This is a genomic window from Pseudomonas salomonii, from assembly GCF_900107155.1.
GTDB classification, from domain to species: Bacteria; Pseudomonadota; Gammaproteobacteria; order Pseudomonadales; family Pseudomonadaceae; genus Aquipseudomonas; species Aquipseudomonas salomonii.
Genome location: NZ_FNOX01000011.1, coordinates 172,106 through 229,776, shown reverse-complemented (window position 1 = coordinate 229,776; position 57,671 = coordinate 172,106). Strand labels below are relative to the sequence as shown.

Sequence of the window (57,671 nt, the reverse complement as noted above, 5' to 3'; positions counted from 1 at the left end):
TGCTGGGCCTGCCGGCGCCGGTAGTTTTCACCGGCTCAATGCTGCCGGCCGGCGTGCCCGACAGCGATGCCTGGGAAAACGTCAGCGGCGCGTTGACGGCCTTGGGCGAAGGCCTGGCGCCGGGCGTGCAGCTGTACTTCCACGGCGCGCTGATGGCACCGACCCGTTGCGCGAAAATCCGCAGTTTCGGCCGCCATCCGTTCGCAGCCCTGCAGCGCAATGGCGGCGTCGCCCAGGCCGACATGATCCCGGCCGCCCTGCATTACCGCCAGCCCAAAGCCTTGGCCAATGTCGGCGTGTTGCCGCTGGTGCCGGGCATCGCCGCCGCGCAACTGGATGCGTTGATCGACAGCGGCATCCAGGCGCTGGTGCTGGAATGCTTCGGCAGCGGCACCGGGCCGAGCGATAACCCTGATTTCCTCGCCAGCCTCAAACGTGCGCAGGCGCTGGGCGTGACCGTCGTGGCAATCACCCAATGCCATGAAGGCGGCGTGGAGCTGGACGTATACGAAGCCGGCAGCCGCTTGCGTGGCGTGGGCGTGCTGTCCGGTGGCGGCATGACCCGCGAAGCGGCGTTCGGCAAGCTCAATGCGCTGCTCGGCGCCGGGCTTGAGGCCAGCGAAGTGCGCCGTCTGGTGGAACTGGACCTGTGCGGCGAACTGAGCTGACCGGCATGTAACTTGCTGCCCTTCCAGCCATCCCCTGGCTGGAAGTTCCCATGCTGCACTCCCACCTCACCACCCTCAATGCTGTTTCGCTGGTGCTCAATACCTTCAAAGGTTTGCCCCATGAGGCACTGCTGGCCGGCAGCGGCATCTGTGCGGCGGACTTGAGCCGGGCCGACACGCGCATCACCACCAATCAGGAAATGCGCGTGTGCGCCAATGCCGTGGCCCTGCGTCGCGATGTCGGCCTGGAGCTGGGCGCACAAATGCATGTGTCGGCCTACGGCATGCTCGGTTACGCCCTGCTCACCAGTGCCACCTTTGGTGACGCGTTACGCTTGGCCCTGCGGTATCCGGCGCTGTTGGGAACACTGTTCGAGCTGAGCCTTGAAGAGGACGGCGAGCGCATCTGGTTCACCGCCGGCGACTACCGGGAAACCCCCAGCCTGGAAATGTTCAACGTCGAGCTGTGCCTGGCGTCATTGAAAGTGATCTGCGACGACCTGCTCGGCCAGCCTTTGCCCTTACTGGCTGCGCGCTTCGAACATGACGCCCCCGACTACCGCACGCGCTACGCCGAACGTTTCCCCTGCACGCTGCAATTTCAGGCCACCGCCAATGCCTTTGCCTTCGACAAACACTGGCTGGACCAACCTCTGCCCCTGGCCGACGCCATCACCCACCAGGCCATGGCCGAGCGTTGCCGTAAACAAAACCTGGAGTTCACCGGGCGCCAGGCCTGGCTCGGCAGAATTCGCCAACTGCTCCTCGCACAGCTCAACGCCGCGCCCGGCCTGGAGGGTTTGGCCGAGCAGATGAACTGTTCAGCGCGCACCCTGCGCCGACACCTGCATGACCTGGGCTGCAGCTACCAGGAGCTGCTGGACGAGTTGCGCTTCGAACGCGCCAAGCAACTGCTGGCTGAGGACCAGTGGCCGATCTACCGGATTGCCGAGGCACTGGGCTTCAGCGAAACGGCAAGTTTCAGGCATGCCTTTGTGCGTTGGAGTGGCGTGGCACCGAGCCAATTTCGCGCATGATGCTTCATTGAGGGGCGAATTCAGGACAGATAATTTGGCCATAATTATCCCCTTTTGGCCGCTCCTGCCGTTCTCTTAAAGCACGCCCGCCGCAAGACTGGATCCACCGATACAGCCTGCGGAGAACAACAAATGCTGACGATCTACTCGGACGATCACCACCTGCACCATGGCCGCTGTGAGTTGATGGACGGGCAACTGATGCCCTGCTTTGAAATGCCCTCGCGCGCCGACCACGTGTTGCAACGGGTCAAAGGCCGCGAACTGGGCCCGGTGCACGCACCGCAGGATTTCGGCCTGTCGCCGCTGCAGCGTATCCATAGCCACGACTACCTCGACTTCTTCCAGGGCGCCTGGCAGCGCTGGACCGAATTCGGCCAGGACGGCGACTTGCTGCCCTACACCTGGCCCGCGCGCACGCTGCGCCGGGTGATCCCCACAAGCCTGCATGGCCAGCTCGGCTATTACAGTTTCGACGGCGGCGCGCCGATTACTGCCGGCACCTGGCAAGCGGCCTACAGCGCGGCGCAAGTTGCCCTCACGGCGCAACAGGCCATCCAGAACGGCGCCCACAGTGCCTTCGCCCTGTGCCGCCCGCCCGGGCACCACGCCGCAGGTGATTTGATGGGGGGTTACTGCTACCTCAACAACGCCGCCATTGCCGCCCAGGCCTTCCTCGACCAGGGCCACAAACGCGTCGCGATCCTGGATGTGGATTACCACCACGGCAACGGCACCCAGTCGATTTTTTACGCCCGCAGCGACGTGTTGTTCACCTCGATTCATGGCCACCCGGAAGCGGAGTTTCCGTTTTTCCTCGGCTATGCCGACGAGCTGGGCGAAGGTGACGGCGAGGGCTTCAACTTCAACTACCCACTGCCGGCCGGTTCCGGTTGGGCAGCCTGGAGTGCTGCACTGGAAGAAGCCTGCACCGAGATCCAACGCTATGGCGCCGACATCATCGTCGTGTCCCTGGGCGTGGACACGTTCAAGGACGACCCTATCTCGCAGTTCAAGCTCGACAGCCCGGACTACCTGGCCATGGGCGCGCGCATTGCCCGGTTGGGCAAGCCCACGCTGTTTGTGATGGAAGGCGGCTACGCGGTGGAAGAAATCGGCATCAACGCCGTCAACGTCCTCGAAGGTTTTGAAGGAGCAGCCCAATGAACAGGCTCAAGTCGCTCGTCCTCTGTGCCGCCGTCCTCAGCGGCGCGGCTCACGCCGAAGAGAAAACCCTCAAGGTCTACAACTGGTTCGACTACATCACGCCCAAAGCCCTGGAAGACTTCAAGGCGCAGAACCCCGCTATCAAATTGGTCTACGACATCTTCGACACCAACGAAGCGCTGGAAGCCAAGCTGCTCACCGGCAATTCCGGCTATGACGTGGTGGTACCGTCCAATGTGTTCCTGGCCAAGCAGATCGAAGCCGGCGTGTTCCAGCCGCTGGACCGCAGCAAGCTGCCAAACTGGAACCACCTCGATCCCAAGCTGATGAAGTTGATTGAGGCTAACGATCCGGGCAACAAGTTCGCGGTGCCCTACATGTACGGCACCATCCTCATTGGCTTCAACCCGGCCAAGGTCAAGGCGGCGTTGGGTGACAATGCGCCGGTGGGCAGCTGGGATCTGATCTTCAAGGAAGAAAACATCAGCAAGCTCAAGCAGTGCGGCGTGGCGTTGCTGGACTCGCCATCAGAAATCCTGCCGCTGGCTTTGCAGCACCTGGGCCTGGACCCCAACAGCAGCAACCCCAAGGATTATGACAAAGCCGAAGCGCTGCTGATGAAGATCCGCCCGTACATCACCTACTTTCACTCCTCCAAATACATGGCCGACATCGCCAACGGTGATATCTGCGTGGCCGTGGGCTATTCCGGCAGCTTCTCCCAGGCCGCCAACCGCGCCAAAGAAGCCAAGAATGGCGTGACGGTGGACATGCGCCTGCCCAAAGAAGGCGCGCCGATCTGGTTCGACATGCTGGCCATCCCCAAAGGCGCAAAAAACCCGGACGACGCCTACATCTTTATCAACTACCTGCTGCAACCCAATGTGATCGCGCCGGTCAGCGATTTTGTCGGCTACCCCAACCCGAACAAGGACGCCACCGAGCTGGTCGACCCGGCCATTCGCCACAACCCCAACCTGTACCCGACCGAGGCGGCGATGACGACGCTCTATACCCTCAAACCCCTGGACAGCAAAGCCGAACGCGCCAGGACAAGGGCCTGGACCAAGATAAAGTCCGGAAGGTAAAGCGCTCTACAGGCGCACCTGCCTTTAACAGCAGGCCTATGTAAGCACCGCCTCCCTGGCTGGCCGAGCCCTAGCATGGAAATCCCGAGCCTGTACCTCGGGCTATCTCCATCAACCGGCCAGACAGGGAAGCCATACCATGACCTCACCCGCTGCAAATAACCACACGAACGCTAAACGGCTGGATGAGCGCTCAGCGCTGTTCACCCAACTCTATGTCGGCCCTTCATTCAGGGAAACCGCATCGGCCTTGTTGCGCCAGTCACTGCGGGAACTGTACCCAACGCTGGATATCGACCCGGACATCGCCATGGTCGGTACGCCGACCTGGCAACTGATTGACGACGAGATTGTCGCCGGGCCCACGGAGTACAAGGCCCTCAGCGACATCCTCGCCAAACAGGCAGTTCTGTCAGTGCCGGCGTTGTACATCGAGGGCGAACATTTTCTCACCCAGCAACCGATCGTCGAGCCGACAGTTCACTTGCCCGTGCGTATCTGTGAAATCGCCAAAACCCTCAACCTGCTGGCCCCCGTCATGCTGCGGGCCTTCCAGCAACAGTTGGTCGCCTACTGGAATCAAACCAACAGTAGCGGCCCCCATTGGCACGAGTTGTCGAGCATGTTGCGGGAGGTCTGGAATGTCGAGACTGCAGACGACTGGAGCACCACCGAGTGCGCCATGGCGCGCACCCTGTTCACCCACCCCGATAAAGCCGACAGGAAGGGCAAAGACCCATACAACCTCAAGGCCTGCCTGATCGATATCGACCGCGTCGACGCTGACCACATGACCCACCAGAATGAAGTCGTGATCGCGGTACTGCTCGGCGAACATGAAGGGCAGCAGTCGATCCTCATGTATTCACTGCTCAAGGGTTATGAAAAATTTCCCTCGCTGGAGCACCTGGGCAATTCATTGTCATTGCACCTGCCAGCCTCTGCCTCGAACCAGGAAATTCATTGGCGTCTGTTCGAGCCTGATGGCGACTTTTTCGATCATCAGGCCTGCGCGATGGTGTCCGTGCTGATCGAGGCCGTGGGTGCAATCGACTTCTCGGACCTGCGCCAAACCCATAACGCCGATGTCGTCCTCGGCACGCCGCCAGCCATCGCCCCCCTTGCCCCTGAAAAAGGCCCGGGGCTTGCCTGGTATCAGAACCAGTTGCCCGAGTGGCTGACCAAGGCGTCCATCGCCGACCAGAACTTCTTTGCTCGGCACTTGAAGGACCTCGCCGCCCTGCACAACCAGAATGCCGGCCGTTCCTACCTCGACGACGTCCCTTCCATCGGGGACTACGCATTGAAGGTGATCAAGGCGCAAATGATCAAGGATCATCCTGCCAGCGCCAACGTTCCCTTGGATAGAATCCGCCTGACGGTGAAAAGCCCGGTCATCTGGGGCACCTTTGTGGTGCCGGGGCAGTTCGAAACCACCTCTTTGAGCGTGGTAGAACTGGCCTTGCAAAACCTGATTGCGCTGCCGACCGGCAGCCGATCCGTCGAGACCGATAATGGATTCAAACTGCCTGGGTGGATGAACTCCAACTATTTTGTAGACTTGGTCACCCATGCCGATATCGGCAGTGCCTATCCCGCGTTGATCAAACAAAAACTGTTGGACGACCCGCAGGAGTCGTTACGCCGTAAAACCCTCTATAGCCAACACCTGCGTATCCAGCTGCCTATGCAGGCCTTGCAAGCCAAGATTCGCCAGCAAGAAGGCATTGACGAGCGAGGCTACCGTTATGTGGCGGCGGTGTTACAAGACCAGGCCACTGACCGCCAGATTGACGGGCAAACCATTGTGCTCAGGCCATTGGCGTTCCGGCCCCTGCGGCGCGCGAAAGCGACATTGGACACCGTTGCCAACATGTACGTGATCGGCCCCGAGGACCAGACGGCCGGCCCATGCCTGTTGTATCGACCGATGTTCACACCGCCCCTGATACAGTTCCCTACCCCGGCCAATCTGATCTATGGGATTTCGCAATCGAGCACCCTGCGCGAGTCGGTACTGGCCTGGCTACCGGATGCGGTGCGTAACGACTACGCCAATTACGTATTCCCCGGCGCACTGCCTACGCCCTGGCAAGTGGCCGACTACCTGATCGAGCCCGACAAACTATGGACCATGAGCGGCCCCATGGAGTTAGGTGAACAAGTGCTTAACGGCGATCGTTTTTCCACACTGTTCAAAGCCAACGCCGATGCCTTGATCGAACTGTCGGATCGGCAATCGGTTTCCAATGCCGAAAACCGTTGGGCCACGTTCAAGCAAGCCGGCTGGCTGATGTTCAATGCCGTGCTGCCCTTTCTCGGCCGTACCGTGGGCACGGCGGCGTGGATCTGGCAGGTGGTCGATCAACTGCAGAACTTTATCGAGGCCCGGGAGCACGGTGAGCAGCAAGCCGAGTGGTCGGCGCTCACCGATGTTCTGCTCAACCTGGGGATGGCCATCACCTTGCACGTCGCCAGCCGCAGCCACCGTCCCGGCTACCCACGCAAGGCCCAGCCAACCCTGCCGCAGCCGACAAGCGCCACAGACGTCACCGTCAAACAACAACCGTCCCTGACCCAGGCGTTGGCGTCCAAACATTCACCTCACTTGCACATCAGTGGCGCAATCAAGCGCGCCCCTGGTGAACTCGCCAGCCTGCTCGACAGCTTCAAAGTCACTAAGCCCGATGGCCTGGGCACCGCTGAAAGCGCGGCAGGCCAGCACCAGCACCTATTCCGGCACGCACAGCACTACTACGCCCCCGTGGGGGAGCGCTGGTTTGAGGTGAACACGGATGAAGATGAAACGGTGGTCATCATCGACCCCAGGCAACCGGAGCGCACGGGCCCGACGTTGATTCACAACGCCCAGGGCCAATGGTTCATCGACACGCGTCTGCGTCTGCGCGGCGGCGGCCCGAAAAAACAACAGGAAAGGTCCAGATCCGAAGCGGATGTCAAGGCGGTGGAAGCCCAGCGGCGGTTGTCAGCATTTGAGCAAGACAAGAGCACCACGCAATTCGAGATACAGGCGGCCCGCGCTGAGATGGAGGATCCCGAGGCCGGCACTTCGGCCGATGCCCGCCGTGAGATCTACCTGCAAAAGCTCGAGGCCCAGCGAAATAACTACGAAACGGCGCTGCAACAACTCAAGGTCTTGAATGTGTTTGCCCCGACTGCGAACTATCAAGAGCAAGTCGTGCGCTACGTCGGCGCCCAGTTGGACCTGACGGAAACCGGCATACGCGAAGCTCAAGTCACGTTCACGCCAAAGCTTAAAACCGTGCTGGACCAGATTGAGCGCCAGGCCAGCCATCCCGAGGAGCGCCATATCGAGGACGCCCAAACCTTGACCGAGATGAGCCAGGACATGATCGAACGCCTGAACTACACAGAATCGCGGTTCGCTCAGCTTAGGGCGATGGGGCGATCCGGCTTCAAGGCGATGAGCCAACATCGCAAAAGCTTGCCGATTTACACGGCTCGCGACCTCAGGTTCCTGCAAGTGACCCTGGCGCGCAATCTGTGCGTGGACGAAAACAGCATAACCACGGCTCCGGATGCCTGGAACGCCATCGACCGTATTGTCGACAGCGCCAATCTGTCGATTCAGACCTTGCGTGAAACCCTGTTCGAACGCAGCGAGTCGCGCCTGGACGAACGCATCGAAACCTTGGGCAGCCTGGTCGAACAGTTCAATGTCCTCGATGAACGCCTGCAGGACTTTCCGGCTGAATTTACCAACGTTGCACTGACCACTCCCCTAACGCGCCTGCGTGAGAAAATCCGCAGTTTCTACAACGAAACCGTTGGCCACCTGGAGCTGCTGCACAATGAACGCGAGGCCCTCAGAAACCGACCAACCCCGCCCCCAACCCCGCCAAAAGCCCGGAAGAAAGTCATTTATACGCGTTACAACGGTGTGCTCGTAGGTGACCCACGCCTATCGGCGATGGGCGAGGAAACCGGGCTGGTGGATATCAGGTCTCCGCTTACCCAGGAGGTCATGGCGACCTTCCACGAAAAGCCCGCAGGCGTCTGGGTGCAGCGCGTGAACCCGGTCGAAACAACGTCCAGCACCGCCGTCGATATCGCCACCCGCATCAATCAAGCCCAGGACCTGTTGGACGCACTGGAGGCTTTCAAGCTGCGTGCTACCGAACAAGCCGCCAAGCCGGAGCGCACTGCTACCGGCATAGAAGCGCTGTATCACCAGCACGCACTGGAACTGGAACAGGCGTCTTCGAATATTGAAGAGGCCCTTACCCAAGGCAATGCAACCGAAAGTCACCAAACCTCGGCGGCCCTTGTCGACAAAAAACTCAACGAGGCGGCCCAAGCCCTCTACAAGGAGGCTTCACGCTGCAAGTCGTTGTTGTTCAAAAAACATCCACCCACGGTGCATGCCCTGGAATGGTTGCTGAAACACCAGGAAATCGTCATCAAAAAAACCGTCACGCGTCGCCGGCTCAAAGGCCCGGAGAGGGACTATCTGGACGAGTACACCATCCACAACCGTGAAGACCATAGCGTGCTGTGGTATGCGCACTTTCATTATTCAACCGACTGGGTGCCCGCCAAGGCATTCCTGCGGGCGCGCCTGAAAACCCCGCAGGAGCACGCCCGTGGCGCGCAATCCGACACCCTCAATGGCCTTGGCGAGAAGCATAAAACCGCGGTGTATCTCAGCGAAATCAATCTGGACCAGGCCCGGCGGTTGTTTTTCACGGTGAAATAACCCCCGAGGCGAGGGCGTTCGCGCCCTCGATTCATGATCGCAGCCAGCCGCAGCGCGACGTATCTACCGCCCCTGCGGTAACGTCGCTCGCTACCTTGCGCGTTCCTTAAAGCCCGTACGGGCCATTGAATGCAACGGAGCTGCGCATGCCCAATGACACTGTCAACAATCACCGTCCACCTACTACCTATGAACTGCTGACCCAGTTAACCAGTGGCCCCACTATCCGCGAAGTGGCCGCAACGGCATTGCGCTCAGCCATCAAAGCGTTATATCCCACGCTGGAGATCGAACCCGACCTGGCCATGGTCGTCAGCCCTCAATGGGAGGTGGTCGGCAACGACGTCGTGCGTGCGCCGGCCACTGTCGAACCGCTCACGTCCGTGCTGGCCCGGCAGGCACTGTCCAGCGAGAGAGTGACCTATATCGACGGCCAACACTTCCTCACCTTGCAACCATACGCTCTGATTCCTGTGCACCTGGCAGTGAAAATCGATGCTATCGCACGCTTGATCAACGAGCTGTCCGACCTGCTGTTCACTGCGTTCCAGGAACAGCAACTGGACTTCTGGAACGCGTCCAATGGCGCCACCGGTCCGCGCTGGCAAGCCTTTTCCAGCACACTGAGGAAGGTGTGGAACATCACCGAAGAGCAAGGCCTGAGTGAGCACGAAAGCGCGATGGCACGTGGATTTTTCCAGGAACCCGACCTGGCCAGACGTTCGCTGAAAGACCCTTACAAGACCCACGCGTACCTGGTCGACGTGGACATTCTTGACGCCGGCCTGTCCACCCATGTCAGCTTCCTGGATATCACCGTATTGGTGGGCGAGCACGCCAATCGCCCGATGATCCTGACGCACTCGTTGGTGAGCGGGTATGAGACGTTCGAGTCACTGGCACAATTTGGTGCCGCGCTGCCTGCACGAATGAGTGCGCCCGACAGGGACGCCACCTTGCAATGGCGCTTGTATGAACCCGACGGCAACTTCTTCGATACGCTGGCCTGCAATCTGATCTCGTTGCAAATCGACGCCATAGGCAGTTACGGCGAATCCGGCCTGGAGGACCCGGTCGAAGCACAGGCGCCCGCGACAACGGTCGCCCGCATCGTGCCCAGTATCGAAGAAATGAGCGATCACCAACTGTCGAATATCCGCGATATTCACCGACAACTTCCAGGCTGGCTGGCGTCGGCAACGGACTCCGATATCGCCGCCTACGGCCGCTATATGATCAACCTGGCCCAACTGCACAGCCATTACCACGGCGAAACGTTTCAGGACGGCATTCCAGCCATTCGTGACTACGCACGGACGCAGCTGCAAAACCTTATCCGCTCCCCCGAAGAGGGCGCGCGCCTGAACCTGGACAACATCGAGATCGTCATTGAGAGCCCAGTGCTGTGGGGCACGTTTATCGTCCCCGGAGCCGTGGACACCACACGCCGCAGCCTGATCGACCTGGCCTTGGAAAACCTCACCGGCCTGCCCACCGGCAACGTGACAGTGCACTACAACGGCAGGGGCAGTGACACCCCCGCCTGGCTGACCTACAGCTACCTGAAAGACGTGATCGAGGACATCGATATCGGTCAGCGCTACCCCGCACTGGTCAAACAGCAGCTGCTCGATGACCCCACCCAATCGAGTCACCGACAACAGCTCTACATCGGCCACCTGCAGATTCAACTGCCGTTGCTGGCCCTGCAGATGAAAATCCGAAGCCAGAGCGGCTTCGATGAGCTGGGTTATCGCTACGTCGCCGCCGTTATGCATACCGATGAACATGCGCGCCATGTAGACGGGCACCCTATCGTCATGCGTTGCCTGGCCTTCGTGCCCAGCCTGCGCCCCGGGCCTGAGCATGACGTGGTCACCAATATGTTCGTGATTGGCCCGAAGCATTCCGACAACGGCCCCTGCGTACTCTATCGGCCGCTGCTGGAGCCGGCCCTGATGCAATTTGCGTCGCGGCAAAACCTGCTCTATGCCATCAAACATGACCGCTCCTTGCGCGAGTCGGTGTTGGCCTGGCTACCTGAAGCGCAAAGATTCAACTACGCCCAATACGTTTTCCCCGACACCCTTCCTTCGCCCTGGACCGTGGTGCGCGCACTGGTCGAACCGCTGACCGTGCTGTACATGAGCGGCCCGGTGACGTTGAGCGATGAAGAAATGGGCAATGACATCTTTGCCACGCTGTTCAAGGCCAACGCCAATGCCATGGTCGAGTTGGCGACACGCCAGTCGGTGTCCAACGTGCAGAAACGCTGGGCGACCTTTCGGCAGGCCGGCTGGCAAATTTTCAACGCCGCCCTGCCCTTCATGGGCCGCACCCTTGGCATCGCCGCCTGGGTCTGGCAAATCATGGACGACCTGCAGGCCGCCGAGGAGGCCGTGAACAAGAGTGATCAACCTGCCTCCTGGACAGCGTTGGTGGATGTCTTTCTCAACCTCGGCATGGCGCTGACGCTGCACATCGCCCTGCGCCACCCTGGAGCGCCCAAGCGATCCGCTCCCCCCAGAGTCCGAGCTGAACCAAAGAAAACGACGATTGAAACGGTAGACACGCCGTCCGTTAACGAGAAGACACTTACCTCAGTGCAACAGGCCACTATTTCCGACAGCCAACTTTCAGCCAAGCATCAAGGCCCCGTGCACACTCGCGGAGCCCTCAGTCACAGCCGCCTCGGACTGGCCAAGACGCTCGACAGTTTCAAGGTCGCCAAGCCCGAAAAACTCGGTGAACAAAATAAAAACCCCGGTCACCACCTCAATCTCTATCCGCTTGCAGACAAGTGGTACGCACCGGTCAGCGAGCGTTGGTTCGAGGTCACGGTGGATGACAACGACAGCGTCGTCATCATCGACCCGAAAGAACCTTCGCGTACCGGCCCCCCGCTGATCGGCAACCTCGCGGGGCAATGGTTTGTCGATGTCCGTTTGCGGCTACGCGGCGGCGGTCTTCGAAACCGGCGGCGTGCGGTCAAAATCGATCAGCCGGCGCGCATTGCGGCACTTATGACTCAACTCAACGCCTTCGACGCGGTCGCCGCCCGCCAACAGCTGGACGTGCTTGAGGCAGAGCCTGCGCTGGACGCTGCCCCCGGCCCTTCCACAGACCTGCGGCGTACAACGTTCATCAGTAAAGTCGACGGCCGGCTGGCGGCGTACGACGAAGCGATCAGCCAACTGAAGTCCTTGAGCATCATCGACACGGTGCCCACCTACCAGAGCAATATGAGCGGTTACCTGAAACAGCAATTGCAACTGACTCAGATCGCTTTGGATCAACAAGTGGTGAGTTATAGGGAGGCCCTGAAGTCGTCGGCCTCAATCCTCGATGCCGAGGTGGACATCGACTATAAAAACCAGGTTCGCAGCGCCCAGGACCTGTCCACCCTGAACCAGGCAATCATCAAGCGCCTGCAGTTCATCAACGACCGTTTCAACGATCTCAGAGCATTGGGAGATGAGGGTGCAGCCGTCATTCGTAAAACCATCGGGGAGTTGCCACAGCTAACCCTCACTGAACTCAAATCCCTGGAGATCATCCTGGGCCGCTACTTGTGTATCGATGAAGAGCAACGCCAGATCCCCGCCACGCTGCGCGAGCGGATGGGCCAGATCGTCGATAGCGCCGAACTGAACGTCGAGAGTTTCAATGAGATTGTGGAACGCGGTAATGGCGCATCGCTGGATGAGCGCATCGATGTACTCAACAGCCTGGTAGAGCAATTTTCCAGTGCCGACCAGCGCCTGCTCGATCTTCACGCCGATTACCCGCAACACTTGCACAAAAGCCGCCTGGAAAGTTTCCGCCAACAGATTGGCGAGTTCAGCCAGCGGGCTGTACGCGACCTGGCGCAATTGCTGCGCGCGAAGAAAGCCCTGGAGCCCAAGCCCGGCGGCTCGAAGACCGAGCCCCGCCCGCGGCGCAAAGTAATCAAAACACGCCATCACGGCTTGGTCATGGGTGAACCGCGCGAAACCGACAGTTCCCTGGTCGATGTCAAGGCCAGCATGACCGGCAAGGTGATCGCCACATTCCATGAGAAGTCGCCAGGGGTGTGGGTCACACGGCATAAAACTGCGCTGCATCCACCCGCCCCTGTTTCCGTGGACCTGGACACCAGCATCAACGCCGGTAAAACGCTGTTGGAGGCCGAGAAGGCTGAAGTTCGCAAATACCAGGGTTTCTCAACGAAGCCCTGGCACGCTGCGCAAGATGTTCAAGATATGTTCGATGATTATGCGAGGACGCTGGAAGCCGCGTCGAAGAACATCGAAGAAGCGCTGACCCAGCGCAATCTCACGGAGAGCGATCATGCTTCCGCTGCAGTGACCAACCGCAATCTGAACGACGCGGCACAGCGTTTCTACCGGTTGGGTAAAAAAACCTATATCGACATGATCAAGCGTCAGCTCCCCACCGCCGATCGGGTGAATTGGCTGCATAGCGAAGGGCTGATCACCATTGCCAGGGTCGGCAAGCGCCGCCCCCTCAAGGGGCCCTGGAAGGACTACCTGGACGAGTACGAGATTCGCGATAAGGAGAACGGCGCTGTGCTGTGGTTCGCGCACTTCCATTATGAAACCAAGGATGCCGAGCCGGAGAATTTCACCAAGGGCCATCTCAAGACCCGCGAACAACAACGGCTCGGTGGGTCCCACCAACGCACCGGACCCAGTGATTGGGAGTTGATAGAGATCCATCGCAGCAGGATCAGCGAGCAACTGGCCGAGTCGCTGTTCTTCAACCGCAGAGCAGCTATGCCTTCCACGCCTGGCGCAAGCGCATCAGCGCCTTCGCGATAGCTGCCTCGGGCACGGCGGCAAACCCCATTACCAGACCAGCATGCTGGTCCGGTGGCGGGCGTGTGCCAGCCAGCCAATAGCTACTCAAGCCATTGATCTCGACATCCACTGCATGGGCCTGAGCCAGCAATACCTGCTCGCGGGCCAGGCTGTCCACCCGCACCGTGATGTGCAACCCCGCCGCGACATTGGGCAAAGCACCGACCCCGGGCAACCCGGCGGGCCATCCGGCCAACAACGCATTGCGTCGGCTGAGCGCGGCGCGACGCATCCGGCGGATGTGCCGCTGGAAATGCCCGGCCGCCATGAATTCGGCCATCACCGCCTGGGTACTGACTTCGGAATGGCGCATATCCACCGCACGGCGGCGAGTGAAGGCTTGCACCAGCCCCGGTGGCAACACCAGGTAACCCAGGCGCAACGCCGGGAACGCCACCTTGCCGAAGGTGCCGACATACAACACGCGCCCACTGCGATCCAGCGCCGCCAACGGCGACAGGGGCGCGCCGCTGTAGCGATACTCTCCGTCGTAGTCGTCCTCGATGATCCAACCGCCGCTACGCTCGGCCCAGGCCAGCAGCTCCAGGCGCCGCGCCAGGCTCATCACCACGCCCAACGGGTATTGGTGGGACGGCGTGACATAGGCCACACGACAGTCATCCAGGGTGTTAAGCACCTGGCTATCCATGCCCTCGCTGTCTACCGGCACGCCATGCAATCGCGCGCCGGCCAGGGCGAACGCGTGGCCGGCGGCGCGGTAACCGGGATTTTCCACCGCCACGCCGTCCCCAGGCTCCACCAGCAACTGTGCACAAAGGCTAATTGCTTGCTGTGCGCCACTGGTGATCACAATTTGTTCAGCCGTGCATTGCATGCCACGTGAACTGCGCAAATACGCCGCGATCAGACCGCGCAAACGATCGTCACCGGCCGGGTCGCCATAACACAGCAGTTCCAGGTTCGGCTTGCGCCAGAACGCCCCATTCAGCTTGGCCCATATATCAAACGGGAACAGGTCGAAGGCCGGCACACCCACACGAAAAGCCCGCGGCGGCCCGGCTGGAGGGTGAGCCAGGTGGTTGTTTTTTACCCGTGTCAGGCCCGCGCTGTGGATAACTTCATTGTCCAGATCTTCCGGCAAATCCGCCCATTTTGTGGATAAGGCTGGGGATAAACCTGTTGAAAACCCTGTGGATACTTTTGTGGATAGTTTTTTTGCCGTAGGCAGTTGGGCCACATAGGTGCCGTCACCCACTCGGCTTTCGATAAACCCTTCTGCGTACAGCTGATCGTAGGCGCGCACTACGCTGTTGCGCGAGATCGACAGGGCCGCCGCCAGGTCACGCGTGGCGGGTAATCGCGTGCCGCTCACCAGCCGCCCGTCCAGCACCCGCTGGCGCAGGGCTTCGTAGAGTTGCCGAGTAAGCCCCTGGCGACGATCCAACTCGATACCTGCGGGGTTGAACGACAGCGGCGGCGTGATGGGCGACATATTGGACCTATGAAATTGGTGCCAGATGGCTCTTACAACGAACCATTAGCCTGCCTAGGATGCAGGCATTCGCCAAGGAAAATTTCCATGTACACACCACGTGCCTTTGCCCTCGATGATTTGCCTGAACTGCAGCAACTGATCCAGCACACCCGCCTGGCGCAGTTGGTGACCGTTGGTGAGCAAGGCCTGCAGGCCAGCCATTTGCCGCTGCTGCTTAACCCCGATGAAGGCCCCAATGGCACGCTGTACGGGCACTTGGCCAAGGCCAATCCACAATGGCGTGAGCTGCAAAATGGCAGCGAAGCACTGGTGATCTTTGCCGGTGCCGACGCTTATATCAGCCCGGCGTTTTACCCGGCCAAGGCCGAGCACGGCAAAGTGGTGCCCACCTGGAATTACATCGCCGTGCATGCCTACGGCAAGGCTGAGGTATTTACCGACGCCGAGCGGCTGCTCGCGGTGGTTACCGCCCTCACCGATCGCCACGAAGGCAACCGCGCCCAGCCATGGAAAGTCAGCGACGCCCCGGCCGACTACATTGACGGCATGCTCAAGGCCATCGTCGGCTTCGCCCTGCCCATCGAGCGCCTGATCGGCAAGCGCAAACTCAGCCAGAACCGCAGCGCAGCCGATATTGCCGGCGTGCGCGAAGGCCTGGCTGCCAGCATTGATGTACGCGACCAGACCCTCGCGCGCTTTATTCCCCAAGGAGTTTCAGAATGAGTCAGATCGACATCCGCCAGGTCACGTCCGCCGACCACGCCGCGTGGCTGCCGCTGTGGCAGGCGTACTTGAAGTTCTACGAAACCGAACTGCCGGACGCCGTCAGCCAAAGCACCTGGCAACGCCTGATCGATGCCAACGAGCCGACCCATTCGGCGCTCGCCTGGCAGGACGGCAAAGCGGTGGGCATGGTCAACTTTATCTACCATCGCTCCAACTGGAGCATCGAGAATTCCTGCTACCTGCAGGACCTGCTGGTGGATCCGGCCCAACGCGGCACCGGCGTGGGCCGCAAATTGATCGAATTCGTCTACGCCACCGCCAAGGCCGATAACTGTGCCAAGGTGCACTGGTTGACCCACGAGACCAACGCCACCGCGATTGCGCTGTACGAACGCATCGCCGAACGCCCAGGTTTTATGCAATTTCGCAAAGGTCTTTAAGGAGCGCAGCATGCCTATCTCACCCGCCGACTGGAAAGGCGTCCCGGCGCCCACGGCTCAACTGCTGGAAGGGCGTTTTATCCGTCTGGAAAAACTCGACCCGGCGCGGCATGCCGACGGCCTGTTCCGCGCCCTCGAAGGCCCGGGCGCCGACCCGAAACTCTGGGACTATCTGCCTTACGGCCCCTTCCCCGAGCGCGCCGCGTTCGATGCCTGGCTCAACAACCATGCCACCAACAGCGACCCGTATTTCTTCAGCGTGATCGACCGCGCCAGCGGCGATGTGCAAGGCATCCTCAGCCTGATGTCCATCGTCCCGGCCCAGGGCCGCATTGAAATCGGCCACGTCACCTTCGGCGCACCGATGCAACGCTCGCCGAAAAGCACCGAGGCCGTGTACCTGCTGGCCAAATACGCGTTCGAGCAGGGCTACCGCCGTCTGGAATGGAAGTGCAACAACGGCAACGCCCGCTCAAAATACGCGGCCGAACGCCTGGGCTTCAGCTTTGAAGGGGTGTTCCGCCAGCATATGGTGGTGAAGGGGCAGAATCGCGATACCGCGTGGTATTCGATTCTGGATTCGGAATGGCCCACCGTGGGCGCAGGCTTTGAAGAGTGGCTGTCAGAAGCCAACCAGGCCGGTTCTGGTCAGCTCAAAGGCCTGGCGGAGTGTCGCCGCCAGGCGATCTAAGCCTTAGGCCAGCTTCTGGGCGAGCACGGCAATGTGTTCCGGCCCAATCCCGCAGCAACCGCCCAAATGGCTGGCACCGCGTGCCTGCCAGTCGGCGGCCCAGTGCAAGTAGCCGGGCGGGTCGAGATCGTCACGCAGGGGGTCGAGGCCATCGTTCGCGGTGGCCTCCTTGGGTTGCGGCGGGAAGGCGTTAGCGTACGCGCCGATCTGGATGCTCACCCCCAGGCGCTCAAACGTTTGGCGCGCGGTATCAATGGCTGCGCCAATCACCTCCGGCTGGCTGCAATTGAACAGCAGCACCGCCACACCCAGTTGCGCGGCCGCTTCAGCCGCGTCTGCCACCGGTTCGCCAGAACGCAGGCGTGGCACCTCATCGGTGTCTTCATCCTTCAAGGTAAACGACAGCCAGAACGGTTTTCCGTCCTGCGGCAGGCCGGCATGAATAGCCCGGGCCTCAACGATCGAACTCTGGGTTTCCGCCAGCCAAAGGTCGACATGGGGCGCCAGGCCATTCACCAGTGGCGTCAGCAGTTCGCTGACTCGGCCGGCCTCGAACAAATCAGGCCGGTAGGAGCCGAACAGCGGCGGCAATGAGCCTGCCACGCGCACCGTCTGGCCTGAAGCCTGTACCGCACGTCGGGCCAATTCACCGGCCAACGCCGCAAGGGCCTGGCCTTCGGCAGCAAACCGCGCTTGGCCAATATGAAACGGCACAACCGCGTAGCTGTTGGTGGTGATCACGTTGGCACCGCTCTGGATATAAGCCGTGTGCACCGCCTCAACGGCCTGCGGCGCTTCGCTCAACGCCAATGCCGACCACTCCGGCTGCCGAAACGGCGCGCCCCGGCGTTGCAGTTCACGGCCCATGCCACCATCGAGAATTATTGCGTTTGCTGCGCCCATATGCTTTTTACTCATATGCTTATGAAAATAACTCACTATGAGAGTCGTTCTTATAACTATTTAATGCGTACCGTCCGGTTAATAACAACCCTTTTCTTATTCAGGTGTCGATTGTGAAACTTAAACCGCTGTTGGCCCTGGGCCTGACGATGCTGGCTGCCTCTACCCAAGCCTTTGGCGGTGCAACCCTTGACCGGGTTGAGCAGAAAAAAGAACTGGTGGGCGTGCTGATGGAAAGCTACCCACCGTTCTCGTTTCTCAACGAGCAGAACCAACTCGATGGTTTTGACGTCGACGTGGCCAAGGCAGTGGCGCAGAAATTAGGCGTGAAGCTGCGTCTGGAAACGCCGTCCTGGGATGTGATTGCCGCAGGTCGATGGGGCGGGCGCTACGATATTTGCATCTGCTCCATGACCCCGAGCAAGGCCCGCGCCGAGGTGTTTGATTTCCCGGTGGAGTACTACGCCTCGCCTGCGGTGATCGTTGTCAATGCCAAGGATGAGCGCATCCACGGCGCCAAAGACCTCAGCGGCAAGAAAGTCGGCCTCACCAGCGCGTCCAGCTATGAAAGCTACCTGAACAAGAACCTGGTGATCGAAGGCGCCGAAGAAACGCAACTTCAGTACCCGTTCGAGGATGTGCAGATCGCCCCGTACGACACCGATAACGTCGCCTTCCAGGACCTGGGTCTGGGCGCCGGTGTGCGCCTGGATGCGATCCTCACCAACCTGGTCACGGCCCAACCGCGCCTGAACCAGGACAAGCGCTTCAAGCTCGCCGGTGAATCGCTGTATGCCGAGCCCAATTCGGTGGCCATCGAGAAAGGTGACCCGCAGTGGGACGCCAAGGTGCGCGAAGTGTTCGCACAGTTGAAACAGGACGGCACCTTGAGCAAGCTGTCGCAAAAATGGATCGGTGCCGATATCAGCAAATGACCGCCTTCCCGACACCTCCCAAGCCGCCGGTGAACGCATCGCGGCTACAGCGACTCTTTGGCTTTCGTACGCGGTTGTACCTGACGTGGGCAGCGCTGTTTTGCCTGTTCGCCAGCTTCTTCCTGAGCTTTGACCTGAAGTTCTCGATCATCCTCGACAAGCTGCCCAACCTGGTCGGCGTGCACCTGGCGCCCAACGGGTTTTTGCAAGGCGCAGCGCTGACGCTGTTTCTGTGCCTATGCTCGATAGTCGCCTCGTCGGTGCTGGGTTTTATCACCGCGCTGGGGCGCCTGTCGAAAAGCGCCGTGGCCTTTGGCATTGCGAGTTTTTACGCATCGTTCTTTCGCGGCACGCCGCTGTTGATCCAGATCCTGCTGATTTATCTGGGCCTGCCCCAACTGGGCCTGGTGCCAGGCGCCCTCGTCGCCGGGATCATCGCGCTCTCACTGAATTACGGCGCTTACCTGAGCGAAATATTCCGCGCCGGCATCCTCGGTGTTCCCCACGGCCAACGGGAAGCCGCCCTGGCCCTGGGCATGCGTGACAGCGCGATCTTCTGGCACGTCACCCTGCCCCAGGCCATGCGCACCATCGTGCCGCCCGCCACCAACCAGTTCATCTCCATGCTCAAGGACTCGTCCCTGATCTCGGTGATGGGCGTGTGGGAGGTGATGTTCCTGGCGCAGTCTTACGGGCGATCAAGCTATCGATACATCGAAATGCTCACGACTGCCGCGATCATTTACTGGGTGATGTCCCTCGGGCTGGAACTGATCCAGGCGCGCCTGGAGCGGCACTACGGCAAAGGCTATGTGCGGCGGGGGTGACGCTCAAGGCAACAGCCACAACCACACGCTGACAAGCCAAAGGCAAATGCGGTTTTAATCGCACCGCAGTAGAGACAACTCCCGCAAGCCAGGGGTCGATAGCCCGACAGTTATCACCTCGCGATCTCGCTAAATTCCCGGCCTCATTCATCAGAGGTCACGACTTCATGCCCTTTTCCGCCCTGAACCTTGCACGCGCTATTGCCCTTGCTGTTGGCGTAGCCAGTTCGCCCTTTACCTTGGCAGCCACTCCCTTCAAGTTCGAACTCGACGCTGCCAATGACCCGTGGCATTACGAGCCTCCGGCCGAGATCGTCCCCCTCGACAGCTACTTCAACCAGGCGACGACTCATAACGGCCAGCAACTGGCCGCGGTGCTTAAACCTGCATTGCAACGTGCACTGCAAGCCGGCGACCTGACCTCGGAAGAAATCAAAAGCCTGCAAAAAGCCGCTGACGCCCTGTCCCAACAACCAGGCGGCCTGGGTGCGGCGTTCGAGCAGTTGGCAGGCAGCCAGAATGCCAACTTGGCGGGCGCGACCCAAAACGCCACCGCGCACATCAGCCACTCATTGCTCTCAACCCTGCGCACGCTGCCCAACGATGGCGACGGCCACTTTTGGATGCAGGGCCTGGGCAACGGCGGCAAGCTCGATAAACAAGGCGGCGGTGACGGTCTCAAGCACGACACCAAAGGCTTGATGCTGGGCGCCGATTGGGCCGTGGGTGACGCCTGGCGAGTCGGTGTAATGGGTGCCAGGTCCACCAGCGAGCTGCAAGCTCAACGTTTCAAAGGCGAGCTCGACAGCTTGCACCTGGGCGGCTATGCCGTGCGTCAGGACGGCCCATTGGCCCTGCGGCTGGGGGCGTTCTACAGCGATCACGCGGGCAAGAACAAACGTGACGTCAACTTGCTCGGCTTCAAGGAGCAACTCCAGGGCAACTATAACGCTCAAAGCCAAACGGTGTTTTCAGAGCTGGGTTACCAATTGGGCAGTGCCGACCTACACGTAGAGCCCTTTGCAGGCCTGGGCTATCAGCGCTATCACCGCGACAGGTTCAAAGAAAAGGGCGGTTTGACCGCGCTGAACGTCGGCTCACAGACCCAGCAAAACCTGAACAGCACCGTTGGCCTGCGGCTGGCCACGGTGTACCGGTTCGACAATCGGATGAGCCTCACACCCCACCTGAGTACTCATTGGAAGCACCTCTACGGAGAAGTCGACAGCCAAGTGCGCCAATCCTCTCGCGCCGCACCGGGGGTCATCGACAGCTTCACCGTCACCGGCTCCTCGCTGGATCGCAATAGCCTCGGCATGCAAGCCGGCCTCGACCTCGCCTTGTCGACCGAACACAGTGTCGGCCTGACCTACAGCGCCCAAGCCGGTACCCAGAGCCGCAGCCAGGGCCTGACGGGCGAGTGGAAGATGAATTTTTAAACCGCGCTGATCGGTAAATTTCAGGCAAAAAAAGGGGGGCACCTGCCCCCCCGAGGATTAAGCGGTAGTGTCGAAGGCTGTATCAGCCTTCGATTTCAATCAGGATTTCGCCAGGGTTGACCCGGTCGCCCTTGGCCACATGAACGGCGGTTACCTTGCCGGCAATCGCTGCCTGCACTTCGGTTTCCATCTTCATGGCCTCGGTAATCAGCACCGCCTGGCCGGCTTTGACCACGTCGCCTTCCTTGACCAACACGTCGACGATGTTGCCCGGCATCGCCGTGCTGACATGGCCCGGCTCGGTTGCATGCTTGCGCTTGCTGCCGCCGCTGCTGACAAACTCGTTGAGCGGTTCGAACACCACTTCTTCGGGCATGCCGTCGATGGACAGGTAGAAGTGACGCTTGCCTTCGGCTTTCACGCCGACACCGGTGATGTCCACACGGTAGCTTTCGCCGTGCACGTCGATGACGAACTCGGTCGGCACGCCTTCGCCACCGGCACGGGCTACACCGCCGGCTTCGGGGATCGGCAACAGCACTTCAGGTGTGAGGGTGCCGGCGTCACGTTCTTCGAGGAACTTGCGCCCGATGTCCGGGAACATGGCGTAGGTCAGCACGTCTTCTTCGGACTTGGCCAATGCGCCGATTTCGCCGCGCAGCTTGGTCATCTCCGGCTTGAGCAGGTCGGCCGGGCGATGGTCGATCACCTCTTCGCTACCAATAGCCTGGCGACGCAGCTTCTCGTTCACGGTGCCCGGCGCCTTGCCGTAGCCGCCTTGCAGGTAGAGCTTCACTTCGTTGGTGATGGTTTTGTAGCGCTCGCCGGCCAGCACGTTGAAGAACGCCTGGGTGCCGACGATCTGCGAGGTCGGCGTGACCAGCGGCGGGAAGCCAAGGTCTTCACGCACGCGCGGGATTTCGGCCAGCACTTCGCTCATGCGGTTGAGTGCGCCCTGCTCTTTCAACTGGTTGGCCAGGTTGGAAATCATCCCGCCCGGCACCTGGTTGACTTGCACGCGGGTGTCGACGGCGGTGAATTCGCTTTCGAACTGGTGGTACTTCTTGCGCACGGCGTAGAAGTACAGGCCAATTTCCTGCAGCAGTTCCAGGCTCAGGCCAGTGTCGAATTCGCTGCCTTTAAGGGCGGCGACCATCGACTCGGTGCCGGGGTGGCTGGTGCCCCAGGCGAAGCTGGAAATGGCGGTGTCGATATGGTCGGCACCGTTTTCGATCGCCTTGAGTTGGCACATCGCAGCCAGGCCAGCGGTGTCATGCGAATGGATGAAGATCGGCAGGCTTTGCTCTGCCTTCAACGCCTTGACCAGTTCGCCGGTGGCGTACGGGGTCAGCAAGCCGGCCATGTCCTTGATCGCCACCGAGTCACAACCCATGGCTTCCATTTGCTTGGCCTGGGCCACGAATGCCTCGATGGTGTGCACCGGGCTGGTGGTGTAGGCGATGGTGCCTTGGGCATGTTTGCCGGCAGCTTTGACCGCTTCGATAGCCACACGCAGGTTACGCACGTCATTCATGGCGTCGAAGATGCGGAACACGTCGATGCCATTCACAGCAGCCTTGGCGACGAAGGCTTTGACCACGTCGTCGCTGTAGTGGCGGTAGCCCAGCAGGTTCTGGCCACGCAGCAGCATTTGCAGGCGTGTGTTAGGCAGCGCGGCGCGCAGCTTGCGCAGGCGCTCCCAAGGGTCTTCCTTGAGGAAACGCACGCAGGCATCGAAGGTCGCGCCGCCCCAGACTTCCAGGGACCAGTAGCCGACTTTGTCGAGCTTGTCGCAGATCGGCAGCATGTCATCGGTGCGCATGCGGGTCGCCAGCAGCGATTGGTGGGCGTCGCGCAGGATGGTATCGGTTACGAATATTTTTTTGGAAACAGGAGTCTTGGACATTGTTGTATTCCTCACAGGCCTGCGTGGGCGGCGATGGCGGCGGCGATGGCCAGGGCCAGCTCTTCGGGTTTGCGCTTGATCGAGTAGTTGGTCAGCTCAGGGTGGCTTTCCACGAAACTGGTGTTGAACTGGCCGCTGCGGAATTCCGGGTTGCGCAGGATTTCCTGGTAGTAGGCGGCCGTGGTCTTCACGCCTTGCAGGCGCATGTCGTCCAGGGCACGCAGGCCGCGGTCCATGGCTTCTTCCCAGGTCAACGCCCACACCACCAGTTTCAGGCACATGGAATCGTAGAACGGCGGGATGGTGTAGCCGGTGTAGATCGCCGTGTCGGTGCGCACGCCGGGACCGCCGGGCGCGTAGTAACGGGTGATCTTGCCGAAACTTGGCAGGAAGTTGTTCTTCGGGTCTTCGGCGTTGATGCGGAACTGCAACGCGAAACCACGGTGCTGAATGTCTTCCTGTTTCACCGACAGCGGCAGCCCCGATGCGATGCGGATCTGCTCGCGCACGATGTCGATGCCGGTGATTTCTTCGGTGATGGTGTGCTCTACCTGCACGCGGGTGTTCATCTCCATGAAGTACACCTCGCCCTCGGCGAGCAGGAACTCCACGGTGCCGGCGTTCTCGTAACCCACCGCCTTGGCGGCGCGCACCGACAGGTCACCGATGTAGGCGCGCTGTTCCGGGGTCAGTTGCGGGCTGGGAGCAATTTCAATCAGCTTCTGGTTACGCCGTTGGATCGAGCAATCGCGCTCGAACAGATGCACCACATTGCCAAAGCTGTCACCGAGGATCTGCGCCTCGATGTGCTTGGGATTGACGATGCATTTTTCCAGGAACACTTCCGCCGAACCGAACGCCTTGGTGGCCTCGGAAATAACACGGGGGAAGGCTTGTTCAAGTTCTTCGCGACTGTTGCAGCGACGGATACCGCGGCCACCACCACCGGAGGTAGCCTTGAGCATCACCGGGTAACCAATGCGGTCGCCTTCGGTGAGGGCTTCGGCGATATCGGCGACGTTGCCTTCGGTGCCCGGCGTGACCGGCACACCGGCCTTGATCATGCTGCGGCGCGCTTCGGTCTTGTCGCCCATGCGGCGGATCACTTCGGCCGACGGGCCGATGAACTTGATCCCGCGCTCGGCGCAGATATCTGCCAATTCGGCGTTTTCCGACAGGAAACCATAGCCTGGGTGCAAGGCGTCACAACCGGTTTCCACGGCCAGGTTCACCAGCTTGCGCGGGTTCAGGTAACCGGCCAGCGGTTCGGCACCAATGCTGTGGGCTTCGTCGGCACGTTTAACGTGCAACGCGTGGCGGTCGGCGTCCGAGTAAACCGCGACCGAGCGAATGCCCATCTCGGCGCAGGCACGCACGATTCGTACGGCAATTTCACCACGGTTGGCGATCAGGATCTTTTTTATCACTTGGAAATTCCCTTGAGCCGATTGCTGCGTTCTACGACCCGTTGGATCCGAGTCGGCGCGTGACCAAATGTTTCATGACAGTCGCGAGACACACACTATGCGCACCGAAGAATTAACAAAAATCAATAATTATTGGGTTGTGTATAAGTAAAGACTTATAGTTGGCCGAACGGCCCAGGGCGAGAGGATTTAAATAATGCGTAAGTCATTGATGCGTATGACATTGCGTCAATTGCAGATCTTCAATGAAGTGTGTGATTTACGGTCCTACAGCCGCGCAGCCGAGGAAATGTCTCTCACCCAACCCGCCGTAAGCCTGCAAATTCGCCAGCTTGAAGAGCTTATCGGCCAGCCGCTGTTCGATTACGTCGGCAAAAAGCTCTACATGACTGAAGCCGCCGAGGCCTTGCAGCGCGCCAGCCGGGACATTTTCGGGCGCCTGGAAAACCTCGATATGCAGCTGTCGGACATGCAGGGCTCACTGCAAGGCCAACTGAAACTGGCGGTGGAATCCAGCGCCAAGTACTTCGTGCCGCACCTGTTCGCAGCCTTTAAACGCCAGCACCCGGAGGTGCAGTTGCACCTCACGGTGGTTAACCGCACCCAAGTGATTCGCAGGCTTTCGGACAACCGTGATGACTTGGTGATCATGTCCATGGTGCCTCAGGACATGGGCCTGGAATTCCTGCCGTTCCTGAACAACCCGATTGTCGCCGTGGCGCCGCTCGACCACCCGCTGAGCCTGAAAGGGCCGCTGCGCCTTCAAGATCTGGAACCCTACACGCTGCTCATCCGCGAACCAGGCTCCGGCACGCGGCTGGCCTGCGAGGAGTACTTCAAGGAAAAACGCGTGCACTTCACCCAGACGGTGGAAGTAGCCTCGGCCGAGGCGCAGCGCGAATGCGTCAGCGCAGGGTTGGGCGTGGCGTTGCTGACGCGCCACGCAGTCAACCTGGAGCTGGCCACCGGCGGGCTCAAGGAGCTGCCGGTGGAAGAACTGCCGCTGTACCGCAGTTGGTGCCTGGTGCAGGCCAAAGCCAAACGCCTGTCACCGGTGGCCCATGCGTTCCTGGGCTTTATCCGCAGCGAACGCGTACAGATCAGCGCGCTGGCTGAGCGCTTCGCTGGGCAGCCGCGGGTGCCTGCCAGTGGAGTTCCGGGTAGTCACTGATGCTCTGGAGCAGTTGGCGCTCCTCACAGCGGTCTTCGATTGCGCGACGGAACGCCATGCGGCGCTGGTCTTCTTGCTGACGACGGGTTTTGACGGTGCTGCTGTCTTCGTAGTGCCGGGCCATTTCGAGTCTCCCAATGCGAGTACGGGGAGTACAGAATGTCCTTGGGCGATGACGGTTTGGCGGCGCGAGGGTTACAGGACGATGAATCTTCTGAACTGATCGTTCCCACGCTCTGCGTGGGAATGCAGCCTTGGACGCTCCGCGTCCCGCGACGCAGAGCGTCGCAAGAGACACCCCCACGCAGAGCGTGGGAGCGATCAAACCCACTAATCGTCGAGGGCTTTGACGGACTTGGGCGACAACCGCAGGCTGCGCAAGCTGCGCTTCACGCTCTTGAGGTGGTTGACCAGGCTCGGCCCGCGCGCCATGGCCACGCCCATCGCCAGCACGTCGATCACCACCAGATGCGCAATACGCGAGGTCAGCGGCGTGTAGATCTCGGTGTCTTCGTGCACGTCGATCGCCAGGTTGACCGTGGACAGCTCCGCCAACGGCGTCTGGCTCGGGCACAGGGTGATCAACGAAGCGCCGCTTTCACGCACCAGGTTGGCGGTGATCAGCAGGTCTTTGGAGCGCCCGGACTGGGAAATGCAGATGGCCACGTCGGTCGGCTTCAAGGTCACCGCCGACATCGCCTGCATGTGCGGGTCGCTATAGGCCGCAGCGGTGAGCAGCAGGCGGAAGAATTTGTGCTGGGCATCAGCGGCGACGGCACCCGAAGCACCAAAACCATAAAACTCTACGCGCTGGGCCTGGGACATGGCGGTCACGGCCTTTTGCAGCTCAACCGGATCGAGTTTCTCGCGCACTTCCATCAGCGTGTGCAAGGTGGTGTCGAAGATTTTCAGGCTGTAGTCGGCGACGGAGTCGTCTTCATGGATCGCAAACTGCCCGAAGCTCGCACCGGCCGCCAGGCTTTGCGCCAGCTTGAGTTTCAAGTCCTGGAACCCGGAACAACCGATGGCACGGCAAAAGCGCACGATGGTCGGCTCACTGATGCCCACGCTGTGGGCCAGGTCGGCCATGGAACTGTGCATCACGGCCGCAGGGTCAAGCAGCACGTGATCGGCAACCTTGAGTTCCGATTTGCGTAACAGGTGGCGCGACTGGGCGATATGTTGCAACAGGTTCAAAGGGCAGGACTCTTGTTATTGGCAGACGCCAGGGATGTAGCAAGCTTGTAGTTATACTACAAGAATTACCGTTTTGCCCGCCCGATGCATCACTAAATCGCCCTGATGCCCTTTGAATCAGCGGGCAGCCGCCTTGTAGCCACAGGGGCGGCGTGGCGGTCTTTAAGGAACGTCTGCATTTTTTCGTAATAAATCTGCCAACCCTTCAGCGGCCATCGGCCGGCTGATCAAGTAACCCTGTACTTCATCGCAGCGTTCGCCGCGCAGGAAATCCAGCTGCTGCTGGTCTTCCACACCTTCGGCCACCACCTTGAGCGCCAGCCCGTGGGCCATGGCGATGATTGCACGAGTGATGGCCGCATCTTCCCGGCCCTGGCCAAGCCCACGGATAAACGTCTGGTCGATCTTCACGTAATCCACGGGGATGCGCTTGAGGTAGCTGAGGGACGAATACCCGGTGCCGAAGTCATCGATGGCCAACTTCACGCCCAAATCGCGCAATTGCTGGAAGGTCGCAATAATGTGCTCAACGCTGTCGAGCAATTGGCTTTCGGTCAGCTCCAGCTCCAGGTATTGCGGGTCCAGGCCGGTTTCTTCGAGCACTTGGCGCACCAGGCTGACCAACTTGCCCTGGCGCAGTTGGTGCACGGAAAGGTTTACCGACACGCGGATCGGCGCCAGCCCCTGGCGCTGCCACTCGCACGCCTGCCAGCAAGCCTGGCGCAGCACGAATTCGCCCAGCGGCACGATCAGGCCGGTTTCCTCGGCCAAGCCGATAAAGTCCCCCGGCGGCACCATGCCCCACTGCGGGTGCTCCCAACGCACCAGCGCCTCGGCGGCGTTCAGCTTGCCCGTGGCCAGGCACAGTTTCGGTTGGTAGAACACCGTGAGCTGGCGCTCGTCGATAGCCTTGCGCAGGTGGTTTTCCAGCTGCAAACGCTCCAGCGTGCTGGCTTGCAGGCTGTCGGTGTAGAACTGGAAATTGTTGCCGCCCAAATGCTTGGCGTGCTGCATGGCCATGTTCGATTGGCTGACCAGCGCAGAAATTTCCCGCGCATTGTCCGGCAGCAAGCTGACGCCCATTGAGGCGCTGACCACCAGCTCATGCCCCTCCACCGTCACCGGCACCCGCAACTTGGCGAGCAGCCGCGTGGCCACCCGTGCCAGGCTCGACAGGCTGCCGTAAGCATCGAACAGCACGGCAAACTCATCACCGGACAGGCGTGCGATGGTGTCGGCTTCGGGCAAGGCATTGATCAGACGGCGGGCCATTTTCTGCAACAGTTGGTCGGCGACTTCATGGCCGAGGCTGTCGTTGAGCAGCTTGAAGCGGTCCAGGTTGATATGCAGCAGCGCCAGGCTGCGCCCGCCCTGCCGCACCCGCGCATGCGCCTCACGCAGGCGTTCGCGAAACAGCGAACGGTTGGCCAGGCCCGTCAGCTCGTCATAGTGAGTGAGGTAGCGCATGCGCTCCTCGGATTCACGCCGCGCCGACAAATCGGCGAAGAAGCCCACAATATGGCTCACTTTTCCCCGAGCATCGCGCACTACATTCAATTGCAGCCACTGCGGGTACAGCTCGCCGTTCTTGCGCGTTTCCACCAACTCGCCCTGCCAGGTGCCATGGCTGAGCAGGGCCTGGCGGATCACCGGGAAGTGGCGGCGGGCGTCGCGACTGCTGGGCAGTTCGACAACATTGCGGCCGATCATGTCGTCGATTTCAAAGCCGGTGACGCGACTGAAGGCCTGGTTGACGGCGATCAACACGTACTCGGGGTCGAGAATCACGATGCCTTCGCTGGCCGCTTCGAACACCGTCGAGGCCAGGCGTTGCTGCTCCTCCAGGGCCTTGTCGGCGCTGATGTCGCGGCGCGTGCCGAGCATGCGCGTAACGCGGCCGCCGGGCGTGCGCTCCACAGCGCGGCCACGGTCTTCGATCCACACCCAATGGCCGTCGCCATGGCGCACGCGGTATTCCACCTGGTAATCCTCGCTGCGCCCCTTGAGGTGTTCCACCAGCGCGCGCTTGAGCAGCGGCAGGTCTTCGGGGTGCAGGCGCGGCTTGAGGTGGCTGAGCATCGCCGTGACGTACTCGGGCTCCAGGCCGAACAACTCTTTGAGCTGAGTGTGATGCACCTCGTCGGTTTGCAGGTTCCAGTCCCACAGGCCCAACTCACTGGCTTGCAGGGCCATGGCCAGGCGCGCTTCACTTTTATTCAGGGCCAGGCTGGCGGCGTCCAGCTCCTGGCTGCGTTGCGTCACGCGGTCTTGCAGGCCGATTTGGGCGTCGCGTAATTCCTGTTCGGCCTGGCGACGTTGGCCGACTTCGCGCACCAGTGCCTGATTCAACTGCTCGCTGCGTTGCTGCGCCTGCTGAAGATGCTCGATCAGCGCCTGGTTCTGAAAACGTCGCAACAAGCCGCGCTGGATCAGGCGGTTGACCTGCCAGGCCACCAGGCTCAACGAGGCCAGCAGGATCAGGCCAAGCACGCCCCAGCCTTGTTGCTGCGCAGTGCCGTTCCAGAACAGATAGACAATCGCCGGCACCAGACACGGCACGGCAAAGGACAGGAACGCCGGCAAACTCACGGCATAGGCCACGCTGGCCGATAGCGTCGCGGCGCCGATCAGGCCGAACACCCAGGCCTGCTGCATAAAGCTGTCCGCCGGCACCAGCGCGATGGCGGCGGTGGCCAGGGTCAAGCCACTGACCGCCGAGCCGAGCATGAACATGCGCCGCCAGATCGGCAGGGCCTGGCGGCTGGGCATCGCCGAATCGAACGCCGCCACCTGGATCACACGCAGGGCCACCAGGGCGAGCAGCCAGACCAGCCAGATGCTGTCCAACAGGTATTGCTTGGGGTTCCACAGCAACCAGGCGCAGACCAGGCCGTTGACCAGCATCAATAACGTCGGCAGCAAGGAGCCTTGATACAACAGGCGAGTGCGTTCGACCGCCATCTCGGTTGCGTAATGTTTACGGATGACCTGCGCGGGCGCCACCGAGGGGCCAAACAGGTCGGGACTGAGGGTCATAGGCAGTGTTCTTATAATGGTGAGCCCGAAACGTGGACGGAGCATACACAAGCAAACGCTTGGGCCAAACTGCTCCAAGTCATAAAAACCCCACGGTTTTTACCCGCAAACTTCGCGGCCAAAGCGCTTGAGCTAGACAGTGCGCGGGCTGTGGGCCATGACCAACCGGTCATCACTGCCAGCAGAATGTTTGCGCGGCCAGGATCGCCCGGAATGTTTTGTATCGACCACCCGGCATTGGGATTTGCCCGACTCCCCGCAGCACCCTAGAATGCGCCGATGCGCGATGATCTCTCCCTTTTGCTGAACTCTCTCAACGATGCCCAACGCCAGGCTGTCGCAGCCCCCGTTGGCCGTCAGTTGGTCCTGGCCGGTGCTGGCTCCGGTAAAACCCGAGTGCTGGTGCACCGTATCGCCTGGTTGATCCAGGTCGAGAACGCGTCCCCGCATTCCATCTTGTCGGTGACCTTTACCAACAAGGCGGCTGCCGAGATGCGCCATCGCATCGAACAGTTGATGGGCATCAGCCCGGCCGGCATGTGGGTAGGCACCTTCCACGGCCTGGCGCATCGTCTGTTGCGGGCGCACTGGCAGGAAGCAGGCCTGGCCCAGACCTTCCAGATTCTCGACAGCGATGACCAGCAACGCCTGGTCAAGCGGGTGATCCGCGAGCTGGGCCTGGACGAGCAACGCTGGCCGGCGCGTCAGGCGCAATGGTTTATCAACGGCCAGAAAGACGAAGGCCTGCGCCCGCAACATATCCAGGCCAGCGGCGATTTGTTCCTGGCCACCATGCGCAGCATTTATGAAGCCTACGAGGCCGCCTGCGTGCGCGCCGGCGTGATCGACTTCTCCGAGCTGCTGCTGCGCGCCCTCGACCTGTGGCGCGACAACCCAGGCTTGCTGGCCCATTACCAGAAACGCTTCCGGCACATTCTGGTGGACGAGTTCCAGGACACCAACGCCGTGCAGTACGCCTGGTTGCGCCTGCTGGCCAAAGGCGGCGACAGCCTGATGGTCGTAGGCGACGACGACCAGTCGATCTACGGCTGGCGCGGCGCGAAAATCGAGAATATCTACCAGTATTCCGACGACTTCCCGGACGCGGTCACCATCCGTCTGGAACAGAACTATCGCTCCACCGCCGGCATCCTCAAGGCCGCCAACGCCTTGATCGCCAACAACACCGGGCGCATGGGCAAAGAACTGTGGACCGACGGCGGCGAAGGCGAAGCGATCAACCTGTACGCCGCGTTCAATGAACACGACGAAGCGCGCTACGTGGTGGAAACCATCGAAAGCGCGTTGAAAACCGGCCTGGCGCGCAGTGATATCGCGATTCTGTACCGCTCCAACGCCCAGTCGCGGGTACTGGAAGAAGCCTTGCTGCGCGAGCGCATTCCGTACCGCATCTATGGCGGCCAGCGCTTCTTCGAGCGTGCCGAAATCAAGAACGCCATGGCTTACCTGCGCTTGCTGGAAGGCCGTGGCAACGATGCGGCGCTGGAGCGGGTGATCAATATCCCGGCGCGTGGCATCGGTGAGAAAACCGTTGAAGCGATTCGCGACCACGCCCGCCACGCCGATGTGTCGATGTGGGAATCCATGCGCCTGCTGATCGCCAACAAGGGCCTGACCGGGCGTGCTGCCGGGGCGCTGGGCGTGTTTGTCGAGTTGATCGAGAACCTGGCGGCCAAGTGCGCAGAAATGCCGCTGCACTTGATGACCCAGACCGTCATCGAGCAGTCCGGCCTGATCGCCTATCACGAAGCGGAAAAAGGCGAAAAAGGCCAGGCCCGGGTAGAAAACCTTGAGGAACTGGTCAGCGCCGCCCGCGCCTTCGAAAACACCGAGGAAGATGAAGAGCTGACGCCGCTCGCCGCCTTCCTCGGCCATGCGTCGCTGGAAGCCGGTGATACCCAGGCCGATGAGCATGAGGACAGCATCCAGCTGATGACCTTGCACAGTGCCAAGGGCCTGGAATTTCCGTATGTGTTCCTGGTGGGCATGGAAGAAGGTCTGTTCCCGCACAAGATGAGCCTGGAAGAGCCCGGCCGCCTTGAGGAAGAACGCCGCCTGGCCTACGTGGGCATCACCCGCGCCATGCAGAACCTGGTAATGACCTACGCCGAGACCCGACGCCTGTACGGCAGCGAAACCTACAACAAGGTGTCGCGCTTCGTACGTGAAGTGCCGAAAGGTCTGATCCAGGAAGTGCGCTTGTCCAACAGCGTCAGCCGACCGTTCGGCGGCGGCCAGCAGCAGAACTCCAGCAGCATGTTCGCCGGTTCCGAAATACCGGAAACTCCGTTCAGCCTTGGCCAGCAGGTCAAGCATGCGATCTTCGGTGAAGGTGTAATCCTTAACTTCGAAGGCGCCGGCGCCCAGGCACGGGTGCAGGTGAACTTCGCCGAAGGCAGCAAGTGGCTGATGATGGGTTACGCGAAGCTCGAAGCTGTCTGACGAGGGCGCTTCATGATCGTTCCCACGCTCCGCGTGGGAATGCATCAAGTGACGCTCTGCGTCACACCTTCAAAGCGGGACGCGGAGCGTCGCAGGCGGCGTTCCCACGCAGAGCGTGGGAACGATCTGCGGTGGTGCCCTTGTTTTTAAGCAGCGCGGGCCAATATCTGAGATAAGTCCTACAGGCCATTCTGAATCGGTCTTACGCAAAAGCCCGAAACATTATGTCGCTAGCCACTGTCACGACACCTGTGCAACATGGCGCGCGTGCAATCCACAAATGGGAATTCCCTTTATGAAACGTTTTCTTAGCATCGCCATGGCGTTGTGCATCGGCCTGACGATGAGCCTCGACGCCAACGCCAAGCGCTTCGGTGGCGGCAAAAGCATGGGCTCGGCTCCGACTCACCAGACCAGCCAAATGGCTCCATCCGCCGGTGGCATGGGCGGCGCAGCGGCGACCGCTGGTGCAGCCGGTGCCGCTGGCGCTGCTGCCAAGGCCGGCGGTGCTTCGCGCTGGTTAGGTCCTCTGGCCGGTATCGCCGCCGGTGGCCTGCTCGCTTCCATGTTCATGGGCGGCGGCTTCCAGGGCATGCAGATCTTCGACATCCTGATCCTGGCGGTCATCGCCTTTGTGATTTTCCGCTTTATCGCCGCCCGTCGACGCAAGCAGCAGGAGCACCTGGCTCCCGCCGGCGCGCCGATGCAGCGTGAAGTGTTCGAGCAAAAACCAGCCATGGGCTCGATCTTCGGTGGTTCGGCAGCACCTGCCGCCGCCCGTCCGGTGATCAATGCGCCGGCCTGGTTCAACGAAGAGCGTTTCGTCGAAGCGGCCCGCAGCCACTTCCAGTCCCTGCAGCAGCACTGGGACGCCAACGAAATGGACAAGATCGCCGAGTTCGTGACCCCGCAACTGCTGGAGTTCCTCAAGCGCGAACGGGCCGAAATCGGCGATGCGTTCCAGTCGACTTACATCGACGACCTGCGCGTGCAGCTGGACGGTGTGGATGATCGCGCCGACAAGACCATCGCCACCCTGACCTTCAGCGGTGTGTCGAAGACCTCGCGCTTCGACCAGGGCGAAGTGTTCAGCGAAAGCTGGAACATGGAACGCCCGCAAGGCGAGAACCAGCCTTGGCTGGTCGCCGGTATCCGCCAGAACGGCTGATAGCCGCACGCTTGAGCACTTGGTAATAAAAACCCCGGACATGTTCCGGGGTTTTCTATTTCGCGGTTGCACTTATAGCGAGCTACTGTATAAAACGCCCTATTAACCGCGCCAACTAGCAAGAGGATTCCGGCCGTGGAAGAAATCATCGAACAATTGCGTGAAGCCAACGAACCGGTCCCGGTTCCTCTGGAGCTGCCTGACGAAGACCAACTGGTGGAAATCGAGGAACAACTGTTCATCGACATCCCGTTTGTCTTCCGTGAATTCCTGTTGACCGTCAGCGACGTGGTGTACGGCAGCCTGGAACCGGTGACCGTCACCGACCCGCAGTCCCACACCTACCTGCCGGACGTTGCCGCCAACGCCTGGGACGCCGGTGTTGACCGCAGCATGATCCCGATCTGCCAGGACGGCGATGACTACTACTGCGTCGAAGAAGACGGCACCGTGGTGCTGTGGTCGGGCGAAGAGGAACTGGTCACCGAAGAAACCTGGGAGTCGGTGTGGCACTGGGCGCGGGACGTCTGGCTGGAAAGCTGAGCCCGGCCCCGGCCTCTAGTGCTCCGGCGTATCTTTGTGGTTATCCAGGGTCTCCAGCAAGGCGACCTGCATCCGCGTATGCACGCGGATGAACCACCGCCAGAGCACCGCCGCCACCGCCGCCGTGACCACGGCAATCAGTACCAGCAACTTGTTGGTCGGCAATATACTGGCCGACAAGGCTGCCAATAGCAGGAAGATCACCAGCAGCGACAGGATCGGAATCAGCTCCGCGATCACCCGTCGCACACGCTGAGTATGCCGCCCGGCCATCTCCGGTTTCACACTCATCTCCGCCAGCAGCATCGACAGCGCCTTGAGCTTGCGGTACGCCGCAATCAGAAACGGCAGCGACAGCAGCAACGCCCCACCCCAGATCAATGCCTTCTGCCAGCTCGGATCATTGACCCAGCCTTCCAGATACCCGCCAATGCGCGCCGCGAAGAAGCCGCCGGCAAAGAAGATCGCGATCACCAATGCCAGGTTCACGCCCACTTGCAGGATGATCTTGCGAATCATCGACGCCAGCATCGCGCCCTCACCTTGAGGCTGGATACTGCGCAACCATTCGCCATACAGACCGAACACCCGGCTCATGCGTTTGGGCATTACTGCGGCAATCTTCAACGACAACGGGTCAGCGCCACGAATCAGGTACGGCGTGAGCAGTGTGGTAATCGCCGAAACCGCCACCGCCACCGGATAGAGAAAGTCGCTGGTCACCTGCAAGGTCATCCCCAGCGCTGCGATGATGAAGGAGAACTCGCCAATCTGTGACAGCCCCATGCCCACGCGCAGTGAGGTGCGGCCATCATTGCCGGCAATAAACGCCCCGAGACCGCAGGACAGCATCTTGCCCAGCACTACCGCCACGGTAATCACCGCGATTGGCCAGGCGTACTGCAGCAGGATCTGCGGGTCGATCATCAAGCCGATGGCGACAAAGAAGATCGCGCTGAACATGTCGCGAACCGGTTCGATCAGGCGCTCAATTTTAATCAACTGGCGGGATTCGGCCATGATCGCGCCGATCAGGAACGCGCCCAGCACCATGCTGTATTCGAGCTTGACCACCAGCAGGCAAAAGCCGAAACACAGGCCCAACACGGTAATCAGCAGCATCTCGTTACTTTCAAACCTGGCCACATAGGCCAGCAGGCGCGGCACCAGCAAAATGCCGATCACCAACGCCACAATCATGAACAGCGACAGCTTGCCGACCGTGGAGAACACCTCGCCGGAACTCACCGTGCCGCTGACGGCGATGCTCGACAGCAGGGCAATGATGCCGATGCCCAGGATGTCCTCGACGATCAGCACACCAAAAATCAGCTGGGCAAAACGCTGGTTCTTCATCTTCAGGTCATTGAGCGCCTTGACGATGATGGTGGTCGAAGAAATCGCCAGGATCGCGCCGAGGAACAGCGAATCCATGGTGTTCCAGTCGAACCAGCGGCCGATCTCGTAGCCGATCCAGATCATCAGGATGATTTCCAGGAAGGCCGCGATAAACGCCGTGGCGCCGACCTTGAACAACTTGCGCAGGCTGAACTCCAGGCCCAGGCAAAACATCAGGAAGATCACTCCGAGCTCAGCCAGGGTCTTGATGGTGTCTTCGTCGTGGATCAGGCCGAACGGCGGCGTGTGGGGGCCGATGATGAACCCGGCGACGATATAGCCCAGCACCACCGGCTGCTTGAGGCGGTGAAACAGGATGGTGACAACCCCTGCCACCAACATGATCACGGCCAAGTCCTGGATAAAGCTGATGGCGTGCATGGCGAGGGGCTCCTTGAGGGTACTGGCGCTTTTCCCACTTCCGCACGCGCCCTTGGACAGTCGCGAAGCGCGGAAGGAAAAGTCTGCCTTGATCGTAAGAAATGCCCTGAGATGGGCTTTTGAAGGTTAACACCGCGACTTCCGGCAGAAAGCCGGTGCAATATATGGAAACAGATCGGCGTTCGCGTGACGGCAAGCCGCCCATAGGCGTCCCGTTAGGGAGAGCGCTGTAAAGATTCCAGCACCCGTAGAGGTGTCCCCCAACCAATGCCTACAACCCGTGAGTGTGCTATGGAACCCGGAAACGCCCAGCTGTCGATGACGGTATTGATGACCCCTGACATGGCCAACTTCTCAGGCAATGTGCACGGCGGCACCCTGCTCAAGTACCTCGACGAAGTGGCCTACGCCTGCGCGAGCCGTTACGCGGGCCGTTATGTGGTCACGCTGTCGGTCGACCAGGTGATTTTTCGCGAGCCGATTCATGTCGGCGAGCTGGTGACCTTCCTGGCCTCGGTCAACTACACCGGCAACACATCAATGGAAGTGGGCATCAAGGTGGTGACCGAAAACATCCGCGAGCGCTCGGTGCGCCATACCAACAGCTGCTTCTTCACCATGGTGGCCGTGGACGACCAGCGCAAACCCGCCGCCGTACCGCCGCTGCAGCCGCAGAACAGCGAAGACAAGCGCCGGTTTGTACAGGCGCAGCAGCGTCGGCAGATCCGTCAGGAGCTGGAGAAGCGCTACCAGGAAATCAAGGCCGACGGGCCGTAAGTCTGGAATTGTAAACCGGGTCAAATGTGGGAGCGGGCTTGCTCGCGAATACGGTGGGTCAGCCACACATGTATTGACTGACACTGCGCTATCGCGAGCAAGCCCGCTCCCACATTTTGATCTGTGTGGTTACAAACCGATGGGTGTTGCTTCAAAGCGCACACGCGGATGCGCGATACGATCCTGAGCCCGCACCAGCTCCAGTTCGTAACTGGCGCAGGCCTGGGTTTCCAGCAGCACTTCATGCACCGCTGCGGCGGTGAATTCGAAGGCCGCCAGCAGGCTGTCGCCCAACAGCACACGCGCCAGGAACAACCCCGACGTCAGGTCGCCCACGCCCACCGGCTGACGCGGAAACGCCAGCAACGGCCGGCGCAAGTGCCAGCTGCCTTCTGCTGTGACCAGCAGCATTTCGAAACCCTCCGGCAGCTTGCCCGGATAATCCAGGTGTTTGACCAATACCGCCTTCGGCCCACGGGCCAGCAGCGCCTTGGCCATCGCCAGGCAATCGAACAGCGATTGCGGCTTGCGCCCGGCAAAGCTATCCAGCTCCAGTTGGTTGGGGCACAGGAAATCCGCCATGGCCGCCGCCTCGTCCAGCAGGAAATCGCTCACTTCCTGAGGCACGATGCAGCCCTTTTCCGGATGGCCCATGACGGGGTCGCACAGGTACAGGGCTTTAGGGTTAATGGCCTTGATACGTGCCACGCCGGTCAAAATCGCGCGGCCCTGATCGGCACTGCCCAAGTAGCCGGACAGCACCGCGTCGCAGTTACCCAGCTCGCCAATCGCGGCTATGCCTTCTACCAGCGCCGGAATTTGCTGCGGCGCCAGCACTTCGCCCGCCCACTGGCCATACTGAGTGTGATTGGAGAACTGCACGGTGTTCAGCGGCCAGACGTTCACCCCGACCCGCTGCATGGGGAACACGGCGGCGCTGTTTCCGGCGTGGCCAAAGACCACATGAGACTGGATCGCAAGCAGATGAGGTGTGCGTTTCATGCGGGAGATTTCCGTAAAGCCGTTAGAATTCTGGCCGCGCAGTATGCGACTAAACGCAGCCTGTACGACAGACCAACGACACAGTTAAGCTGCTCTCACTTTGTTGGAGTTCATCGCATGCTGACCCTGGGAAACATCTTCGTATTGATGCTGTTGGCGACCGGTGCCGCCTGGGTATGGCACAACCACGGCCTGCGCGAAAAGGCGCTGGAGCGGGTCAAGCAGCATTGCGCCAAGCTCGATATCGAACTGCTCGACGGTGCAGTGGCGCTCAAACGCATCGGGTTTGTGAAAGATGCCAATGGTCGGCGCCGCTTGGCGCGCATTTATAACTTTGAGTTCACTGTGACCGGCGAAGCCCGTCATCCTGGGACTATCACTCAGTTCGGCGCCCACAGCGCGCAGATCGAATTGGCGCCCTACCCGTTCGAAATCAAAACGCCGCTGCCCAGCGCCGAAGTCATCGAGCTGAGCCAATGGCGCCAGGACCACGCCAGCAAGACCCGTCACTGACGGCAGGCGGCCAGCGCGCTCTGTAGCCCAGCCACGTCCTGTGGCTGGCTGAAAATCAATTCGATACGTGAATCGCGGCGCCATTCGCTGGGTTGCCAGGTGAGTGGACTATTATCCACAGCGTTAGCCGATACCCAGGTAGCGCCGCTGTGGATAACCAGCTTGGCACGGCGCCAATCTAGGCCTGACAGCCAGCTGTGCAGGCGCGCAATGTCGAACGACTGGCTCGGATGCCAGCGCCAACCGATACTCCAGCCACCTTCCTGGGCCTGGCTCAAGCAAATGGGCAACGCAGGCTCCGTCCAGATCGCCGGCATCTGTGCCAGGCCTATGGGCACGTCGAAGTTATCCACCGCTGCGCCAGCCTGTGTATTCAGACCGGGCAATTGCGTCAGGGGCAATTGCGCCTGGCGGGTCCAGTAAATCGGGCAAGCAGGGAGTTGCTGTTTTATGGCCTGGCGCTGTGAGCCATCCAACGCTTCATCTTTGTTCAGTACCAGCAAACCGGCGCTGGCCAGCACTTCCTGCTGTGCCTGCGGCAATGCTTTGCCCGCTGCCAACGCTTGGGCGTCCAATACCAACACACAGGGCTGAACCGCGAGCACGCCCTGCCATGGCGCCTCGCGCAACTGTTTGAGCAATTGCGCCGGGTGGCCCAGGCCCGAGGGCTCGATAAACAGCCGATCCGGCTTGGCCTTACGCAGCAGGCGGCCAAGCCCTACCTGGAACGGTGCACCATTCACACAGCACAAGCAGCCACCGGCCACTTCGCCCAGGGCAATGCCATCGTCGTCCTGGGTGAGTAATGCGGCGTCCAGGCCGATTTGCCCGAACTCATTGATCAACACGGCCCAGCGCTCGTTGGCCGGGCGTTGGGCCAGCAGGTGTTTGATCAGGCTGGTCTTGCCGGCGCCCAAAGGCCCGGCAATCACGTGGGTGGGAATGTTCTGCAGCATGGGGCTTCATTCAGGCCGAGTAGAGCGCTTGATCCTACGCGGTTACGCGAGCCAATCCAGCGTCAGGATCAACCGGCGCTCGTCGGCCTTGAGCGCGGGTGAACGATGGATCAAGCCATGGTTCTCGTTGCCGTGCCATTTTGTGCCCTTGAGCAGGGCCACTTCACCGCAGTGGACCTGCTCGATACACTCGGTGGGTTCCGCGTCGGGCTGGCTGAGCTTACGACGGTCCATCACGCCTTCGCGCAGCCACTGGCTGCCGATCCCGGCGTAGGTGGTGATCAGTCGAACCGGCACATGGTCGACGTGAAAGCGCGGGCACATGGCCTTGTCCAGCAGCCGCAAACGCACGCCAATCCTTTTGGCGCCGAGCAGGCAAGCAAACGCGCTGACCAGCCAGGACACATCGGCAATAAAGCCTTCGTAGCCTTCAAGATCGCGGCAGCTGGAGGCCAAACCCTGCAAATTCGGCACAGCGTCTTCGTTGTCGAGTTCAATCACCATGGAATCCGCCAACGGCTCATTGAGCGCCACCAGCAAGGCGCCGAATTCTGCGATATGCAGGGGCAACTGGCGCTGCCACAGCGTCAGGTTGACGTCGTTTTCGAGGATGTCCGACAGCGTCAGCGGGGTTTCACCACGGGTCTGCCGGATGAGCGGGCGTAAGGGAATTACCGGGGCCAGCATCAGGCTACCTGCTCATACCAAGGGCCAAAGGGGTCGGCCAACTGGCGCCAACCTTCGACGCCCTGGGCCATTTCTTCATCATTAAGCAAGCATGCGTCCAGCTCGGCGCGCATCTGCGCGAAGTCGATGTTTTGCCCGATAAACACCAACTCCTGGCGGCAGTCGCCGGTGCTCAATTGCCAGTTACTCATGATCGCCGCCACGCTTTCTTCGTCTTGCGGCCACTGGCTTTTCGGCACAAACCGCCACCAGCGCCCGGCAAAGCCGTGGCGCATCAAGCCACCGGCCTGGGACCAACTGCCCGCATCCTGATGCTTGCTCGCCAGCCAGAAAAAGCCCTTGGAGCGCAGCAGTTTGCCGTTCACCCAAGGGCGGTCGATAAAGTCGAAGAAGCGTTGCGGATGAAACGGGCGACGCGCGCGGTAAGCGGTGGAGGCGATGCCATATTCTTCGGTTTCCGGCACGTGTTCACCGCGCAACTCCTGCAACCAGCCCGGCGCTTGCGCTGCGCGTTCGAAGTCGAAGCGGCCGGTGTTGAGAATCTTGTTCAGCGGCACTTCGCCCATCACCATCGGAATGATTTCCGCCTGCGCATTGAGGCGCTCAAGGATGGCCATCAACTCCTCGCGTTCGCGGCTGCTGATCAGGTCGATCTTGCTGATCAGGATCACGTCGGCGAATTCGATCTGCTCGATCAGCAGGTCAGTGATGGAACGCTCGTCGTCTTCGCCCAGGGTTTCACCCCGGGAAGCCAGGCTTTCGGCAGCTTGGTAATCGAGCAGGAAGTTCATGCCGTCGACCACGGTGACCATGGTGTCCAGGCGCGCGATGTCGGCCAGGCTTTGCTCGTTTTCATCACGAAACGTGAAGGTTTCGGCCACGGGCAGCGGCTCGGAAATACCGGTGGATTCGATCAACAGGTAATCGAAGCGACCTTCCTTGGCGAGCTTTGTGACTTCTTCCAGCAAGTCCTCACGCAAGGTGCAGCAGATGCAGCCGTTGCTCATCTCCACCAGTTTTTCTTCGGAGCGATTCAGGGTGACGTCGCGCTGCACCTCGCTGCCGTCGATATTGATTTCACTCATGTCGTTGACGATCACCGCCACCCGCAGGTTTTCGCGGTTGCGCAGAACGTAGTTGAGCAGCGTGCTTTTACCGGCGCCGAGGAAGCCGGACAGCACGGTAACGGGAAGGCGATTGGTCATCAGGTAGTCCTCATCAGGGTTGGCCGGTCAAATCGCCCGTTTATGGCGTTCGCGCAGCTCTTCACGTTCTTTGGCTTCGATACACAGGGTGGCGGTAGGACGCCGCAGCAGGCGTTGCAGGCCGATGGGCTCGCCGGTTTCGCGGCACCAGCCGTATTCGCCGCGGGCCAGCAGTTCGAGGGCATCGTCGATCTTGTCCAAGAGCTTTTTTTCGCGCTCCAGCAGGCGCAGCTGCCATTGGCGCTGCTCTTCGGCGCTGCCGATGTCGGCCAGGTCGCTGTTGGTTTCCTGCTCGCGCAGCAGCAAAAATTCGGCCTCGATACGCGCCTGCAATTCGTCGCGCTGGGTCAGCAACAGTGCTCGGAAGAAACCTTGCTGAGCGTCATTCATGTAGTCGGCGGGCGGTTGGGCCAGAAGGTCTTGTTCAGTCATGGGAAGCGGTTCACGGGTCAGTCTGTTTTTTAATGTTATAGTATAACAATGCAAATATGCCAATCCCCGCTTGCTCGCCACGACGAAGGGCGCAATGCTGGAACACGTTCTTGCCCGAGAGGTGCTATGAAAACCCTGGTGTGTGCCCTGTTATTGGGCGTGGCAGGCACTGCCTGCGCGCAAACGCCGAGCCTGCTGGCGAACTGCACGCGCAGCGCCAACTTGCTGGCCTGTGTAGACCCGCTGGGCAACGCCTACAGCGTGGCGACGGTTGGCAGCACCACGTATTTGCGCGGCTTTGAAGTGATCGGCAAACGCTATTGGGCACAGACCAGCAGTCGCTACGGGCAACTGACGTTCTTTACCGGGTTGGCGTCCGATGGTGAGGCGTGGGTCGGCTACACGCGCCGCGTGGGCTGGACCACCATCAACCGGTTTTCCAGTTCGGGTGGCGCCAGCGCCAAGTTCACGTGCAGCCGTATAGCCGGCTGTTAGACCTGGCCGCTCTTTTGTTCCTGAACCCAGGCCATGTAGCTGTTCATCGGCGGGTTCTTCTCGAAGTATTTTTTCAGGCCGTCGAACAACCCATCCGCCACGGCTTGTTGATGACGCGCCGTCACCAGCCGCTGAGCGTCCTGGGTGTTGGAGATAAACCCGGTTTCCACCAGGATCGACGGCACGTCGGGTGATTTGAGCACCGCAAACCCGGCTTGCTCCACGCGCTTCTGGTGCAGCGTGGTGATGCTTTGCAGGCTGCCCAGCACCGAGCTGCCCAGTTGCAGGCTGGAGGCGATGGTGGCGTTCATCGACATATCGAGAATCACCCCAGCCAGCATCGGGTCCTTGTCCTTGAGGTTGAGCAAAGTGGTGGCGCCCAGCAGGTCGGCGCCGTTTTCGCGCTGCGCCATAAAGCGCGCGGTGGCGGAGGTGGCGCCGCCTTCCGACAACGCATACACCGAAGCGCCGGATGCGGTAAGGCGCGGCGCGGCGTCGGCATGCACCGAGATAAACATATCGGCCTTGTGCTGACGGGCGATATCCACGCGCTTGCGCAGCGGCACAAAGAAGTCATCGTTGCGCACCAGCTTCACGTCAAAGCCCTTCTCGCGCTTCAAGCGTTTGGCCAGCAGTTGGGCGATGGACAGCACCACGTCTTTTTCGCGCTGGCCCTTGGAGCCGATGGCGCCAGGGTCTTTGCCGCCGTGGCCGGGGTCGACCACCACAATGATGTCGCGCTTGGGGTGCGCTTTATCTACTGGAGCCACCAGCGGCGCCGGCTGCGCAGCAATCTGGCGCGGCGCGTGGGTGGCGCTGGTCAGGTCGAGCACCAGCCGATGGCCTTGGCCATCCTGCGGCGGCAATAGAAAGCTGTTGAGCTGCATCGGCGAGGCCAGGTCCAGCACGATGCGCGTATCGCTCTTGCCGAAATGCCCCGAACGAATCGAAGTAATCCCGCTGTTCTTCAAAGCCAACTGAGAGAAGTCACCACTGAGCCCGGCGCCGCTCAGGTCGATGATCACACGCTCCGGCGACGTCAGGGAGAAGGTCTTGTATTGCACCGGGCCGCTGAGGTCGAACACCAGCCGCAGTTTGTCGTCGGAGCGCCACAAGCGCGCATTACGAATCTGTGTGGCAAACGCCCCCAATGGAAAGGTGAACAGAGGGCTGACCAGCAGCAGATTGAGAAGCTGACGTCTGTGCATGAAAAACACCGCAAATAAAGGAGCGTCCCTGCTCGACATGACTGAAGAAAGACTGGAGCAGAAAAATCATCGTCGACTTAATGGTTATAATATAACATGTCTTTTTATTTCCAACGACGGACCTGCTCATGAATGCGCTGACTCTGCCGGATATCGCCGCGCAGGCTTCACGGCAAGCCTTGCCGCTCGACTGGGTGGGCATGTGCGGCATCGCCCTGCCAATCGTCATCGACGGCCAACGCCTGACTGCCACCGCCGATGCAGGCGTAAGCCTGGACGATGGCGAGGCCCGTGGCATTCATATGTCGCGCCTGTACCTGGCCTTGGAAATGCTCGACCAGCAGCTTCTTACACCTGCACTTCTGCGTAATGTACTGCAGCGCTTTCTTGAGAGTCATGAAGGATTATCTAAGAACGCCTACTTGCGCATTCACACGGATTTGTTACTCAAACGCCCGGCCTTGGTCAGCCCGCTGGCCGGTTGGAAAGGCTACCCGGTGTGCATCGAAGCGCGTCTGGAAAACCAGATGTTCCACGTGGAACTAAAAATTGACGTTACTTATTCTTCAACTTGCCCTTGCTCGGCCGCGCTCGCCAGGCAGTTGATTCAGCAGCAATTTCTTCAGGATTTTGCCAATACGCCGTTGCAGCACGAGGACGTTTTGACCTGGCTCGGCAGCGCCAACGGCATCGTCGCCACGCCTCACAGCCAGCGCAGCAGCGCCCAACTGTCGATCCAACTGGACGCCAGCCACAACACCCTGCCGCTCACAGACTTGATCGACACCGTCGAAGCCGCCCTCGGCACCGCCGTGCAAACCGCTGTAAAACGTGCGGACGAACAAGCCTTCGCCTTGGCCAACGGGCAGAACCTGATGTTCTGCGAAGACGCCGCCCGCCGCCTGAACCTCGCCTTGAAACGCTCGGATGCCGTCAAAGCCTTCCACCTGAAAGTGATCCACGCCGAAAGCCTGCACGCGCACGATGCCGTGGCTGAAAGCCGCTGGACGAGAGACTCTGCATGATCACCTGCAACGCTTTGCGCTGGGGCGCCCCTGGGCAACCACTCACCCCTGCGCTGGATCTAAGCCTGGAAAAAGGCAGCCTCACCGGCATCATTGGCGCCAACGGTACGGGCAAGAGCAGCCTGCTCAAAGTTATTGCCGGGCTGCAAAAGCCATTGGCGGGCAACGTCAGCCTGAATGTTCCACGTCGTGGCGGCTTGTCGTTCCTGCCGCAGCAGCAACACCTGGACCGGCAGTTTCCGATCAGCCTGCAAGAGTTGGTCGCCGCCGGCTTCTGGGGCACCAAGCTCAGCCCGGAACAACGCAGCCAACGTCTGCAAGCTGTGTTGGAAGACTGGTGCCTCACCGGCCTGGAGCATCGACCGTTGATGGCGTTGTCTGGCGGCGAACTGCAACGCGCGCTGCTGGCGCGCATGAGCCTGGCTCAAGCACCGGTGTTGCTACTCGATGAACCTCACGCCGCCCTCGACGAGGAAGGCCAGGCGCTGTGCTGGAAACATGTGCACGCCTGGCACGATGAGGGCCGCACGGTGGTGATCGTTTGTCATGACCTCGCCTCCGTGCGCCACCACACTCAGCATGTGGTGCAGATCAAAAGCACCGGCTGCGTGTTCGGCCCCAGCAAAGAGCTGATCCGCCCGCAACCGCATATGCAGGTGGCCTGATGCACTTCGCCGCCCACCTGTGGATGCCGTTTCAAGATTTCGTCTTCATGCGCCGCGCCCTGATTGGCGGGCTGGTCCTTGCGTGCAGCACTGCGCCGCTGGGTGTGTTCCTGATCCTGCGGCGCATGAGCCTGATCGGTGACGCCGTCGCCCACGGCATCCTGCCCGGCGCCGCGCTGGGCTTTTGGTTCGCCGGTATCAGCCTGCCGGCCCTGACCATCGGCGGCCTCGGCGCCGGCCTGGGCATGGCCGGTTTGTCGGCGTGGATCACCCGCCGCACCGGCCTGCGTGAAGACGCCAGCCTCGCCGCCGTCTACCCGATCTCGCTCGCCGCCGGCGTACTGATCCTGGGCATCGCCGGCAAGCGCCTGGACCTTCTGCACCTGCTGTTCGGCTCTGCCCTGGCGGTGGATGAAACTACCCTCACCGGCATGCTCTGGGTCTCGGGTTTCAGCCTGATCGCCATGGCGCTGATCTACAAACCGCTGCTGCTGGACACCCTTGATCCGCTGTTCCTGCAAACCGTCAGCCGTCTCGGCCCACTCGCCCACGGGTTATTCCTGACCCTGGTGGTGCTGAACCTGGTGATCGGCTTCCAGGCTATCGGCGCGTTGATGGTGGTGGGTTTGATGATGTTGCCGGCGATTGCTTCACGCTTCTGGAGCCGACGCCTGCCGGTGTTGATTGCGGTATCGGCGGTGCTGGGATGCCTGTCGGTGTGGTTTGGTTTGCTGCTGTCGTTCTACTACTCACTGCCCAGCGGCCCGGCCATCGTGCTGGTGGCTGGCGGCGGGTATTTGCTGTCCGTGGTTTTCGGCCCGGTGCACGGCTTGCTGCGCCGCCCGCCCTCTCTTACATCCCAATGAGGTGTTTCCCGATGCGCGCTTTACTCGTGCTGTTCAGTCTTCTGCTGCCCTTGTCGATGGCCCAGGCCGCCGACAAACTCCAAGTGGTCACCAGCTTCAGCATTCTCGATGACATCACCCACCAGATCGGTGGCGACCACATCCAGATCAGCAACATGGTCGGCCCCGACTCCGACGCCCACACCTATGAGCCGACGCCGGACGATGCCAAGGCGCTGCTCAAGGCCAAGGTCATCATCAAGAACGGCCTGGGCTTCGAACCCTGGCTGGACCGCCTGGTTACCAGCACCGAAACCAAGGCCACCGTGGTCACCGCCAGCAAAGGCGTGATTTCCCACACCATGGAAGAAGACGGCGAAACCATTCCGGACCCGCACGCCTGGCACAACCTGGCCAACGCCGAAATCTATGTAAACAACATCACCAAGGCACTGGTGGCAGCCGACCCGGCCAACAAGGCTGACTATCTGCGTAACAGCCAGACCTACCTGAAAGAAATCTACCGCTTGCTGGCCGAAGCCAAGACCAAGTTCGGCGCGCTGCCGGCCGGCAACCGCCGCATCGTCACCTCCCATGACGCCTTCGGTTACCTGGGCCAGGCCTATGGCATCCAGTTCCTGGCGCCACAAGGCCTGTCGACCGAACGCGAACCTTCGGCCGCTGAAGTCGCTGCGCTGATCACCCAGATCCGCAAGGACAAGGTCAAAGCCGTGTTCATGGAAAACATCAAGGACTCGCGCCTGCTCAAGCAGATCGCTGACGAAAGCGGCGCGCAGATCGGCGGCACGCTGTACTCCGACGCCCTCGCCGCCGAAGGCCCGGCGAGCACCTTCACCGGGCTGTTCGAGTACAACCTCAACACCTTGTGCGCCGCCCTGAGCAAGCCATGACCCTGAGCATGCTCGACCTGGAAGAGGCTGCCCTGGGCAGCCGCTTTCCACTCGAACCCGTACTCGACGCGCTGCCGTGGAACAGCGATGGCCTGATTGCCGCCATCGCCCAGCAACACGGCAGCGGCGTTGTGCTGATGCTGGCCTGGATGAATCGCCAGGCGCTCAGCGAAACCCTGGCCACTGGGCACGTCTGCTACTGGTCACGCTCGCGCCAGCAACTGTGGCGCAAAGGCGAAAGCTCCGGCCACTGGCAACAGTTGATCGAGGCGCGCCTGGATTGTGATGGCGACGCCGTGCTGCTGATCGTCGACCAGCAAGGCCCGGCCTGCCACACCGGGCGGCCGACCTGTTTCTACAACGCCATAGATGGCGATCACGTTCACATTATTACGGAGCCTGTTGCATGATTCGCAAGAACCCTTCCGGCGACTTGCCGGTGATTGCCGAGTCGGCCTACGTCGACAAGACCGCGATCATCTGCGGCAAGGTCATCATTGGCGAGAACGTGTTCGTCGGCCCCTACGCCGTGATCCGCGCCGACGAAGTCGACGCCACCGGCGACATGGACCCGATCACCATCGGCGCCAACTCCAACATCCAGGACGGCGTGGTGATCCACTCCAAATCCGGTGCGGCGGTGACGATTGGAGAGTTCACGTCTATCGCGCACCGCTCCATCGTCCACGGCCCATGCACTGTCGGCGACCGCGTTTTTATCGGTTTCAACAGCGTGCTGTTCAACTGCGCCGTCGGCGACGGCTGCGTGGTGCGCCACAACTCGGTGGTCGATGGGCGCGACTTGCCCGCCGCCTTCTACGTGCCCTCCACCACCCGCATCGGCCCCAATACCGACTTGTCGCAATTCCCGCCGGTGAGCGTCAGCGCCTCGGAATTTTCCGAAGACGTCGCGCGTACCAACGTCGACCTGGTACGTGGTTACAAAGCCCTGCAAAACGAGTTCTGAACCATGAGCCGTCTGCTGATCCGCAACGCCCGCCTGGTCAATGAAGGCCAGGAATTCGACGCCGATGTGCTGATCGCCAATGGCCGCATCGAGAAGATTGCCGCCAGCCTTGAAGGCTACAACGAGCCTGTGGAGATCGACGCCCAAGGCCAATGGCTGCTGCCGGGCATGATCGACGACCAGGTGCACTTTCGCGAACCCGGCGCGCCGGACAAAGGCAGTTTCTACAGCGAATCCCGCGCGGCGGTGGCCGGTGGCATTACCAGCTTCATGGACATGCCCAACACCAGCCCGGCCACGCTGAACCTCGAAGCACTGGCCGATAAAAAGCGCCGCGCCGCGTTGCACTCGGTGGCCAACTACGGCTTTCACTTCGGCGTGAGCAACGACAACCTCGACGTGGTTGCCGCCCTCGACCCGCGTGAAGTGGCCGGGGTTAAAGTGTTTATGGGCGCCTCCACCGGCAATATGCTGGTGGACGACCCACGGATTCTGGAGCGGCTGTTTGCGCAAGTGCCGACCCTCCTGCTGGCCCACTGCGAACACACGCCGAGCATCCTGGCCAACGAGCAACGCCTGCGCGAGCGTTTCGGCGAACAGATTCCTGCCGTCGCCCACCCGCTGATCCGCGATGCCGAAGCCTGTTATCGCTCGTCGTCCTTTGCCGTGGAATTGGCCAAGCGCCATGGCACGCGCCTGCATGTGCTGCACCTGACCAGCGCCCGCGAACTGGCATTGTTCGAAGACAAGCCTTTGGCCGAAAAGCACATCACCGCCGAAGTCTGCCTGCACCACCTGCTGTTCGATGACCGTGATTATCATCGCCTCGGCCACCAGATCAAATGCAACCCGGCGATCAAGAGCCGCGCCGACCGCGACGCGTTGCGCCTGGCCTTGTTGAGTGATCGTCTGGATGTGATCGGCACCGACCATGCGCCGCATACCTGGGCGCAAAAACAGTTGGGCTACCGTGAAGCGCCGTCCGGGTTGCCGCTGGTGCAGCACGCGTTGCCGGCGTTATTGGAATTGGTCATGGACGGGCATTTGCCCCTGACCACGCTGGTGGCAAAAACCAGTCACCGGGTGGCCGATTTATTCGCCATCCCGGACCGTGGTTACTTGCGCGAAGGTTATTGGGCCGACTTGGTGCTGATCAAACCCGAGCCTGAAGGTAAACCCGTCAGTAGCCAGCCGATCCTCGCCCGCTGCGGCTGGACACCGTTCGCCGAACGCAGCTTTCGCCACAGCGTGAGCACCACGCTGGTGTCCGGCCACCTGGCGTGGCACAACGGCCAGGTGGTCGACAGCTGCCAGGGCTTGCCCCTGCATTTTTTGCGTTAGGCGCGGGGTTTTACCGTACCGCAATCGTTACCCAACCACTGGGCGTGGGTGTCCAGGCTGCCCTTCTGCTGGACGCCCGTGGCATTGAAAGTACCGTTTACCCTGGTAGTGAATTCCTGCTGGCTCTGGAAGGTTGCAACGCCAGTGCCCTGGGCTTTCGGGCAGCTGAAACGGAATTTCCATTGGTTGCCGGTCTTGTCGGTCACTTCCTGCTTGCAGCCCGATTGCGGGTCGGTCAGCGGGATCGAGTCGGAGGCGACCTGGGCAGGCGTCAGGCATACCTGCACGCCTTTACCGGCCATGGTGATGCCCTGTTTTTCCAGCATCGCACGCTGCTCCGGGGTCATCTGTTGCTTGAGCTGACCGAGGATCAGCGACAAGTCCGGCAAGTCCTGGTTATCGACTTTCATATTGCTGGTGGTCAATTCCCACAAGCCCGGCGCCAGCATCTGCGCCTGAGCCGCCACGGGCAGCGTCAGTCCAACAACCATGGCCAAACCAAGCAGACGAGCATTCATCGGGTAACTCCTGGGTAATTGTGGGCGTTAGACGCCGCAAAGCCGCCAGTGTTGCACGGCAAATAAAATAGCGACATTCGCTGTGGAACATGGTCTGTTAGGCACTCGATTGCCTGGAGTCATGTCGTTCATGGATTTTTTTGGCCCGCACCTGCTCGCCTACTTCATTGCCACGCTGCACTTTCTCGGGACGCTGGCGGCGATCCACGCGGTACTGACGGTCAGGACCGCCCAAGGCTCGATCGCCTGGGCCCTGTCGCTGATGTTCATGCCTTACCTGACGCTGATCCCGTACCTGATCTTCGGCCGCAGCACCTTCGATGCGTACATCCAGGCCCGTCGCCAGGCCAACCAGGAAATGCACACCGCCATCACCGAGCTGAACTGGCGCCCATGGGTCGAAGAAGCCCTGGCCGCGCGCAACTCCAGCGCCTACGGCTCCTTGCGCGCCATGCCCAAACTGGGGCGCATGCCGTGCCTGGCCAATAATGAAGTGCGGTTGCTGATCAATGGTGAAGCCACATTCAGCGCGATTTTCGACGCCATTCGCAACGCCAAAACTGCAGTGCTGTTTCAGTTTTTCATCATTCATGACGACGAGCTTGGCAGACAGCTGCATGCGCTGTTGAAGGAAAAAGCTGCCGAAGGTGTAGACATTCACGTGCTCTACGACCGCATCGGCAGCCACGCCCTGCCCCACCGTTACGTGCAATCGCTGCGCGACGCCGGGGTCAAAGTCAAAGCGTTCGCCACCCGCAGCGGCTGGCTTAACCGTTTCCAGGTCAACTTTCGCAACCATCGCAAAATCGTGGTGGTGGACGGCATTACCGGCTTTGTCGGCGGGCACAACGTCGGTGATGAATACCTGGGCAAAAAGCCGCCACTGGCACCCTGGCGCGACACCCATGTGCAGGTCACAGGCCCGGTGGTGGCGTGCCTGCAGGAGTCATTTGCCGAAGACTGGTTCTGGGCGGCGCGCGAGCTGCCGCCACTGATTTTGCCGGACACTTACCCCGAAGACGGCGTGCTCTGCCAATTGCTCGCCAGCGGCCCGGCCGATCCGTACGAAACCTGCTCGCTGTTTTTTGTCGAAGCCATTCATGCGGCGACCGAACGCGTGTGGATCACCAGCCCGTATTTCGTCCCCGATGAAGCCGTGTTCTCGGCCTTGCGCCTGGCCGTGCTGCGCGGCGTTGACGTGCGCTTGCTGCTGCCGTCGCGCCCCGACCATCGCATCGTCTACGCCGCGTCCAGCCTTTACGCGATCGAAGCGGTACGCGCCGGCGTGCGGGTATTCCGCTACAAGCCAGGCTTTCTGCATCAAAAAGTCGTGTTGGTGGACAGCGAAATCAGCGCCATCGGCAGCGCGAACATGGACAACCGTTCGTTCCGGCTGAATTTTGAAGTGATGCTGCTGACGGTGGACGAGGCGTTTGCCAGCGAGGTGGAGCAGATGTTGCTGGATGACTTCGCCCTGGCCCATGAAGTCAGCCAGGAAGAAAGTCGCGAGACTCGGCGCCTGCAACAACTGGGCATGCGGGTGGCGCGGCTTATCTCACCCATTCTTTGATACAGCACAGAACAAATGTGGGAGCGGGCTTGCTCGCGAATGCGGAGTGTCAGAACCAAATTAATTGGCTGATCCACCGCATTCGCGAGCAAGCCCGCTCCCACATTTAGATCTTCAGCACTTTTATAACCGAGTTTCAGCGGTAGATATCTTCCCGCGTCCACGGCAATTCATGGCTGCCGTCGGCATGGGGTTTCACCGCCAATATCTGGTGCAAATTGATCCAGCCCCGCGCAAACGCATACGCGCAACCGGCCAGGTATAACCGCCAGATCCGCAGTGCCTGCTCCGGCACCATCTTCGCCGCCGCTTCGAGGTTGTCTTCCAGGCGCTCGCTCCAATGATCCAAGGTGCGCGCGTAGTGCAGGCGCAGGCTTTCGACGTCGACCACTTCCAGCCCGACTTCACTGATTTCGGCGGTCATCATCGCCAGGTGCGGCAGCTCGCCGTTGGGGAAGACATAACGCTCGATAAACTCGCCGGCGCCACGGCCCACGGGTCGGCCATCGGTGTGCTTGGCGGTAATGCCATGGTTCATCACCAGCCCGCCTTCGCGCACCGCGCCAAACAGCGTCTTGCAATACTCCGCCAGGTTGGCGTGGCCGACGTGTTCGAACATCCCCACGCTGACGACTTTGTCGAAACGACCGTCTTGCGGCAGGTCGCGATAGTCGAGCAGTTGCAGGTCGACCTGATCTTGCAGCCCTTCAGCTTTAACCCGCTCCCGAGCCAGCGCCAGCTGTTCCTTGCTCAGGGTAATGCCAAACACTTTGACCCCAAACTCACGCGCCGCAAACCGCGCCAGCCCGCCCCAACCACAGCCAACGTCGAGCAAATACTCACCCGGCTGCAGCCGCAATTTGCGGCACAGATGGCGAAATTTGTCTTGTTGGGCCTGGTCGATGGATTCGCTGCCGGTTTCGAAATAACCGCAGGAATACGCCATGTCCTGGTCCAGCCATAGCTGGTAGAACTCGTTGGACAGGTCGTAATGGTAGGAAATAGCCGCTGCGTCAGTGGCCTTGTCGTGGATCGAGCGCACCGGACGATTCCCCTCGTCGTCGTCGATCAGGGCATGACTCAACTCGTCACATACCCGGATAACCTCGGAGATGGAGCCTTCCAGCTCCAACTTGCCCTCGACGAAGGCTTCGCCCAAAGCATCGAGCGTTGGATGGGTCAGCCTGGACACGACCGTGGGGTCCTTCACCACGATGGTCACACTGGGCTCGGGGCCCAAGTTGAATTCATGGCCGTCCCAGAGTCGAAGACGCAGCGGTAGCTGAAGATTCTGTAAGGCCGGTGGAAGTTGCGCGAGCATGAGTAGTCCCCCCCTTGTTTCAGACGTCTGGAGTGAGGGTAGACCATCCGAAGACAAAGTAGGAGGCTATCGATTTAATAGCCTTCTTCTATGGGGCTCGGCGCTCGAGCAACCCATCCTGGATCCACTGTTTCAGCCATGTCACTGCTTGCAGTGGTGCACCCTCTGCATAAGTGACTACCAGCGCTTCGCACAGTTCTGAAAAATTCCAGCCGGTGGTCACCATTCCCGCCAAGGCACAGGCTTCAGCGGGCTCCAGGCTGCGGTAATGGCACACGTTGTGGTGGCGCCATACCAGGCAAATCTGCGCCAGCTCCAGCGCATGACTGTCGGGAAACTCCGACTCATCCTTGCTCGCCCGCCAGATTGCCACGGTATTGAAATGACACAGCACCTGCTGCACCGACGGCGCCAGGGTGACCTGCAACGCCGGCCACTCTTCGGGCGCCAGTTGCGCCATATCATCAAGGGCCAGCGGCTCACCCTGCGGCGCATCAAACGCCAGGGTAAACGCCCATTCCAACCGCGCCAGCTCAGCCAGCGGCACGCTCTGCTCAGCCACCAGATGCTCGACGATAAACGCCGGGAACCGCTCACCCAGCCAACGCAGGCTGTAATGGGCGGACGGATAACGGCGCAAATAGGCTTGTGTGAGTGAGGCGAACTCATCATCGCCGAGCCAATACCAAATGGCACCGAAGTCATGGCGCAGCACCTCCTGCAAGCGCGACAGGTAGGCGTTGTGATAAATCGCCAGGCCCGTGTCCACATCCAGGGTCGGCCCGCCCAGCAAGGTAGCGGCGAAACCACTGTTGGCGGCTGAGTTTTCAGATAACAGGTGTTGCTCAAAGGCCAGCTGCCAATCGGTCAGGCGCATAACGATCTCCGGGCCAAGGCGATCGCGCCCAATTCACGGGCCTTGCTCAACTCGGTGAGCAGTTCTTCGAACGGCGGGAAATGGTCATCGCGTTCCAGCAAGGTCGACACCGGCCCCAAGCGCTCAAGTGTCTGCTGATAAAGCGCCCAAACCGGGTCGCACACCGGATGGTCATGGGTATCGACCACATAGTCGCCGTAGTCCATATGCCCGGCCAGATGCAGCTGGCGGATACTGTCGGGCGGCAAACTATGGATAAAGGTCCAGGCATCAAAGCCGTGGTTGCGCGAGCTGACATACACGTTGTTCACGTCCAGCAGCAGCTGGCACCCGGTCAGATGAGCCAAGGCATTGAGGAATTCCCACTCGGTAAACTCATCGGCCTTGGAGCGCACATAGCTGGAGACGTTTTCCAGCACCAGTGGGCGTTGCAACACATCCTGCACTTGGCGCACGCGGCCGGCCACGTGGTAAAGGCTTTCTTCGGTGTAAGGCAGCGGCAGCAAGTCGTGCAACTGATGGGCACTGCCACGGCTCCAGCACAGGTGATCGGAGATCCACGCAGGCTGAATGCGCTCGGCAAGCTGTTTGATTTGTTTCAGGTAATCGGTATCGAGGGCATGCGGCCCGCCGATGGACAAGGACACACCGTGCATCACCAGGGGATAACGCTCGGCTATCGCGTCCAGGTAATACAAGGCTTTACCGCCCTGGACCAGATAATTCTCGGAGATCACTTCGAACCAATCCACGGCCGGCGATTGTTCAAGGATCTGCTGGTAGTACTCACTGCGTAAACCCAGGCCGTAACCCAGACTTGTAAGGGAAGCGGACATCACACACTCCTGGGCAAAGTGTCCGCAGCGGTGGGGGGCATCCGCTGCGGGAGCACTGAGTTGCCGGTTATTCGCCGACTTTGCCGCCAGCCTTGGTGCAAGCATCTGCACTGGCCATAGCCTTAAAGCCCTGACCTTTGCACGAACCTTGACCTTTGCAGGCGTGGTCCTTGGTTTTGCAATCGTTCTGGCCTTTGCACGCGTTGATGCCGTAGCAGTGCACAGCGGTGTCAGCGGCTTGAGCCTGAGTGACAACACCAGCAAACATGGTAGCGGCGGCCATTGCGAGGGCGGCACCAGCAGCAGCGGATTTGAAGTTCATTTTTGTATTCCTCATGATCGGTAGTGGAATCGGTCTGAACGGATTGCTCAGTCTCGACATACCACTAGAGTGAGGTCCCTCACCGGCGTTACAGCCGTGTGCAAATATTTCTGAAATTTATTCATCCAGCTTCAAAAGCGGCTCCTGGAAGCGCAGCAAACGCCCGGCATTGCCCAATACCAGCAGGGTGCTGAGGTTATGCAACACCGCCGCAATCATTGCCCCGGCAGCGCCCAGCCAGCCAAACGCGGCGAACACCACGATGGCCAGCGTCCAGCCCAGGCCGATGATCACGTTGACCTGCAACGTGTGCCGGCACTGGCGGCTCAAGCGCACGCAGGTGCCGAGGCGGCGCAAATCGCTGCCGATCAGCACCACGTCCGCCGACGCCAGGGCGATGTCCGCACCGCCTGCGCCCATGGCCACACCGACCACGCCCGCTTTGAGTGCCAGGGAATCGTTGATCCCGTCACCCACGACCATAGGGCGGAAGCCACTGCTGATTTCTCCCAGCACGCGGTTGAGCTTATCTTCCGGCAAGGCCTGCGCCTCGACGTCACTGATGCCTACGTCGAGCGCCAGGCTGTCGGCCACGCTCTGGCGGTCGCCGGTCAGCAGCAGTTGGCGGCCCAGGCCGAGGTCGCGCAGCTCTTGCAGCGCCTGGCGTGCTTCCGGCTTGACGCTGTCAGCCAGTAACAGCCAGGCCAGGAATTGCCCGTTCAACGCCAGCCCGGCAATCGGGCCGTCATGGTTCGGGACTGTCGTCGTGACAATACCCAACTGCTCGAACAACTCCGGTCGCCCCAGCGCCGCCTCGCCCTGCCCGGTTTGCGCCACGACGCCAAGCCCCTGGCGTTCGTGAATATCCGTCAGCACCAGCATCTGCTCTTGCGTGGCCAAACCGGCCAGCGCACGGCTGACCGGGTGACTGCTGGCCGAACCGAGGCTGGCGGCGAGATTCAACAACACCTGCCGATCCGGCGCCGTGGTTTCGATGGACTGCAAACGCAGCGTGCCGAAGGTCAGCGTGCCGGTCTTGTCGACCACCAACGAGGTCAGGTCCGCCAACTCCTCCAGAAACGCCGAGCTGCGAATCAAAATCCCATGGCGCGCGGCCACGGCAATCCCGGCAATCGCTGTGGCCGGCGCCGACAGCACCAAGGCACACGGGCACGCCGCCACCAGCACCGCCAACATCGCCTGGGCGTCATTGGTGACAAACCAGGTCACCGCCGCCAGCAGCAACACCAGCACCATATAGCTGCCGGCATAACGCTCCAGCAGCCGCGTGATGGGTGGCTTGGAGCGTTCAGCGTTCTGCATCAGCGCGATCACCTTGCCCAAGGTCGATTCATCGCCGGTGCGGGTCACTTGCAAGCGCAGTAACCCATCCAGGTTGATCGCACCGCCAAACACCTGCACACCGACGCTGGCTTCCAACGGCACCGACTCACCCGTGATGGGCGCCGTGTCCAGGCTCGCCTGGCCCGACAGCACCACACCGTCGGCAGGCACGCGATCACCGGCGCGCACTTCAACAATATCGCCGGTGTTCAGCGTGCCGTTATCCACTTCAATAATGCTGCCATCGGCCTGCACCAACCGCGCATGGCTGCGGGTCAGTTTGCCCAGGGCGTGAATCGCTTCCTGGGAGCCGATCACGCTGCGCTCTTCCAACACATGGCCGAAGATCATGATAATCGGCAACAGCGCGGCGGTCAGCAGATCACCCGTCGCCCAGGCACCCAGCATTGCCAGCGCGATCAACTGATCGGTGATGCCATGCAGGCTGGGGTAACGCAGGCTGTACCAGGCCGAGCGCATCACCGGCACGGCCACCAGCAAGGACGCGACGCCGAGCAGCAGTTGGCTGACGCCGGTCTGGTCCGGCGCGAGCCAGCGCCAGACCAGGCCAAGCACCAGTAAACCCAGCGCCAGCATGGCCAGGGTTAATTGCCGGGCAGCGCTGCGCTGCTCGGCGGAGGTCAACATGGGTGCGCTCATTGCTCGGCTCCCTGAATGATCAAGCGGGAGTCATCTTTAGGGTCGACGGTGGTCACGGAACCTGCCTGGCCAAGGATCTTCGGCAAGCGCTCGCGGTACAGCCGCAGCAACAAGCCCGGGTCTTTAACCTGCGCCAGGCTGGCGACCGTCGCCGTTTGCGCCTGGGCATTGGCCAAGCGTTCGCTGGCCTGGGCGTGGGCAACCTGCACCAGTCGGTCGGCTTGCTGGTTGGCGGTCTGGGTGAGTTTTTCCGCGTCGGTGCGCGCATTGGCCACGGCCTTATCGGCTTGCTGGCTGGCCGTGAGCACCGCGTTGAAGGCATTCACGGCCGGGCCCGGCAGGCTCGATTGCACGTCGACACGAGTGACTTCAATGCCCAAGCCCAACCCCGTCGAGGCCAACTCGGCCAAGCGTTTATTGATGCCTTGCACCAGATCACCGCGCAGCCGTTCACGGCGTTCGGCGGCGCCGTTGTCGGTGCCGATCAGTTCAGGGCGCGCCACCAGAATCGTGTCCAGGTCGCGCGCGGCGGTCAGGGCCACCGCGCTGCGCGTCACCAGCCGATCCAGGGCCGGCAGCACATGCTCGCCCTGCAACACAAAGGCGTAAGGTTCGGTGACCTTATAGAACACCCGCACATCCAGCTGCACCACACCGGCATCGCCCGTCAGCAGGTAACCGGAACCGGCCAGCGCGTCGCTCAGAGGCGTGGCAAAACTGGCCACGCGATCGGCCTGGGTCGCCGCCTCGGAGCGCAACAAGTTCTCCACTCGCCGCTCGATCACACGGTCCGCCGCCGGCAACAGCACCACTTGCTCGAAGGGCTGCGGCCACGCCAGTAACAGCCCGGCGTTCTGGATGCGGTCAAGCGCGCCGAAGTGCAACACCACAGCGCGGTTTTGCGGGTCGATCTGGCGCACATTGGAAAACGCCCAGGCCAACGCCGCCAACACCGTCACCGCGTACAGCGCCAGGAAGGTCAGACGCCCGGCCTGGATCCACGGGCTGTCCGGGCCGTCACGCTCGGTCATGGCTGAACGTCCTTAGGCCCGTCTACCAATGCACGGAACGGCGCAGCATCGGTGCGCAGGATGATCTTGGTGCCCGGCGTGACCACCGTGCCCAAGGTATCGAGCGAGCGCAGCAGGTTGTACAACTGCGGGTTGCCGGCGTAGGCACGCCCGTAAATCTGCGCCGCCTCAACCCGCGACTGGGCTTCGATATCAGCGGCTTTCACCGTGGCATCGGCCTGCACGATGCGCGCATCACGCTCGGCAGCGGAGCGAATCTGCGCCGCTTCACGCTTGCCCACGGCGGTGCGTTCAGTGGCGATGGTTTCGCGCTCGGCACGCATGCGGTCGACGGTGGCGGTCAAGGTGACGGAAGGCAACGTCAGGCGTTCGACACCCACTTGCGCCACGCGCACGCCATAGGTGGTGAGCAATTGTTGATCAATCTGCTGGCGCAGCTGGGCTTCAAAATCAGCGATGCGCACCTGGCTGGCGTCGGTGTTGATCAGGCTCGACAGGT

49 protein-coding genes (2 of these 49 running past the window's edge) are annotated in these 57,671 nt (G+C 61.0%); 27 read left to right on the top strand and 22 right to left on the bottom strand.

All coding sequences use genetic code 11. The features are described 5' to 3' along the window. From BLV67_RS24385 to BLV67_RS24360, 6 genes are all read left to right on the top strand, one after another. Positions 1 to 668: the 3' portion of an asparaginase gene (locus BLV67_RS24385; protein ID WP_065932071.1), read on the top strand. It extends 310 nt beyond the left edge of the window; only the last 668 of its 978 coding nucleotides appear in the window; the start codon falls outside the window, past its left edge; its stop codon occupies positions 666 to 668. 50 nt (positions 669 to 718) lie between these two features. Next, the gene (locus BLV67_RS24380) at positions 719 to 1,705 is read left to right on the top strand and encodes an AraC family transcriptional regulator (protein ID WP_069785749.1); all 987 of its coding nucleotides are present in this window, start codon (positions 719 to 721) and stop codon (positions 1,703 to 1,705) included. 132 nt (positions 1,706 to 1,837) lie between these two features. Beyond that, complete coding sequence (locus BLV67_RS24375; protein WP_069785750.1) at positions 1,838 to 2,872, top strand: histone deacetylase family protein; 1,035 nt, start codon at positions 1,838 to 1,840, stop codon at positions 2,870 to 2,872. Beyond that, positions 2,869 to 3,960 (top strand): polyamine ABC transporter substrate-binding protein, encoded by a 1,092-nt coding sequence (locus tag BLV67_RS24370; protein WP_069785751.1) that lies wholly within the window; start codon positions 2,869 to 2,871, stop codon positions 3,958 to 3,960. Before BLV67_RS24375 ends, BLV67_RS24370 begins: the two co-directional genes overlap by 4 nt. A 139-nt stretch (positions 3,961 to 4,099) precedes the next feature. Further along, complete coding sequence (locus BLV67_RS24365; protein WP_074854536.1) at positions 4,100 to 8,698, top strand: dermonecrotic toxin domain-containing protein; 4,599 nt, start codon at positions 4,100 to 4,102, stop codon at positions 8,696 to 8,698. Between the two features lie 146 nt (positions 8,699 to 8,844). Beyond that, entirely contained in the window at positions 8,845 to 13,518 is a 4,674-nt protein-coding gene (locus tag BLV67_RS24360; RefSeq protein ID WP_069785752.1) for a dermonecrotic toxin domain-containing protein, read from the top strand. Here BLV67_RS24360 and pdxR read toward each other — a convergent pair. Further along, positions 13,472 to 15,010, bottom strand: coding sequence for a MocR-like pyridoxine biosynthesis transcription factor PdxR (gene pdxR, locus BLV67_RS24355; protein WP_068931386.1), 1,539 nt, complete (start codon positions 15,008 to 15,010; stop codon positions 13,472 to 13,474). The genes BLV67_RS24360 and pdxR overlap by 47 nt on opposite strands. Positions 15,011 to 15,097: 87 nt before the next feature. On the opposite strand from pdxR, the gene BLV67_RS24350 reads away from it, so the two are divergent. The 3 genes from BLV67_RS24350 to BLV67_RS24340 are packed head-to-tail and all read left to right on the top strand — an operon-like array spanning position 15,098 to position 16,870. After that, on the top strand, positions 15,098 to 15,736 hold the full coding sequence (locus BLV67_RS24350) for an FMN-binding negative transcriptional regulator (protein WP_065932064.1): 639 nt from the start codon (positions 15,098 to 15,100) through the stop codon (positions 15,734 to 15,736). Continuing rightward, complete coding sequence (locus BLV67_RS24345) at positions 15,733 to 16,179, top strand: GNAT family N-acetyltransferase (RefSeq protein WP_069785753.1); 447 nt, start codon at positions 15,733 to 15,735, stop codon at positions 16,177 to 16,179. The genes BLV67_RS24350 and BLV67_RS24345 overlap by 4 nt, the downstream gene beginning before the upstream one ends. Positions 16,180 to 16,189: 10 nt before the next feature. Beyond that, positions 16,190 to 16,870, top strand: a complete 681-nt coding sequence (locus BLV67_RS24340; RefSeq protein WP_069785754.1) for a GNAT family N-acetyltransferase — start codon at positions 16,190 to 16,192, stop codon at positions 16,868 to 16,870. 3 nt (positions 16,871 to 16,873) lie between these two features. On the opposite strand, the gene BLV67_RS24335 is transcribed toward BLV67_RS24340, so the two are convergent. Next, the gene (locus tag BLV67_RS24335; RefSeq protein ID WP_065932061.1) at positions 16,874 to 17,773 is read right to left on the bottom strand and encodes a homocysteine S-methyltransferase family protein; all 900 of its coding nucleotides are present in this window, start codon (positions 17,771 to 17,773) and stop codon (positions 16,874 to 16,876) included. A 113-nt stretch (positions 17,774 to 17,886) separates the two neighbouring features. Between BLV67_RS24335 and BLV67_RS24330 the strand changes: the two genes are divergently transcribed. The 3 genes from BLV67_RS24330 (at position 17,887) to BLV67_RS24320 (ending at position 20,974) form a co-directional block, all read left to right on the top strand. Further along, the gene (locus BLV67_RS24330) at positions 17,887 to 18,708 is read left to right on the top strand and encodes an ABC transporter substrate-binding protein (protein WP_068932278.1); all 822 of its coding nucleotides are present in this window, start codon (positions 17,887 to 17,889) and stop codon (positions 18,706 to 18,708) included. Next, complete coding sequence (locus BLV67_RS24325) at positions 18,705 to 19,535, top strand: amino acid ABC transporter permease (protein ID WP_069785755.1); 831 nt, start codon at positions 18,705 to 18,707, stop codon at positions 19,533 to 19,535. The genes BLV67_RS24330 and BLV67_RS24325 overlap by 4 nt, the downstream gene beginning before the upstream one ends. Before the next feature lie 167 nt (positions 19,536 to 19,702). Continuing rightward, positions 19,703 to 20,974, top strand: coding sequence for an autotransporter outer membrane beta-barrel domain-containing protein (locus BLV67_RS24320; RefSeq protein ID WP_069785756.1), 1,272 nt, complete (start codon positions 19,703 to 19,705; stop codon positions 20,972 to 20,974). 82 nt (positions 20,975 to 21,056) lie between these two features. Here the strand turns inward: BLV67_RS24320 and oadA are convergent, their stop codons facing one another. Both oadA and BLV67_RS24310 read right to left on the bottom strand, forming a co-directional pair. Further along, positions 21,057 to 22,880, bottom strand: a complete 1,824-nt coding sequence (oadA, locus tag BLV67_RS24315) for a sodium-extruding oxaloacetate decarboxylase subunit alpha (RefSeq protein ID WP_056860900.1) — start codon at positions 22,878 to 22,880, stop codon at positions 21,057 to 21,059. Positions 22,881 to 22,891: 11 nt separating this feature from the next. Continuing rightward, positions 22,892 to 24,307, bottom strand: a complete 1,416-nt coding sequence (locus tag BLV67_RS24310) for an acetyl-CoA carboxylase biotin carboxylase subunit (RefSeq protein WP_003213442.1) — start codon at positions 24,305 to 24,307, stop codon at positions 22,892 to 22,894. 196 nt (positions 24,308 to 24,503) lie between these two features. Here BLV67_RS24310 and BLV67_RS24305 point away from each other — a divergent pair, with 196 nt between their 5' ends. After that, a complete protein-coding gene (locus BLV67_RS24305; RefSeq protein WP_065932057.1) occupies positions 24,504 to 25,478 on the top strand; it encodes a LysR family transcriptional regulator in 975 nt (324 codons plus the stop codon). On the opposite strand, the gene BLV67_RS33405 is transcribed toward BLV67_RS24305, so the two are convergent. From BLV67_RS33405 to BLV67_RS24290, 3 genes are all read right to left on the bottom strand, one after another. Next, positions 25,408 to 25,602 carry a PA3496 family putative envelope integrity protein gene (locus BLV67_RS33405; RefSeq protein WP_074854535.1) on the bottom strand — a complete coding sequence of 65 codons (195 nt, stop codon included), beginning with the start codon at positions 25,600 to 25,602 and terminating at the stop codon, positions 25,408 to 25,410. The genes BLV67_RS24305 and BLV67_RS33405 overlap by 71 nt on opposite strands. A gap of 206 nt (positions 25,603 to 25,808) precedes the next feature. Then, the gene (gene hexR / locus BLV67_RS24295; RefSeq protein WP_003177007.1) at positions 25,809 to 26,675 is read right to left on the bottom strand and encodes a transcriptional regulator HexR; all 867 of its coding nucleotides are present in this window, start codon (positions 26,673 to 26,675) and stop codon (positions 25,809 to 25,811) included. A 162-nt stretch (positions 26,676 to 26,837) separates the two neighbouring features. Then, positions 26,838 to 29,711 (bottom strand): putative bifunctional diguanylate cyclase/phosphodiesterase, encoded by a 2,874-nt coding sequence (locus tag BLV67_RS24290; protein WP_069785758.1) that lies wholly within the window; start codon positions 29,709 to 29,711, stop codon positions 26,838 to 26,840. A 279-nt stretch (positions 29,712 to 29,990) separates the two neighbouring features. On the opposite strand from BLV67_RS24290, the gene uvrD reads away from it, so the two are divergent. From uvrD to BLV67_RS24270, 3 genes are all read left to right on the top strand, one after another. Further along, entirely contained in the window at positions 29,991 to 32,174 is a 2,184-nt protein-coding gene (uvrD, locus tag BLV67_RS24285) for a DNA helicase II (RefSeq protein ID WP_069785759.1), read from the top strand. A gap of 295 nt (positions 32,175 to 32,469) precedes the next feature. After that, positions 32,470 to 33,342 (top strand): Tim44 domain-containing protein, encoded by an 873-nt coding sequence (locus tag BLV67_RS24275; protein WP_056860905.1) that lies wholly within the window; start codon positions 32,470 to 32,472, stop codon positions 33,340 to 33,342. Between the two features lie 135 nt (positions 33,343 to 33,477). After that, on the top strand, positions 33,478 to 33,885 hold the full coding sequence (locus BLV67_RS24270; RefSeq protein WP_017739032.1) for an SMI1/KNR4 family protein: 408 nt from the start codon (positions 33,478 to 33,480) through the stop codon (positions 33,883 to 33,885). A gap of 15 nt (positions 33,886 to 33,900) precedes the next feature. On the opposite strand, the gene BLV67_RS24265 is transcribed toward BLV67_RS24270, so the two are convergent. Beyond that, positions 33,901 to 35,664 carry a cation:proton antiporter gene (locus BLV67_RS24265; protein WP_068931259.1) on the bottom strand — a complete coding sequence of 588 codons (1,764 nt, stop codon included), beginning with the start codon at positions 35,662 to 35,664 and terminating at the stop codon, positions 33,901 to 33,903. Between the two features lie 291 nt (positions 35,665 to 35,955). Between BLV67_RS24265 and BLV67_RS24260 the strand changes: the two genes are divergently transcribed. Next, positions 35,956 to 36,441, top strand: coding sequence for an acyl-CoA thioesterase (locus tag BLV67_RS24260; protein ID WP_003213461.1), 486 nt, complete (start codon positions 35,956 to 35,958; stop codon positions 36,439 to 36,441). Positions 36,442 to 36,570: 129 nt separating this feature from the next. Here BLV67_RS24260 and pdxY read toward each other — a convergent pair whose 3' ends face one another. After that, positions 36,571 to 37,443, bottom strand: coding sequence for a pyridoxal kinase PdxY (gene pdxY, locus BLV67_RS24255; RefSeq protein WP_058421087.1), 873 nt, complete (start codon positions 37,441 to 37,443; stop codon positions 36,571 to 36,573). Between the two features lie 117 nt (positions 37,444 to 37,560). Between pdxY and BLV67_RS24250 the strand changes: the two genes are divergently transcribed. Next, entirely contained in the window at positions 37,561 to 37,956 is a 396-nt protein-coding gene (locus BLV67_RS24250; protein ID WP_058421086.1) for a DUF3301 domain-containing protein, read from the top strand. Here the strand turns inward: BLV67_RS24250 and BLV67_RS24245 are convergent. Genes BLV67_RS24245 through dksA form a run of 4 tightly spaced genes read right to left on the bottom strand, consistent with a single transcriptional unit; the run spans position 37,950 to position 41,236 of the window. Beyond that, positions 37,950 to 38,912, bottom strand: a complete 963-nt coding sequence (locus BLV67_RS24245; RefSeq protein ID WP_069785760.1) for a CobW family GTP-binding protein — start codon at positions 38,910 to 38,912, stop codon at positions 37,950 to 37,952. The two genes, BLV67_RS24250 and BLV67_RS24245, sit on opposite strands and share 7 nt — an antisense overlap. Before the next feature lie 42 nt (positions 38,913 to 38,954). Then, the gene (locus tag BLV67_RS24240; protein ID WP_069785761.1) at positions 38,955 to 39,599 is read right to left on the bottom strand and encodes a DUF1826 domain-containing protein; all 645 of its coding nucleotides are present in this window, start codon (positions 39,597 to 39,599) and stop codon (positions 38,955 to 38,957) included. Continuing rightward, positions 39,599 to 40,804 carry a zinc metallochaperone GTPase ZigA gene (gene zigA / locus BLV67_RS24235; RefSeq protein ID WP_068931374.1) on the bottom strand — a complete coding sequence of 402 codons (1,206 nt, stop codon included), beginning with the start codon at positions 40,802 to 40,804 and terminating at the stop codon, positions 39,599 to 39,601. The genes BLV67_RS24240 and zigA overlap by 1 nt, the downstream gene beginning before the upstream one ends. 27 nt (positions 40,805 to 40,831) lie before the next feature. Continuing rightward, positions 40,832 to 41,236, bottom strand: coding sequence for an RNA polymerase-binding protein DksA (gene dksA / locus BLV67_RS24230; protein ID WP_065932049.1), 405 nt, complete (start codon positions 41,234 to 41,236; stop codon positions 40,832 to 40,834). A 126-nt stretch (positions 41,237 to 41,362) separates the two neighbouring features. On the opposite strand from dksA, the gene BLV67_RS24225 reads away from it, so the two are divergent. Continuing rightward, on the top strand, positions 41,363 to 41,731 hold the full coding sequence (locus BLV67_RS24225; RefSeq protein ID WP_056860913.1) for a hypothetical protein: 369 nt from the start codon (positions 41,363 to 41,365) through the stop codon (positions 41,729 to 41,731). Here BLV67_RS24225 and BLV67_RS24220 read toward each other — a convergent pair. After that, complete coding sequence (locus BLV67_RS24220; protein ID WP_065932047.1) at positions 41,728 to 42,939, bottom strand: N-acetylmuramoyl-L-alanine amidase; 1,212 nt, start codon at positions 42,937 to 42,939, stop codon at positions 41,728 to 41,730. The genes BLV67_RS24225 and BLV67_RS24220 overlap by 4 nt on opposite strands. 128 nt (positions 42,940 to 43,067) lie before the next feature. Between BLV67_RS24220 and folE2 the strand changes: the two genes are divergently transcribed. The 7 genes from folE2 to BLV67_RS24185 are packed head-to-tail and all read left to right on the top strand — an operon-like array spanning position 43,068 to position 48,693. Continuing rightward, the gene (gene folE2, locus BLV67_RS24215) at positions 43,068 to 43,964 is read left to right on the top strand and encodes a GTP cyclohydrolase FolE2 (RefSeq protein ID WP_069785762.1); all 897 of its coding nucleotides are present in this window, start codon (positions 43,068 to 43,070) and stop codon (positions 43,962 to 43,964) included. Then, complete coding sequence (locus BLV67_RS24210; RefSeq protein ID WP_069785763.1) at positions 43,961 to 44,629, top strand: metal ABC transporter ATP-binding protein; 669 nt, start codon at positions 43,961 to 43,963, stop codon at positions 44,627 to 44,629. The genes folE2 and BLV67_RS24210 overlap by 4 nt, the downstream gene beginning before the upstream one ends. Continuing rightward, positions 44,629 to 45,495, top strand: coding sequence for a metal ABC transporter permease (locus tag BLV67_RS24205; RefSeq protein ID WP_065932044.1), 867 nt, complete (start codon positions 44,629 to 44,631; stop codon positions 45,493 to 45,495). The genes BLV67_RS24210 and BLV67_RS24205 overlap by 1 nt, the downstream gene beginning before the upstream one ends. Positions 45,496 to 45,506: 11 nt before the next feature. Further along, on the top strand, positions 45,507 to 46,385 hold the full coding sequence (locus tag BLV67_RS24200; RefSeq protein WP_065932043.1) for a metal ABC transporter substrate-binding protein: 879 nt from the start codon (positions 45,507 to 45,509) through the stop codon (positions 46,383 to 46,385). Then, on the top strand, positions 46,382 to 46,795 hold the full coding sequence (hisI, locus tag BLV67_RS24195; protein WP_065932042.1) for a phosphoribosyl-AMP cyclohydrolase: 414 nt from the start codon (positions 46,382 to 46,384) through the stop codon (positions 46,793 to 46,795). Before BLV67_RS24200 ends, hisI begins: the two co-directional genes overlap by 4 nt. Then, positions 46,792 to 47,352 carry a gamma carbonic anhydrase family protein gene (locus BLV67_RS24190; RefSeq protein WP_017135756.1) on the top strand — a complete coding sequence of 187 codons (561 nt, stop codon included), beginning with the start codon at positions 46,792 to 46,794 and terminating at the stop codon, positions 47,350 to 47,352. Before hisI ends, BLV67_RS24190 begins: the two co-directional genes overlap by 4 nt. A 3-nt stretch (positions 47,353 to 47,355) precedes the next feature. Next, positions 47,356 to 48,693, top strand: a complete 1,338-nt coding sequence (locus BLV67_RS24185; RefSeq protein ID WP_069785764.1) for a dihydroorotase — start codon at positions 47,356 to 47,358, stop codon at positions 48,691 to 48,693. Here BLV67_RS24185 and BLV67_RS24180 read toward each other — a convergent pair. After that, entirely contained in the window at positions 48,690 to 49,211 is a 522-nt protein-coding gene (locus BLV67_RS24180; RefSeq protein ID WP_065932040.1) for a DUF3617 domain-containing protein, read from the bottom strand. The genes BLV67_RS24185 and BLV67_RS24180 overlap by 4 nt on opposite strands. Positions 49,212 to 49,341: 130 nt before the next feature. Between BLV67_RS24180 and cls the strand changes: the two genes are divergently transcribed. Continuing rightward, the gene (gene cls / locus BLV67_RS24175) at positions 49,342 to 50,781 is read left to right on the top strand and encodes a cardiolipin synthase (RefSeq protein WP_065932039.1); all 1,440 of its coding nucleotides are present in this window, start codon (positions 49,342 to 49,344) and stop codon (positions 50,779 to 50,781) included. 136 nt (positions 50,782 to 50,917) lie between these two features. Here cls and cfaB read toward each other — a convergent pair whose 3' ends face one another. The 7 genes from cfaB to hflC form a co-directional block, all read right to left on the bottom strand. After that, complete coding sequence (gene cfaB / locus BLV67_RS24170) at positions 50,918 to 52,102, bottom strand: C17 cyclopropane fatty acid synthase CfaB (protein ID WP_065932038.1); 1,185 nt, start codon at positions 52,100 to 52,102, stop codon at positions 50,918 to 50,920. A gap of 88 nt (positions 52,103 to 52,190) precedes the next feature. Then, complete coding sequence (locus tag BLV67_RS24165) at positions 52,191 to 52,979, bottom strand: HvfC/BufC N-terminal domain-containing protein (protein WP_069785765.1); 789 nt, start codon at positions 52,977 to 52,979, stop codon at positions 52,191 to 52,193. Then, positions 52,970 to 53,815 (bottom strand): MNIO family bufferin maturase, encoded by an 846-nt coding sequence (gene bufB / locus BLV67_RS24160; protein ID WP_069785766.1) that lies wholly within the window; start codon positions 53,813 to 53,815, stop codon positions 52,970 to 52,972. The genes BLV67_RS24165 and bufB overlap by 10 nt, the downstream gene beginning before the upstream one ends. A gap of 67 nt (positions 53,816 to 53,882) precedes the next feature. Then, a complete protein-coding gene (gene bufA2 / locus BLV67_RS24155) occupies positions 53,883 to 54,137 on the bottom strand; it encodes a BufA2 family periplasmic bufferin-type metallophore (RefSeq protein ID WP_017135097.1) in 255 nt (84 codons plus the stop codon). A 117-nt stretch (positions 54,138 to 54,254) separates the two neighbouring features. After that, positions 54,255 to 56,141, bottom strand: a complete 1,887-nt coding sequence (locus tag BLV67_RS24150; protein WP_056860925.1) for a cation-translocating P-type ATPase — start codon at positions 56,139 to 56,141, stop codon at positions 54,255 to 54,257. Beyond that, positions 56,138 to 57,172, bottom strand: a complete 1,035-nt coding sequence (hflK, locus tag BLV67_RS24145; RefSeq protein ID WP_069785767.1) for a protease modulator HflK — start codon at positions 57,170 to 57,172, stop codon at positions 56,138 to 56,140. The genes BLV67_RS24150 and hflK overlap by 4 nt, the downstream gene beginning before the upstream one ends. Beyond that, on the bottom strand, positions 57,169 to 57,671 hold the 3' portion of the coding sequence (gene hflC / locus BLV67_RS24140) for a protease modulator HflC (protein WP_425272315.1). The gene runs 493 nt beyond the window's last position; 503 of the gene's 996 nt are visible here — the last part of the coding sequence; its start codon lies beyond the right edge, outside the window; it ends in the stop codon at positions 57,169 to 57,171. The genes hflK and hflC overlap by 4 nt, the downstream gene beginning before the upstream one ends.

Coding starts and splice junctions, on each gene's coding strand:
- BLV67_RS24185 (WP_069785764.1), top strand. CDS start 47,356: ATGAGCCGTCTGCTGATCCGCAACGCCCGCCTGGTCAATGAAGGCCAG.
- BLV67_RS24365 (WP_074854536.1), top strand. CDS start 4,100: ATGACCTCACCCGCTGCAAATAACCACACGAACGCTAAACGGCTGGAT.
- BLV67_RS24190 (WP_017135756.1), top strand. CDS start 46,792: ATGATTCGCAAGAACCCTTCCGGCGACTTGCCGGTGATTGCCGAGTCG.
- BLV67_RS24225 (WP_056860913.1), top strand. CDS start 41,363: ATGAAAACCCTGGTGTGTGCCCTGTTATTGGGCGTGGCAGGCACTGCC.
- BLV67_RS24305 (WP_065932057.1), top strand. CDS start 24,504: ATGCGTAAGTCATTGATGCGTATGACATTGCGTCAATTGCAGATCTTC.
- BLV67_RS24165 (WP_069785765.1), bottom strand. CDS start 52,979: ATGCGCCTGACCGATTGGCAGCTGGCCTTTGAGCAACACCTGTTATCT.
- BLV67_RS24220 (WP_065932047.1), bottom strand. CDS start 42,939: ATGCACAGACGTCAGCTTCTCAATCTGCTGCTGGTCAGCCCTCTGTTC.
- BLV67_RS24325 (WP_069785755.1), top strand. CDS start 18,705: ATGACCGCCTTCCCGACACCTCCCAAGCCGCCGGTGAACGCATCGCGG.
- uvrD (WP_069785759.1), top strand. CDS start 29,991: ATGCGCGATGATCTCTCCCTTTTGCTGAACTCTCTCAACGATGCCCAA.
- zigA (WP_068931374.1), bottom strand. CDS start 40,804: ATGACCAATCGCCTTCCCGTTACCGTGCTGTCCGGCTTCCTCGGCGCC.
- BLV67_RS24260 (WP_003213461.1), top strand. CDS start 35,956: ATGGAACCCGGAAACGCCCAGCTGTCGATGACGGTATTGATGACCCCT.
- BLV67_RS24335 (WP_065932061.1), bottom strand. CDS start 17,773: ATGGGCGCAGCAAACGCAATAATTCTCGATGGTGGCATGGGCCGTGAA.
- folE2 (WP_069785762.1), top strand. CDS start 43,068: ATGAATGCGCTGACTCTGCCGGATATCGCCGCGCAGGCTTCACGGCAA.
- BLV67_RS24150 (WP_056860925.1), bottom strand. CDS start 56,141: ATGAGCGCACCCATGTTGACCTCCGCCGAGCAGCGCAGCGCTGCCCGG.
- bufB (WP_069785766.1), bottom strand. CDS start 53,815: ATGTCCGCTTCCCTTACAAGTCTGGGTTACGGCCTGGGTTTACGCAGT.
- oadA (WP_056860900.1), bottom strand. CDS start 22,880: ATGTCCAAGACTCCTGTTTCCAAAAAAATATTCGTAACCGATACCATC.
- BLV67_RS24380 (WP_069785749.1), top strand. CDS start 719: ATGCTGCACTCCCACCTCACCACCCTCAATGCTGTTTCGCTGGTGCTC.
- BLV67_RS24240 (WP_069785761.1), bottom strand. CDS start 39,599: ATGCTGGCCCCGGTAATTCCCTTACGCCCGCTCATCCGGCAGACCCGT.
- BLV67_RS24205 (WP_065932044.1), top strand. CDS start 44,629: ATGCACTTCGCCGCCCACCTGTGGATGCCGTTTCAAGATTTCGTCTTC.
- BLV67_RS24210 (WP_069785763.1), top strand. CDS start 43,961: ATGATCACCTGCAACGCTTTGCGCTGGGGCGCCCCTGGGCAACCACTC.
- BLV67_RS24320 (WP_069785756.1), top strand. CDS start 19,703: ATGCCCTTTTCCGCCCTGAACCTTGCACGCGCTATTGCCCTTGCTGTT.
- pdxY (WP_058421087.1), bottom strand. CDS start 37,443: ATGAAACGCACACCTCATCTGCTTGCGATCCAGTCTCATGTGGTCTTT.
- BLV67_RS24265 (WP_068931259.1), bottom strand. CDS start 35,664: ATGCACGCCATCAGCTTTATCCAGGACTTGGCCGTGATCATGTTGGTG.
- BLV67_RS24350 (WP_065932064.1), top strand. CDS start 15,098: ATGTACACACCACGTGCCTTTGCCCTCGATGATTTGCCTGAACTGCAG.
- BLV67_RS24180 (WP_065932040.1), bottom strand. CDS start 49,211: ATGAATGCTCGTCTGCTTGGTTTGGCCATGGTTGTTGGACTGACGCTG.
- hisI (WP_065932042.1), top strand. CDS start 46,382: ATGACCCTGAGCATGCTCGACCTGGAAGAGGCTGCCCTGGGCAGCCGC.
- cfaB (WP_065932038.1), bottom strand. CDS start 52,102: ATGCTCGCGCAACTTCCACCGGCCTTACAGAATCTTCAGCTACCGCTG.
- pdxR (WP_068931386.1), bottom strand. CDS start 15,010: ATGTCGCCCATCACGCCGCCGCTGTCGTTCAACCCCGCAGGTATCGAG.
- BLV67_RS24375 (WP_069785750.1), top strand. CDS start 1,838: ATGCTGACGATCTACTCGGACGATCACCACCTGCACCATGGCCGCTGT.
- BLV67_RS24290 (WP_069785758.1), bottom strand. CDS start 29,711: ATGACCCTCAGTCCCGACCTGTTTGGCCCCTCGGTGGCGCCCGCGCAG.
- BLV67_RS24245 (WP_069785760.1), bottom strand. CDS start 38,912: ATGCTGCAGAACATTCCCACCCACGTGATTGCCGGGCCTTTGGGCGCC.
- BLV67_RS24275 (WP_056860905.1), top strand. CDS start 32,470: ATGAAACGTTTTCTTAGCATCGCCATGGCGTTGTGCATCGGCCTGACG.
- BLV67_RS24340 (WP_069785754.1), top strand. CDS start 16,190: ATGCCTATCTCACCCGCCGACTGGAAAGGCGTCCCGGCGCCCACGGCT.
- BLV67_RS24250 (WP_058421086.1), top strand. CDS start 37,561: ATGCTGACCCTGGGAAACATCTTCGTATTGATGCTGTTGGCGACCGGT.
- cls (WP_065932039.1), top strand. CDS start 49,342: ATGGATTTTTTTGGCCCGCACCTGCTCGCCTACTTCATTGCCACGCTG.
- BLV67_RS33405 (WP_074854535.1), bottom strand. CDS start 25,602: ATGGCCCGGCACTACGAAGACAGCAGCACCGTCAAAACCCGTCGTCAG.
- dksA (WP_065932049.1), bottom strand. CDS start 41,236: ATGACTGAACAAGACCTTCTGGCCCAACCGCCCGCCGACTACATGAAT.
- BLV67_RS24370 (WP_069785751.1), top strand. CDS start 2,869: ATGAACAGGCTCAAGTCGCTCGTCCTCTGTGCCGCCGTCCTCAGCGGC.
- hflK (WP_069785767.1), bottom strand. CDS start 57,172: ATGACCGAGCGTGACGGCCCGGACAGCCCGTGGATCCAGGCCGGGCGT.
- BLV67_RS24360 (WP_069785752.1), top strand. CDS start 8,845: ATGCCCAATGACACTGTCAACAATCACCGTCCACCTACTACCTATGAA.
- BLV67_RS24345 (WP_069785753.1), top strand. CDS start 15,733: ATGAGTCAGATCGACATCCGCCAGGTCACGTCCGCCGACCACGCCGCG.
- BLV67_RS24200 (WP_065932043.1), top strand. CDS start 45,507: ATGCGCGCTTTACTCGTGCTGTTCAGTCTTCTGCTGCCCTTGTCGATG.
- bufA2 (WP_017135097.1), bottom strand. CDS start 54,137: ATGAACTTCAAATCCGCTGCTGCTGGTGCCGCCCTCGCAATGGCCGCC.